Origin of the sequence: Paractinoplanes pyxinae (assembly GCF_026626335.1) — a bacterium.
Lineage (GTDB): Bacteria > Actinomycetota > Actinomycetes > Mycobacteriales > Micromonosporaceae > Actinoplanes > Actinoplanes pyxinae.
This window is the reverse complement of record NZ_JAPNTZ010000003.1, coordinates 453,407-510,853: the sequence shown is the minus strand read 5'-3', so window position 1 is coordinate 510,853 and position 57,447 is coordinate 453,407. Positions and strand designations below refer to the sequence as shown.

Annotated in this window: 47 protein-coding genes, 1 tRNA gene and 2 pseudogenes (2 of these 50 only partly in view); 18 read left to right on the top strand and 32 right to left on the bottom strand. The window is 72.1% G+C overall.

Features of this window, described 5'->3' with window-relative positions; all coding sequences use genetic code 11:
* Positions 1-1,893, bottom strand: the 5' portion of a protein-coding gene (locus OWR29_RS10310; RefSeq protein ID WP_267562613.1) for a putative bifunctional diguanylate cyclase/phosphodiesterase. The gene continues 423 nt to the left of window position 1, outside the view; only the first 1,893 of its 2,316 coding nucleotides appear in the window; it begins with the start codon at positions 1,891-1,893; the stop codon falls past the left edge of the window.
* A gap of 82 nt (positions 1,894-1,975) precedes the next feature.
* Here OWR29_RS10310 and OWR29_RS10305 point away from each other — a divergent pair, with 82 nt between their 5' ends.
* The gene (locus OWR29_RS10305; protein WP_267562385.1) at positions 1,976-2,344 is read left to right on the top strand and encodes an Hpt domain-containing protein; all 369 of its coding nucleotides are present in this window, start codon (positions 1,976-1,978) and stop codon (positions 2,342-2,344) included.
* Here the strand turns inward: OWR29_RS10305 and OWR29_RS10300 are convergent.
* The 4 genes from OWR29_RS10300 to OWR29_RS10285 form a co-directional block, all read right to left on the bottom strand.
* Positions 2,341-3,474 (bottom strand): response regulator, encoded by a 1,134-nt coding sequence (locus OWR29_RS10300; protein ID WP_267562382.1) that lies wholly within the window; start codon positions 3,472-3,474, stop codon positions 2,341-2,343. The genes OWR29_RS10305 and OWR29_RS10300 overlap by 4 nt on opposite strands.
* Before the next feature lie 71 nt (positions 3,475-3,545).
* On the bottom strand, positions 3,546-5,555 hold the full coding sequence (locus OWR29_RS10295) for a sensor histidine kinase (protein ID WP_267562381.1): 2,010 nt from the start codon (positions 5,553-5,555) through the stop codon (positions 3,546-3,548).
* A 112-nt stretch (positions 5,556-5,667) separates the two neighbouring features.
* The gene (locus tag OWR29_RS10290) at positions 5,668-6,090 is read right to left on the bottom strand and encodes a response regulator (RefSeq protein ID WP_267562380.1); all 423 of its coding nucleotides are present in this window, start codon (positions 6,088-6,090) and stop codon (positions 5,668-5,670) included.
* 70 nt (positions 6,091-6,160) lie between these two features.
* Positions 6,161-6,976 carry an SAM-dependent methyltransferase gene (locus OWR29_RS10285; RefSeq protein WP_267562379.1) on the bottom strand — a complete coding sequence of 272 codons (816 nt, stop codon included), beginning with the start codon at positions 6,974-6,976 and terminating at the stop codon, positions 6,161-6,163.
* Positions 6,977-7,036: 60 nt separating this feature from the next.
* Here OWR29_RS10285 and OWR29_RS10280 point away from each other — a divergent pair, with 60 nt between their 5' ends.
* Entirely contained in the window at positions 7,037-8,944 is a 1,908-nt protein-coding gene (locus OWR29_RS10280; RefSeq protein ID WP_267562377.1) for a PAS domain-containing hybrid sensor histidine kinase/response regulator, read from the top strand.
* 3 nt (positions 8,945-8,947) lie between these two features.
* Here the strand turns inward: OWR29_RS10280 and OWR29_RS10275 are convergent, their stop codons facing one another.
* Positions 8,948-10,144 carry a P-loop NTPase family protein gene (locus OWR29_RS10275; protein WP_267562375.1) on the bottom strand — a complete coding sequence of 399 codons (1,197 nt, stop codon included), beginning with the start codon at positions 10,142-10,144 and terminating at the stop codon, positions 8,948-8,950.
* Between the two features lie 93 nt (positions 10,145-10,237).
* Entirely contained in the window at positions 10,238-11,026 is a 789-nt protein-coding gene (locus OWR29_RS10270) for a hypothetical protein (protein ID WP_267562374.1), read from the bottom strand.
* Positions 11,027-11,192: 166 nt separating this feature from the next.
* Here OWR29_RS10270 and OWR29_RS10265 point away from each other — a divergent pair, with 166 nt between their 5' ends.
* Positions 11,193-12,689: a PP2C family protein-serine/threonine phosphatase gene (locus OWR29_RS10265; protein WP_267562373.1), complete on the top strand. Its 1,497-nt coding sequence runs from the start codon at positions 11,193-11,195 to the stop codon at positions 12,687-12,689.
* Here OWR29_RS10265 and OWR29_RS10260 read toward each other — a convergent pair.
* Together OWR29_RS10260 and OWR29_RS10255 are read right to left on the bottom strand one after the other, a co-directional pair.
* Positions 12,686-13,081: an ATP-binding protein gene (locus tag OWR29_RS10260; protein ID WP_267562372.1), complete on the bottom strand. Its 396-nt coding sequence runs from the start codon at positions 13,079-13,081 to the stop codon at positions 12,686-12,688. The two genes, OWR29_RS10265 and OWR29_RS10260, sit on opposite strands and share 4 nt — an antisense overlap.
* On the bottom strand, positions 13,078-13,410 hold the full coding sequence (locus tag OWR29_RS10255; protein ID WP_267562370.1) for an STAS domain-containing protein: 333 nt from the start codon (positions 13,408-13,410) through the stop codon (positions 13,078-13,080). Before OWR29_RS10255 ends, OWR29_RS10260 begins: the two co-directional genes overlap by 4 nt.
* Before the next feature lie 165 nt (positions 13,411-13,575).
* Here OWR29_RS10255 and OWR29_RS10250 point away from each other — a divergent pair, with 165 nt between their 5' ends.
* Positions 13,576-14,295 (top strand): laminin G domain-containing protein, encoded by a 720-nt coding sequence (locus OWR29_RS10250; protein ID WP_267562369.1) that lies wholly within the window; start codon positions 13,576-13,578, stop codon positions 14,293-14,295.
* A gap of 42 nt (positions 14,296-14,337) precedes the next feature.
* Complete coding sequence (locus OWR29_RS10245; protein ID WP_267562368.1) at positions 14,338-15,783, top strand: serine/threonine-protein kinase; 1,446 nt, start codon at positions 14,338-14,340, stop codon at positions 15,781-15,783.
* Positions 15,784-15,840: 57 nt separating this feature from the next.
* Here OWR29_RS10245 and OWR29_RS10240 read toward each other — a convergent pair whose 3' ends face one another.
* The 6 genes from OWR29_RS10240 to OWR29_RS10215 all read right to left on the bottom strand — a co-directional run bounded on the left by OWR29_RS10240 (position 15,841) and on the right by OWR29_RS10215 (position 20,997).
* Entirely contained in the window at positions 15,841-16,341 is a 501-nt protein-coding gene (locus OWR29_RS10240) for a hypothetical protein (protein ID WP_267562366.1), read from the bottom strand.
* Positions 16,338-17,348 carry a LacI family DNA-binding transcriptional regulator gene (locus tag OWR29_RS10235; protein WP_267562365.1) on the bottom strand — a complete coding sequence of 337 codons (1,011 nt, stop codon included), beginning with the start codon at positions 17,346-17,348 and terminating at the stop codon, positions 16,338-16,340. Before OWR29_RS10235 ends, OWR29_RS10240 begins: the two co-directional genes overlap by 4 nt.
* Positions 17,349-17,512: 164 nt before the next feature.
* A complete protein-coding gene (locus OWR29_RS10230; RefSeq protein WP_267562364.1) occupies positions 17,513-18,730 on the bottom strand; it encodes an MFS transporter in 1,218 nt (405 codons plus the stop codon).
* Positions 18,727-19,182 (bottom strand): MarR family winged helix-turn-helix transcriptional regulator, encoded by a 456-nt coding sequence (locus OWR29_RS10225; RefSeq protein WP_267562363.1) that lies wholly within the window; start codon positions 19,180-19,182, stop codon positions 18,727-18,729. Before OWR29_RS10225 ends, OWR29_RS10230 begins: the two co-directional genes overlap by 4 nt.
* Positions 19,183-19,201: 19 nt before the next feature.
* A complete protein-coding gene (locus tag OWR29_RS10220) occupies positions 19,202-20,425 on the bottom strand; it encodes a GAF domain-containing sensor histidine kinase (protein ID WP_267562362.1) in 1,224 nt (407 codons plus the stop codon).
* Positions 20,426-20,526: 101 nt separating this feature from the next.
* A complete protein-coding gene (locus tag OWR29_RS10215) occupies positions 20,527-20,997 on the bottom strand; it encodes an Lrp/AsnC family transcriptional regulator (RefSeq protein ID WP_251801754.1) in 471 nt (156 codons plus the stop codon).
* A gap of 121 nt (positions 20,998-21,118) precedes the next feature.
* Between OWR29_RS10215 and ald the strand changes: the two genes are divergently transcribed.
* Positions 21,119-22,234, top strand: coding sequence for an alanine dehydrogenase (gene ald, locus OWR29_RS10210; protein ID WP_267562360.1), 1,116 nt, complete (start codon positions 21,119-21,121; stop codon positions 22,232-22,234).
* 37 nt (positions 22,235-22,271) lie between these two features.
* Here ald and OWR29_RS10205 read toward each other — a convergent pair whose 3' ends face one another.
* Positions 22,272-23,321, bottom strand: a complete 1,050-nt coding sequence (locus OWR29_RS10205; protein ID WP_267562359.1) for an aldo/keto reductase — start codon at positions 23,319-23,321, stop codon at positions 22,272-22,274.
* A gap of 113 nt (positions 23,322-23,434) precedes the next feature.
* On the opposite strand from OWR29_RS10205, the gene OWR29_RS10200 reads away from it, so the two are divergent.
* The gene (locus OWR29_RS10200) at positions 23,435-25,504 is read left to right on the top strand and encodes a glycoside hydrolase family 15 protein (RefSeq protein ID WP_267562358.1); all 2,070 of its coding nucleotides are present in this window, start codon (positions 23,435-23,437) and stop codon (positions 25,502-25,504) included.
* A 50-nt stretch (positions 25,505-25,554) separates the two neighbouring features.
* Complete coding sequence (locus tag OWR29_RS10195; protein ID WP_267562357.1) at positions 25,555-26,553, top strand: alpha/beta fold hydrolase; 999 nt, start codon at positions 25,555-25,557, stop codon at positions 26,551-26,553.
* 69 nt (positions 26,554-26,622) lie between these two features.
* On the opposite strand, the gene OWR29_RS10190 is transcribed toward OWR29_RS10195, so the two are convergent.
* The 3 genes from OWR29_RS10190 to OWR29_RS10180 are packed head-to-tail and all read right to left on the bottom strand — an operon-like array spanning position 26,623 to position 28,975.
* Positions 26,623-27,165, bottom strand: a complete 543-nt coding sequence (locus OWR29_RS10190) for a hypothetical protein (RefSeq protein ID WP_267562356.1) — start codon at positions 27,163-27,165, stop codon at positions 26,623-26,625.
* A gap of 43 nt (positions 27,166-27,208) precedes the next feature.
* Positions 27,209-27,607: an SRPBCC family protein gene (locus OWR29_RS10185; RefSeq protein ID WP_267562353.1), complete on the bottom strand. Its 399-nt coding sequence runs from the start codon at positions 27,605-27,607 to the stop codon at positions 27,209-27,211.
* 24 nt (positions 27,608-27,631) lie between these two features.
* Positions 27,632-28,975 (bottom strand): ferredoxin reductase family protein, encoded by a 1,344-nt coding sequence (locus OWR29_RS10180; RefSeq protein ID WP_267562352.1) that lies wholly within the window; start codon positions 28,973-28,975, stop codon positions 27,632-27,634.
* A gap of 2,215 nt (positions 28,976-31,190) precedes the next feature.
* Between OWR29_RS10180 and OWR29_RS10175 the strand changes: the two genes are divergently transcribed.
* Complete coding sequence (locus tag OWR29_RS10175) at positions 31,191-32,267, top strand: D-alanyl-D-alanine carboxypeptidase family protein (protein ID WP_267562351.1); 1,077 nt, start codon at positions 31,191-31,193, stop codon at positions 32,265-32,267.
* Here OWR29_RS10175 and OWR29_RS10170 read toward each other — a convergent pair.
* The 6 genes from OWR29_RS10170 to OWR29_RS10145 all read right to left on the bottom strand — a co-directional run bounded on the left by OWR29_RS10170 (position 32,264) and on the right by OWR29_RS10145 (position 39,652).
* On the bottom strand, positions 32,264-32,725 hold the full coding sequence (locus tag OWR29_RS10170; RefSeq protein ID WP_267562349.1) for a hypothetical protein: 462 nt from the start codon (positions 32,723-32,725) through the stop codon (positions 32,264-32,266). The genes OWR29_RS10175 and OWR29_RS10170 overlap by 4 nt on opposite strands.
* Before the next feature lie 34 nt (positions 32,726-32,759).
* Positions 32,760-33,944, bottom strand: coding sequence for an MFS transporter (locus tag OWR29_RS10165; RefSeq protein ID WP_267562348.1), 1,185 nt, complete (start codon positions 33,942-33,944; stop codon positions 32,760-32,762).
* Positions 33,945-33,963: 19 nt separating this feature from the next.
* Entirely contained in the window at positions 33,964-34,614 is a 651-nt protein-coding gene (locus OWR29_RS10160) for a phosphoribosyltransferase (protein ID WP_267562347.1), read from the bottom strand.
* A 48-nt stretch (positions 34,615-34,662) separates the two neighbouring features.
* Positions 34,663-35,724: a class I SAM-dependent methyltransferase gene (locus OWR29_RS10155; protein ID WP_267562346.1), complete on the bottom strand. Its 1,062-nt coding sequence runs from the start codon at positions 35,722-35,724 to the stop codon at positions 34,663-34,665.
* The gene (locus OWR29_RS10150) at positions 35,702-38,434 is read right to left on the bottom strand and encodes an AfsR/SARP family transcriptional regulator (RefSeq protein WP_267562345.1); all 2,733 of its coding nucleotides are present in this window, start codon (positions 38,432-38,434) and stop codon (positions 35,702-35,704) included. The genes OWR29_RS10155 and OWR29_RS10150 overlap by 23 nt, the downstream gene beginning before the upstream one ends.
* A gap of 420 nt (positions 38,435-38,854) precedes the next feature.
* Entirely contained in the window at positions 38,855-39,652 is a 798-nt protein-coding gene (locus tag OWR29_RS10145; protein WP_267562344.1) for a hypothetical protein, read from the bottom strand.
* A gap of 147 nt (positions 39,653-39,799) precedes the next feature.
* Between OWR29_RS10145 and selA the strand changes: the two are divergent.
* A pseudogene (gene selA, locus OWR29_RS10140) lies at positions 39,800-41,077 on the top strand (L-seryl-tRNA(Sec) selenium transferase); the annotation flags it as partial.
* Positions 41,078-41,349: 272 nt separating this feature from the next.
* Positions 41,350-43,092: a selenocysteine-specific translation elongation factor gene (gene selB, locus OWR29_RS10135; protein ID WP_267562343.1), complete on the top strand. Its 1,743-nt coding sequence runs from the start codon at positions 41,350-41,352 to the stop codon at positions 43,090-43,092.
* A 14-nt stretch (positions 43,093-43,106) separates the two neighbouring features.
* On the opposite strand, the gene OWR29_RS10130 is transcribed toward selB, so the two are convergent.
* Both OWR29_RS10130 and OWR29_RS10125 read right to left on the bottom strand, forming a co-directional pair.
* Positions 43,107-43,316, bottom strand: coding sequence for a RidA family protein (locus OWR29_RS10130; protein ID WP_267562611.1), 210 nt, complete (start codon positions 43,314-43,316; stop codon positions 43,107-43,109).
* Entirely contained in the window at positions 43,317-43,574 is a 258-nt protein-coding gene (locus tag OWR29_RS10125; protein WP_267562342.1) for a hypothetical protein, read from the bottom strand.
* 20 nt (positions 43,575-43,594) lie between these two features.
* Between OWR29_RS10125 and OWR29_RS10120 the strand changes: the two genes are divergently transcribed.
* Positions 43,595-44,497, top strand: coding sequence for a LysR family transcriptional regulator (locus OWR29_RS10120; protein ID WP_267562341.1), 903 nt, complete (start codon positions 43,595-43,597; stop codon positions 44,495-44,497).
* Positions 44,498-44,505: 8 nt separating this feature from the next.
* Here the strand turns inward: OWR29_RS10120 and OWR29_RS10115 are convergent, their stop codons facing one another.
* Complete coding sequence (locus OWR29_RS10115; protein ID WP_267562339.1) at positions 44,506-45,360, bottom strand: hypothetical protein; 855 nt, start codon at positions 45,358-45,360, stop codon at positions 44,506-44,508.
* A gap of 119 nt (positions 45,361-45,479) precedes the next feature.
* A tRNA-Sec gene (locus OWR29_RS10110) sits at positions 45,480-45,575 on the bottom strand.
* 59 nt (positions 45,576-45,634) lie between these two features.
* On the opposite strand from OWR29_RS10110, the gene selD reads away from it, so the two are divergent.
* The gene (selD, locus tag OWR29_RS10105; protein WP_267562338.1) at positions 45,635-46,645 is read left to right on the top strand and encodes a selenide, water dikinase SelD; all 1,011 of its coding nucleotides are present in this window, start codon (positions 45,635-45,637) and stop codon (positions 46,643-46,645) included.
* Positions 46,646-46,678: 33 nt separating this feature from the next.
* Positions 46,679-47,149: a MerR family transcriptional regulator gene (locus OWR29_RS10100; protein WP_267562336.1), complete on the top strand. Its 471-nt coding sequence runs from the start codon at positions 46,679-46,681 to the stop codon at positions 47,147-47,149.
* Here OWR29_RS10100 and nrfD read toward each other — a convergent pair.
* From nrfD to fdh, 3 genes and pseudogenes are all read right to left on the bottom strand, one after another.
* A complete protein-coding gene (nrfD, locus tag OWR29_RS10095) occupies positions 47,127-48,077 on the bottom strand; it encodes an NrfD/PsrC family molybdoenzyme membrane anchor subunit (protein WP_267562334.1) in 951 nt (316 codons plus the stop codon). The genes OWR29_RS10100 and nrfD overlap by 23 nt on opposite strands.
* Positions 48,078-48,256: 179 nt before the next feature.
* A complete protein-coding gene (locus OWR29_RS10090) occupies positions 48,257-49,393 on the bottom strand; it encodes a 4Fe-4S dicluster domain-containing protein (RefSeq protein ID WP_438872565.1) in 1,137 nt (378 codons plus the stop codon).
* Positions 49,386-52,646 (bottom strand): annotated as a pseudogene (gene fdh, locus OWR29_RS10085) (formate dehydrogenase); the annotation flags it as partial. The pseudogene fdh and the gene OWR29_RS10090, both read right to left, overlap by 8 nt.
* 53 nt (positions 52,647-52,699) lie before the next feature.
* Here fdh and OWR29_RS10080 point away from each other — a divergent pair.
* The 4 genes from OWR29_RS10080 to OWR29_RS10065 form a co-directional block, all read left to right on the top strand.
* On the top strand, positions 52,700-52,939 hold the full coding sequence (locus tag OWR29_RS10080; protein ID WP_267562332.1) for a hypothetical protein: 240 nt from the start codon (positions 52,700-52,702) through the stop codon (positions 52,937-52,939).
* A gap of 48 nt (positions 52,940-52,987) precedes the next feature.
* Entirely contained in the window at positions 52,988-54,523 is a 1,536-nt protein-coding gene (locus OWR29_RS10075; protein WP_267562331.1) for an LPXTG cell wall anchor domain-containing protein, read from the top strand.
* 10 nt (positions 54,524-54,533) lie between these two features.
* Positions 54,534-56,084, top strand: a complete 1,551-nt coding sequence (locus OWR29_RS10070) for a hypothetical protein (RefSeq protein ID WP_267562330.1) — start codon at positions 54,534-54,536, stop codon at positions 56,082-56,084.
* Positions 56,085-56,249: 165 nt separating this feature from the next.
* Positions 56,250-57,447: the 5' portion of an LPXTG cell wall anchor domain-containing protein gene (locus OWR29_RS10065; RefSeq protein WP_267562329.1), read on the top strand. Its footprint extends 314 nt past the window's final position; only the first 1,198 of its 1,512 coding nucleotides appear in the window; it begins with the start codon at positions 56,250-56,252; the stop codon falls past the right edge of the window.

Here is a 57,447-nt window from a genome sequence, read left to right as displayed (position 1 = left end):
CAGCTCCAGCACCAGGCGGTCGGCGGGCAGGCCGGTCTCGGCCAGCGCCTCGCGCACGTCCTCGACGAAGTCCGGGTCGTGCAGCTGGCGCACCGACACGTTGGGCGCGACCTTCTGCAGCGCGTCCGGGCCGTACTCCTCGAGCCAGGCCGCGGCCTGCCGGCACGCCTCGCGCAGCACGAACCGGCCCAGCGGCACGATCAGCCCGGTGGCCTCGGCGGCCGGGATGAACTCGGCCGGCGCCAGCAGACCCCGGGTCGGGTGGTCCCAGCGCACCAGCGCCTCGACGCCGATCACCTGTCCCTCCCCGAGCGCGACGATCGGCTGGTAGTGCAGGCGGAACTCGCCCGCCTCGAGCGCCCGGCGCAGGTCGCCGCCGATGCGCGCGTGGGCCAGGACGGGCTCCTCCATGCCGTCGTGGAAGCGGACCCGGTTGCCCTTGCCGCGCTGCTTGGCCGCGTACATGGCCAGGTCGGCCTGCCGCAGCAGCTCGTCGAGCTCGATGCCCGGGGTGGCCGTGGCGATCCCGACGCTGGCGTGGGTGAGCAGGCGGTGGGCGCCGATCGGCTCGCACAGCGCGTCGAACAGCCGGTCGGCCACGGTCTCGCCGATGGGGTTGGGCCGGGTCAGCAGGATCGCGAACTCGTCGCCGCCGAGCCGGGCGGCCAGGCCGTGCGGCCCGGCCACCGTCCGCAGCGTCGCCGCCATGGCCACCAGCAGCTCGTCGCCGACGTCGTGGCCGAGCGAGTCGTTGACCGCCTTGAAGTCGTCCAGGTCGACCAGCAGCACGGTCGCCTCGCCGGCCGCGACGGCCTCGACGACCCGCTCGCGGAACAGGCTGCGGTTGGCCAGGCCGGTGAGACCGTCGTGGCTGCCGTCGTGCCGCAGCCGCTCCTCGGTGGCCCGCTTCTCGTCCATCAGGCGGCGGTTCTCGCGGGTCGCGGCCAGCTGGCGCACCGCGATCAGCGCGGTGAGCACGACGACGGCCAGCACGACCACCCGGTCCTGCCACGACAGGCCGCCGCGCAGCACGCCGAGCAGCGAGAAGTCGATGGCGAGCACGGACAGGTAGGGCAGCCAGGTGTTGAGGCCGCGAGACCGCGAGCCGGCGTTGCTCCACTGCTGATGCACGGCCCCCGCGACGAGCAGGAAGGCGGCCGGCATGACGACCGACTGGGCCAGCAGCGCGCCCTCGTCGCCGTAGAGCGACAGCACGGCGATGCCGCCGGAGGCCAGCGCGGCCGCGGCGATCAGGCGCAGGGCCCGCCGGTCGACCGGTCCGCCGGCGATGTACGACACCTTCACCACCGCGCCGAGGCCGATGAGCCCGGCCAGGCCGGTGAGCACGAGCGACTGGGTGGTCCAGCGGTCGGCCGCGGTGGCCATGGGGACCAGCCCGAAGATCCAGATCACGCTGCCGCCGCCGACGAAGGCGATCGCCCGGTCGACGAGCTGCTTGCGGCGGGCGTTGGCGCCGGAGACGCCCAGCGGCACCCGGACGACGGCCCACATCGAGAGCAGGAGCCCGATGCCGGCGGGCACGGCGGTGCCGTAGGACATGTACGGCAGGGCGGGCGCGGTGCGGAAGGCGTCGACCGCGAACCAGGCGTACCCGGCCGTGATCCCGGCGCTGCCGGCCAGCATGAACTGCCAGAACCGGCGCCCGGCGGGCTCGAGCCGGGTGCTCCGCAGCAGCGCGGTGATCGACCCGATGGCGGCCAGGCCGGCCAACGGGTTGAACAGGTAGGCCAGGGCGTCCGGCCCGGGGCGGGTCAGGAACCACAGCCCGCCCACCAGCGTGACCACGAAGGCAGCGAGGACGTACCGCAGGGGTGCGCGCTGGTCGATGGTCACCTCGACGGAATCGGCAGCGCCGAGCGGCATCGTAGACATCCGCACTGCGACCTCCTTCACGGCTTCGAGCTTCACGGGGAAACGGGCCCGGGGAAGGGCGGTGGGCAGCAGGATGGAGCGCATGGAGCGCAGCCGGGAGGACGAGGTCCGCGACCGTATGGCCGACATCGCCGGGCCCGACCCCGGCCCGGCCGAGCAGGCGCTGCTCGGCCGGCTGATCCGCTCGTACCTGGAGAAGACGCCGGCCGCCGTCGACCGGCTGGGCGAGTTGCTGCGCGGCGGCGACCCCGCCGCGCTGCGGGAACACGCGCACGCCATGAAGGGCTCGGCGTCCAACATCGGGGCCGCCACCCTGTCCGCCGTCCTGGCCGAGGTCGAGCAGGCCGCCCGCGAGGGCGTGGTGCTCGATCCCGACCTGACGCTTGGCCGGATCGCCTGCGAGCAGGCGCTGGTCTTCCCGATCCTCGAGAAGCTGGCCGCCGGCGGTTAGAAGCGGCGGGCGCCGGGCACGGCGAGCACCGGCTCGATGATCTCGATCATGCGGGCGAAGTTGGTCAGCCGGTCCAGCAGCAGCTCGGTGACGACCATGCCCCGGCCGATCAGCACCAGGCCGTTGGTGGCCACGATGTCCTCGGCGACCCGCATGCCGACCTCCAGGTCGACCACGCGCAGCCCGCGGACCTTCTCCTTGACCTGGACGCAGCCCTTGACCTTGCGCAGCGCGGCCAGCACGTGCAGGGCGCTGTGGTCGCGGCACTCGAGCACGGTGATCGCGCTCTCCACCTCGAGCCCACGGCTCTCCAGCGTCTCGAAGTCGATCGCCGTGCGGATGACGTCGACCGCGGCCTCGACCAGCGGGCTGGGATGCGGCGGCGGGTTGAGGCCCAGCCCGCGGACGATCTCGATGACGTCGGACAGGTTGGGGATGTTCTTGAGCAGCTGGACGGCGACGCCCGGCATCGCGTCGACCATGGCCTGCTCGTCGTCGGTGCAGGGCAGGCCCTTGTCGAGCTTGGCCAGCACGGTCGGCGGCAGGGTGACCGCGCCCAGCTGGGAGGCCATGGCGGCCACCTCGATCTCCCACAGGGCGTCGAGCTGCATGTCGTGGCAGAGCTCGGAGACCAGGGTGCGGATGCGGCCGGCCCGGGCGAAGGCGAGCGGGCTGGCCAGCTGCAGAACGCCGAACAGGGCCTGCAGGCTGGCCTTGAGTGTCTTGTCGAGCAGCTGACGGTCGGCCGTCGCGCGCCCGTTGAGCTCGACCGCCTCGTGCACGGTGCCGCGCAGCTCGTCGGTGCCGACCGGCTTGGCCAGGTAGCGGTAGACGCCGCCGTCGTTGATGGCCGCGATGGCCGAGCTCAGGTCGCTCTGCGCGGTGTGCAGCACGCGGGTGGTGTCCGGGTACTCGACCTGGATGCGGCGCAGCAGCTCGACGCCGTCCATCTCGGGCATGCGCAGGTCGCTGATCACGGCGGCCACCGGGCCGGACTCGGCCAGCAGGCGCAGCGCCTCGGCCCCGCTCCCGGCCACCAGCACCTTGTGGTCGCGGCGCAGCTGCAGCGAAAGCGTCTCGAGGATGGCGGTCTCGTCGTCCACGAGCAGCACGGTCGGCCGTTCGGTCATTTCTTTGTCCCCCGCGAAACCGTCAAAGTGTCGTCCCTGTGCAGCCCTGATCGGACGACCGGCGAGGACGGCTAAGCGTTTTCGGCCCCGGCAACGATCGGCAACCGGATGAGCACCGTTGTGCCATGTGGCGGGTGACCGCTGAGGCGGATGGTGCCCCCGTGCAGTCCGACGATCGTCCGGGCCAGGCTCAGGCCCAGCCCCTTGCCGGCGATGCCCTGGTGACGCACGTTGCTGGCGCGGTAGAAGCGGTCGAACACCCGGTCCCGTTCGTCGGCCGGGGTGCCGATGCCGTGGTCGGCCACGGTCAGTTCGGCGCAGCCGGCCCGTTCGACCAGCACGACCTCGGCGTCGCCGCCGCGCGGGCTGTACTTGATCGCGTTGGCCAGCAGGTCGTCGACGACCTGCCGCAGCCGCCGGGCGTCGCCCTCGAGCAGCAGCGGCTCGTCGCGCTGATGCACCAGGCGCACCCCGCCCGCGGCGGCGGCCGGGCGGGCGGCGGCCAGCGCGTCGGCCACGATCGCGGCCAGGTCGACGCGTTCCTTGTGCAGCGCCACGTGGCCGGAGTCGAGGCCGGCCAGGTCGAGCAGGGTGTCGACCACGGCCCGCAGGCTGGTGGCGTTGCGGTGCACCGCGTCGACCATGGCCCGGCTCTCCTCGTCGAGCGCGGAGCCGTCGTCGCCGAGCATCGACGCGCTGGCCACGATCGAGGTGAGCGGCGTGCGCATCTCGTGGCTGACCAGCGCGATGAAGTCGTCCTTGGCCCGGGAGAGCTGCCGGGCCAGCGCCTCGGCCCGGCGCAGGGCGACGTAGACCCCGATCCGGGCGGCCACGCCGTCGAGCAGCAGGGCCAGTAGGTCCTCGTGCGGCTCGGGCGCAGTGCCGTAGCAGGTGAGCACGCCGAGCACGGTGTCCGCGTCGCGCACCGGCACGGCCAGCACGGTCCGGATGCCCGCCCGCAGGCAGGCCGCGGCCCGCCGGCGTTCCAGCGGGCTGCGCAGGCTGGCCGAGTCGGCGATGTCGGGCACCCAGATCGGCCGGCCGCTCGCCCACACCCGGCCGGTGATGCCGGCGCCCTTGATCGGCGCGAAGTCGAGCACTTCCTCCAGGCCGCTGCCGGGCGCGCACCAGCGGCCGCCGAGGCCGGGCTCTCCCGTGTCCTCGTCGGCCAGCCACAGCTCGGCCGCGGGCCAGCCGAGGGTGCCGCCGAGCGCGGCCAGCACCCCGGGCGCGGCCTCGGTCGCGCAGTCGGCGGCCCGCAGCGCCTCCTCGACGGCGCGGTGGCACTCCCGGAACCGCTCGGCCCGGCGCAACGCGGTGACCTCGCGAGCCACCGCCACAGCGCCGAGGCGCTGCCCCTGATGGTCGAGGATGGGCTGGGCGGTGGCGGCGATGATCCGCTCGCGCCGGCCGGTCACCCGCACGATCAGGTCGGTGTCGACCCGCTCGCCGCGCGCGGCGCGCTGGATCGGCGACTCCCGCCACGGCACGGCCCGGCCGTCGGCGTCGAACAGGGCCCCGGTGGCCCGGGTCGGATAGAGCCGGGCCGCGGCGTCGGCGGGCAGCCCGATCAGCTCGCGCACCGAGTGGTTGACCACGGCCACGTCCCCGTCGGCGTCGCACGCGATGACGCCGACCGGCAGGTTGTCGACCAGCGCGGCCAGGAAGGAGTCGCTGCCGGCGGGCCGGGCCAGCGCGGTCAGCTCGGTCAGGATGCGGGCGTGCTCGCCGGTCCAGCGGCGGGCGACCGGGTCGAACACGGCGAGGGCGCCCACCGGCCGGCCGGCGTCGTCGCACACCGGCACGGCCAGGAAGGACGGGGACTGCTCGCGCTGGACGGCTCGACCGGCCGAGACGGTCCAGCGGGCGACGTCGGCGTCGGGCGGGCTGTCGCCGCCGGCCAGCAGCACACCCTCCCGGTCGACCAAGGTGAGCTGGGCCTCGGGCGTGGCCAGCAGACGGGCGGCCAGCCGGGCCAGCGCGGCCGGGGCGAGCGGCAGGGCCGGCAGCGTGTGTTTCGCCGTGCGGACCGCGCCGAGGCGGTCCGGATCGGCCAGGACGGCCTCGTCGACGACGACCATGGGTTGCCCGATCCCCCGCGCGGCACGCCCGCCACTGACCTCCCGCACACCGCGGGCTCGCGCTATTTATACCCTAGGCCCGCTTTCATATGCTTTATGACAACAATGTGATTCACGCCGATACCGGCCACATCGCCGGGCAACCCGAGTCGGCGCCGGAGTGCCCGTGCGCCCCGAGCTCGGTCAGCTCGTTGACGACCTCGCGCAGCCGGTCGTTCGGGCACGGCTTGAGCAGCACCACACAGACCCCGGCGGCGATCGGCGCGCTGTCGCCCGGGTGCAGGTGGCCGCTGAGCATGATGATCGGCGTGTCGCGCAGCTCGGCGTGGGCCCGGATGGCCTTGGTCAGCTCGAGCCCGTCCATCCGGGGCATGCCGAGGTCGGTCAGCACCACCTCGGGCCGGTGGGCCACGGCCAGCTCAAACGCTCGCTGGCCGTCGGGCGCGTGCAGCACCGTGTAACCGGACCGTTTGAGCAGCCGGCTCAGGATCAGGGCGATGTCTTCGTCGTCCTCGGCGATCAGTACTGAGGGCATCTTCGCTCCGCTGTTCGGGGCCACTTCATCAGGATGCGCCCGGCCCGGACCTCGATGTGGTGGTTTCACGTTATGGCTTGCCGGCCACCCCGACGAGGAAGGCGCTCTCCGCGGTGTTGCTCTCGCACCGGCGGCCGGGCATCGAGCACCACTGCCCGAACGACTGCACGCCCGGCTCCCGGATCTGCCAGTCGCCGAAGAGCGCGCTCGTCTCGCTCTCGTCCCGGGCGACCATGGGCGCGGTGGTGTTGTTGTAGATGCGCCGCACGTGCTCCACCTGCGGCGAGGAGGCCTTGCGGTTGGCGTGGGTCACCGCCAGCAGGCTGCCGGAGGGGACGGCCGCCCGGTAGGTCTCGAGGGCCGCCAGCAGCCGGGCAGTGTCGGGGATGAAGTGCGCGACCGAGATCAGCAACAGGCACACCGGACGATCGAGATCAATTATTGCCCGTACGGGCGAAGAGCCCAGCACCTCGCCGGCGTCCAGCAGATCGGCGTACAGGACGTCGGCCGCCGGATCGCCGTCGGTCTGCTTCCGCCCGTGCACGAAGGCGACCGGCTCGAGATCGACCCCCACCACCCGGCTCGCCGGGTTGATCCGGCGCGCCACGTCGTACGTGCTGCCCGCGGACGGGATGCCGCAGCCCAGATCCAGGAACTGGTCGATGCCGGCCTCGCCCGCCAGCCGCACCACCTCGCCCAGGAACTGACGGTTGAGCCGCAGGATGGCCGGCAGTTCGGGCATGGCGCCCCGGGCCGCGGCGGCCGCCTGCCGGTCGGCCGCGAAGTGGTGCTTCCCGCCCAGCAGGAAGTTGTAGATACGGGCCACGCTGGGCCGCTGCGGGTCCACCTCGGGCAGCACGGCCGCCTGCTCGCCGAGCACGTTCATGGCCCGAGCGTAGGCAAAGCACCCCGCCGGACCGGCCCGAATCGATAAGGTGGTCCGGTTATGGGCGAAACGTACGGATCGACCGGTGTCGAGGCGACAGCGCTCGTCGACGCCATGGTGCGCTCGGCGCACGACGCGATCTGGACGGTCGGCCCCGACTTCACCGTACGGTCGTGGAACCCGGCCGCCGAGAAGCTGCTCGGCTGGGCCCCGGGCGAGATCGTCGGACGCGCCTTCGACCTGCTCGTGCCGCCCGACCGCCGCAACGACCAGCGCGAGATGCTGACCCTGCTCGCGGCGGGGGCCCGGCTCGAACGCTTCCGCACCCAGCGCCGGCACCGCGACGGCCACTGGGTGCTGGTCACCCTCTCGATGTCGCCGCTGACCGACGGCGACCGGCCGCTCGGCTTCACCGTCATCGCCCGCGCCGTCGGCCACCGGGAACGCCTCGAGTCGAGCCTGCAGGCCCTGCTCGAGGCGGCGCCGGACGCCTTCGTCGGAGTCGGCGACGACGGCCGCGTAGTGCTGGCCAACGTGCAGGCCGAGCAGCTGTTCGGCGAGTCCCGCCACGGACTGCTCGGCCGCCCGATCGACGACCTGATCAGCCCGCCTTTGGGCGACGGGCACGACCCGGTGGCCGACGACACGATCGCCCGCCGGATGGACGGCAGCACCGTGCCGGTCGAGGTCTCGATGAGCCCGCTGCCGACCGAGGAGGGCCGGCTGCGCTGCGCGGTGATCCGGGACATCACCGAACGCGTCCGGGCCCAGGACCGCGTGCGCCAGCTGCAGGCCGAGGCCGAGCGGGCCCGGGTCGAGGCGCAGCTGCAGCGCACCCAGCGCCTGGAGGGCCTGGGCCAGCTGGCCGGCGGCGTGGCCCACGACTTCAACAACCTCATCGCGGTGATCGCCAACTACGCCACCTTCATCGCGGAGTCGGCCGCCGACGCCGGGCTGGACGAGATCGCGGGCGACGCGGCCCAGATCACCAAGGCCGCCCAGCGCGGCGCCGACCTCACCCACCAGCTGCTCGCCTTCGCCCGCCGCGAGGTGGTGCGTCCCCGGCCGCTCAACATCAACGACGTCATCACCGACATCGAGCAGATGCTGCGGCGCTCGATCGGCGAGCACATCGACCTCTCCGTCCGCCTGGCCGAGCCCCTGCCCTCGGTCACGGCCGACCCCGGCCAGCTCGACCAGGTGCTGGTCAATCTGGCCGTCAACGCCCGCGACGCGATGCCGCGGGGTGGCCAGCTGAGCATCGAGAGCCAGGTCGTCGACGTCGACGCCGACTACGCGGCCGGCCGCCCGCACCTGCGCACCGGCCGCTACGTGCGGCTGCGGGTCAGCGACACCGGCACCGGCATGCCGCCCGAGGTGATCGAGCGGGCGTTCGAGCCGTTCTACACGACCAAGCCGGCCGGGCAGGGCACCGGTCTGGGCCTGGCCACGGTGTACGGCATCGTCACCGCGGCCGGCGGCGACCTGCACATCTACTCCGAGCAGGGCATGGGCACCACGTTCACCATCCTGCTGCCGACCACCGACGCCGCGCCGGCCCGGATCGAGGACGAGGACGAGGCCCCGCCCCGCGACTCCCGCCGCGGCACGATCCTGGCCGTCGAGGACGAGCCGGCCCTGCGCGGCGTGCTGACCCGCATCCTGCGCGCGGCCGGCCACGAGGTGCTGGTGGCGGCGGACGGGCCGGCCGCCCTCGAGCTGGCCGCCGCGCACGAGGGCACGATCGACGTCCTGCTGACCGACGTCGTGATGCCGCACATGCTGGGCCGCGAGCTGGCCGAGCGGTTCGCCGAGCGGCACCCCGGCACCAAGGTGCTCTTCATGAGCGGGTACGCCCGGCCGGTGCTCGCCTCGCAAGGCACCCTGGCCCCCGGCGTCACCCTGGTCGAGAAGCCGTTCAGCAAGAACCAGCTGCTCACGGCCCTGCAGAAGGTGATGGAAGGCTAGGGCCTAGTTCAGCCGGCTCTCGGTCGCCGTGACGAAGTTGTCGAGCATGCGGGACAGCCCGTTGAGCGACTGCCCGGGCAGCACCTCGGCCGCCGCCCGGCGGAAGGCCTCGTCGCCCAGGGCGGCCCGCAACCGGCTCAGGTCGGCCAGCTCGAGCGGCCCCTCGGGCGTGCCCAGCGCGAGCTCGGTGGCCAGCGCCCGGCAGTGCAGCGCCACGGCCGCCGGCAGCCGCCCGGTCAGCGTGCACACCAGGCCCAGCCGGTGCAGGCCCGAGGCCATGCCGGCGTGGTTGCCGTGCTCGGCGTCGAAGGCCAGCGCCTGCCGCAGGTGATGCTCGACCGCGGCCGGGTCGTCCGCGCCGTCCAGCAGGCCCAGCCTGTCCCAGCCGGCGAGCCCGGCCCGCTCGCCCAGCCGCTGCTCGACCACGGGATCACGGACCTCAAGCAATTCCCGCACCAGCGCGTCGTCGACGATCGTGGTGACGGCCTCGGCCAGTGTGCGGGCGGCGGCAGCCTCTTCGGGATCGGAGTTCAGGCCGGCCGCCCACCGGGCCGGGTCGGCGATGCCGTTGGCGGCGAGGGTGTCCTCCAGCCGCTCGGCCAGCTCGGTGAAGGCGGCGCCCCGGCCGAGCAACGTGTCGAGGTCTTGCAGGGCGCCCGGGTTGCCGCCGCAGAACGCCCAGGCCCGCGTCTGCTCGTCGGCGTCGAGCGGGCCCAGCCCGGGCATCGGCTTCATCAGCAGCCGGGCGTCGGCCGCGGCCAGCGGGCCGAGGTGCAGCTCGGCCAGTCCGCGGTGGGCCTGGCCCGGCAGCGCGAACGGGTAGCGGCTGGTCACCAGCAGCCGCCGCGGTCCGGACTCGCGGATCCAGGCGGTGAGGAAGCCGGCCACGCCGGCGTCGACCGGCTCGGACCGGCCACCGGCGCCCGCCCGCGGCACGGTGGCGAAGTCGTCGACCACGAGGATGATCGGCTCGGTGACCGGACGGGGCTCACCCAGAGCGATAACGACGTCGGCCACGGTGGCCGACCCGGGCACCCGCACCACCCGCCCGCCCGGCCGCTCGCGCTCGAGCAGGGGCAACAGCTCGGCGATCAGGCGGCTCTTGCCGATGCCGGCCATGCCGTGCACGACGAGCCCGGGACGGCAGGCGTCGCCGAGCAGCCCGCGCAGCTCGGCGTGGCGTCCCACGAACTCGCCCATCGACGACTCCCGTCGGAGCGCGGCCCGGGCGAGCCGCGCATCACCGACGGTAAAACCCGGACGCCAGTCAGTCCATAACTGAAAGTGGCGGGTTCACTTCTTGTCGGCCCGCTCCTCCGGCTTGACCTCGTCCTCCTTGCTGTGGCGCTGCGTGGGAACGGCCTCGTCGGCCTCGCCCGCGCCGTGCCGCGGGGCGGTCGCCTCGGGGTCGACGTCGCCGACCACCTGGGGCTGGTCGACCCAGAGGGCGCGCAGCTGGCCCTGCATGAAGGTGGTCAGGCGCGAGCGGTACTCCCGGTCGAACTGCTCGAGCGCCTCGATCTGCTGCTGCAGCGCCTCCCGCTTGGCCCCCAGGCTGCCCACCACGTCGTCGTAGCGCTGCCGGGCCTGCAGGTTGAGGTGGTCGGCGTTGGTCTGGGCGTCCTCGCCGATCGACTCGGCCTGGGCCCGGGCGTCGCTGACGATCTTCTCGGCGTTGCGGCGCGCCTCCTCGGTGCGGGCGTGCGAGTCGCGGGCGATCTGCTCGGCGGCGGCGCGGGCGTCGGAAAGGATCTTCTCGGCCTCGCGGCGGACGTTGTGCCCGTGCACCTGAGCGTCGCGGGCGACCTGCTCGGCGGCGGCCAGGGCGTCCGTACGGATCTTGTCGGCCTGGTGGTGGGCCCGGGCGACGTGCTCCTCGGCCGTGCGCTGGGCCAGGGTCAGCACCTGCAGGGCCTGGTTGCCGGGCTGGGCGGGCGCCGCGCCGGCCGGGGCGGCGGCGGGCTGACCGGCCTGGGCCCCGGACGCCGGCGCCTGACCCGGCTGGGGGGCGACGAGGGCGTGCTCCGAGGTCTGGCTGTCCGGTGACGTCCCATTGAGCAGCACTTTGACACGATCCTTCATGCGGTTGTCGGACACTGGATAGACCTCCGTTGCTGCGAGCCCGGGTCTTACCCACTCGCACGGGGCTGGCGTGATCCGCGGGATGCTACCAAGCTGAGCAGGCGATAGGCGAGGGCCCGGCGGGCGGTATCGCGGCCTGACCGACCGGCCCCACTAGGCTGACCGCATGGCCGACGACGAGGTGGCCCACGTCGTACGCGAAATGCTGTCCGTCATCCCGGCGGGCTGCAGCTGGCTTCTGCCCGAGACCGGCCCGGACGGCGAAGTGAACGACTTCCGGGTGGCCGCGACCAGCGGCCGGGGCCACGACATCTACCGCCGGGGCACCAGCCGCATCGACCAGCTTCTCAGCCGGCTCTACCCGAGCATCGTCGGCGGCCCGCTCTGGCTGCTCTACCTGCGGGTCATGCGTACGGGTGAACCGGCCGAGCTCCGCGAGTTCCGGTACGAGGAGAAGAAGGCCGGCGTCGTCGCACATTCACTCTTCGACGTGACCGTCCATCGGGTGCTGGGCGGACTGATGGTGTGGTGGCAGCGCCTCGACGAGGATCGCCGGCGCCTGCAACGCACCGAGGAACTGGCCCGCCTCGGCTGGTCCGAGTACGACCTGATCACCGGCGACGTCGTCTGGTCGCCCGGCATGTACGAGATCTTCGGGCGCGACCGCGGGCTGGGCCCGATGAGCCGCGGCGAGCAGGCCGCCACCATGCTCGACGAGGACCGCCGGCTGGCCGAGACGGCCTGGCAGACCCTCGACAGCGGCGCCGCCTCGGACATCACCTCCCGCTTCCGGGTCGCCGGCCAGGTGAAGCACCTGCGCATCCTGTCCGACGTGGTGCGCGACGCCGACGGCGCTCCCCTGAAGATCAACGCAGTCGTGCAGGACGTGACCGCCCGCGAGGACTCCCGCACGGCCATCGACCGCCTGCGCGACCAGCTGCGCAGCCGCGAGATGACCGCGCTGGCCGAGCATCGCCTGGCCGCCCAGCTGCAACACCTGATCCAGCCGGTGCCGCGCGAGCCGCTGCCCCTGCCCGGCCTGCGGGTGCTGGTCAACTATCTGCCGGCCGAGAACAGGGTGCAGGTCGGCGGCGACTGGTACCACGCCGAGCGGCTGGCCGACGGCCGGGTGGTGCTGGCCGTGGGCGACGTGGCCGGGCACGGGCTGGGGGCGGCCAACGGGATGGCCCACCTGCGGTTCGCCCTCATCGCGTGGCTGTCGATCGGGCTGCACGACCCGGCCCAGCTGCTCACCCACCTCAACCGGCTGAGCGCGCAGCTGGGGCTGACCGGCACGGCCGTGCTCAGCCTCTACGACCCGCGGTCGCGCGAGCTGGCCTGGGCCCGGGCCGGGCATGCGCCGCCTCTGCTGGCCCGGGCCGGCCGGGCCGGGCCGCTGGATCGCCCGGCGGGCCGGCTGCTGGGCGCCGACGACCACTGCGTGTACGAGGTGTGCCGCCCCACCCTGACCCCGGGCGACCTGCTGCTGCTCTACACCGACGGGCTGGTCGAGCGCCGCCACGGCCCCGCGCTGCTGCCCGGGGTGCTCGACCTGCTGGCGGCCGCGTCGGCCGAGCCCACCCGCACGAGCGAGCTGGTGGCCGGCCTCAACCGCCCCAGCCCCGACGACGACACCTGCACCCTGCTGGTCGAGGTCCTTTAGTTCGGGGATTCCAGATCGAGGGCGAGGCGCACCCGGGTGCCCTCGTCGGCGGTGTCGACGCCCACCTCGTCGCAGACGCGCTCGACGATGGCCAGCCCGCGGCCGCGCAGCGCGTCCGCCGCCGGCATGGTGCGGCCCAGGGTGCGTACCGGCCCGCCGTCGATGACGTCGCAGATGATGCGCCCGCCCGACGCGTGAAGCCGGACCACACCGCCGCCCGCGGTGTGCTGCAGAGTGTTGGTGGCCAGCTCGCTCACGGCCAGGGTGAGCAGCTCGGCGCGCTGGTCGGGCAGGCCGAGCCGGGCGGCGTGGCCACGGACGAACTCGCGGACCTTGGCCAGGTCGCCCGGTTCGGCGTACGTGATTTCCGCGTACGAGGTGTCGCCGCTCATCCGCCCGCCGCTTTTTCGTCGCTGACCGTGCCGAGCAGCGTGCCGACGCCAGTGATGTCGAGAACGTCGGCCACCGAGCCGCTCGGGTTGACCAGCGCGACCCGGCCGCCCCGGGCCTGGGCCTCGAGGTGGGCCACGACGAGACCGTGCACGCCGCTGGAGTCGAGGAAGTCGAGCCGGCCGAGGTCGACGATGACCAGCGGCGCGGCGTTGACGGCCGACTCGAGCACGGAGTGGAGCTCGTCGCGGACCGCCAGATCGCATTCGCCGGTCAGGGTCACCCGCACATGGCCGGTGCCCTCCTGGGTTGTCGCCTCGAAGTTGGGCATTCCCTCCCCTTGCTTGCCGGGTCACATCATGTCACCCGCGCTGCTGGTTCCCAACGATGTCCGGCGGGCGGGCGAATCCCCCGGTGATCCCTTGTGCGCCGGAACAGGCGTCCGCCTAGGATCAAACCGTCAAATACGGCAATAAACGTTCAACGGGGATGAACCATGCAAATGTCGCGCTCGTGGATTGTCTCTGTCGTGGCGGCGGGCCTGCTCGCCACCTCGGGCGGCGCCGCCACCGCCTCGCCCGACTACGAGCTGGCCTACTGGAACATGAACGAGGGACCCGGCTCCAGCGTCATGCACGACGTCAGCGGGCACGGCTTCCACGGGCGGATCGGCCGCGAGGTGGCCACCGGCATCCAGTCGGACGGCCGGACGGCGTACGGCTTCGAACGCCTCGAACCCGACACCCCGCCGGCCCGGCCCGGCCACCTGGTGATCGTCCCCGACGACGAGCGGCTCAACCCGGGCAGCCGCGACTACTCCATCGAGATGCGGCTGCGCACCCGCGACCACTTCGGCAACATCGTGCAGAAGGGGCAGGCCACGGTCCGCGGCGGCAGCTTCAAGCTGCAGATCCCCAACGGGCGGGTGCAGTGCTGGTTCCGGGGCTCGCGCACCTCGCTGCTGGTGACGGCGCCGCGCCCGATCAACGACGGGCGCTGGCACACCGTACGGTGTCAACGAACCGGCGACGGCGTGAGCCTGGCCGTCGACGGCGACGTAGTGGCCCAGCGCGAGGGCTGGACCGGCCCGATCGCCAATTCGTGGCCCATCGCGATCGGCGGGAAGACGGACTGCGACCAGGTGGACGTGGGCTGTGACTACTTCGCCGGGGACATCGACTTCATCGCGATCGACGTGGAAGATCCCGGCTGGTAACAGGAGTTGACACCCGTCCCGATCCGGGCGAATGTTCCTCAGGTGAGCGACGAGTGGCCGATCGCGGGAAACCTGCTGGCGGCAAGATACCGGCTGGTCACGCTCCTCGAGACGGGTGGGATGGCCCAGATCTGGCGGGCCGACGACGAGCTGCTGGCCCGCCCGGTCGCCGTCAAACTGCCCAAGGGATCGCAGGTCGTCTGGCGCGAGGCGCGGATGGCGGCCAAGCTTCAGCACCCCAACATCGCGGCCGTCCACGACTACCGCGAGGCGGTGCGGGCCGACGGCACGGTGGCGCCGTTCGTGGTGATGGAGCTGCTGGCCGGCGAGAGCGTGGCGGCCCGGCTCGAGCGGGAGCCGATCGAGCTGCCCGAGGCGGCCCGCATCGGCGCCGCGGTGGCCGACGCGCTGGCCGCGGCCCACGCCAACGGGGTGGTGCACCGCGACATCAAGCCGGGCAACGTCATGCTCACCCCGACCGGCGTGAAGATCCTCGACTTCGGCATCAGCGCCACGGCCGGCGAGCCGGACGACGACGAGTCCGGGTCGACGTTCGGCACCCCGGCCTACGTGGCGCCGGAAAGGCTGGACGGCATGCCGGCCGAGCCCGCGACCGACGTGTACGGGCTCGGCGTGCTGCTGTTCGAGATGGTGACCGGCGACCCGCCCTACCCGGTGGACACGTGGGAAGAGCTGGCCGCGGCCCGGGCGACCGGCCCGAACGTGCTCCCGCCGGATCTGCCGGAGAGTTTCCGTACGCTGGTCGGCCGCTGCCTGGCCGAGGACCCGGCCGACCGCCCCGGCGCCGACGAGGTCCGCTTCGACCTGACCGCCCTGTGGCTCAAGCCCGAGCCCTCCGACGCGGCGCCCGTCCCCAGAAAGGACACTGCCGACGCGCCATCGGCCGTCGCGATCGCCGCCCCGGCCCGGTCGCGGCCCACCACGGCGGCGCCTCAGCAGCGCGCCTACGCCCCCGGCCGGGCCTCCGCGGCCACCGTCGCCCTCACCCCGCCGCCGGCGAGGCGCTGGGTGCTCGGTGTGGCGGTGGTGGTGCTGCTGGCCGCGGTCGGTGGCGCCGTCCTGGCCGTCAACTGGCCGCGGGCGAACAACGAGACCGCCGCCCCCGAACTGCCGCCGCCGGCGATCCTGACCGAGTCGGCCGCCCCCGCCACGACGCCGCCCAGCGCCCCGCCCACGACCACCAGCTACTCCCCCACTCCGAAGCCGTCGCCCACGCTGACCTTCGACGACGCGGTGAGCCGGTTCCGCAGCGCGGTCGAGAACGCCGACATCCGCTCCGACGTGGCTCTCGACCTGTTCAACCTGTTCGACCCGCTGGCCACCGGCGACGGGCGGAACGTGGCCGGCCAGGCCGGGGCCGTACGCCGGAAGATCAACGACCGGGTCCGCGAGGGCAGCCTCACCCCGGCCCAGGGCAGCCTGTTCCGCTCCCGCCTGGCCGACGTGACGCGTGCGGCCGGCACTTAGGACCAGTTCGGCCGAGCACGCGGGGGCTGCGGCTCTCCCGTGCCGGCCGCACAGGCCCTAAGCCGTGAGGCAGCGACCGTCCGGCAGCAGCCCGGCGTACCACTCGTGCCACCGTTCGGCCGGGGCCGGCGTCACGTCGCCGAACACGCACGCGTCGCCCACCCGCACGGCGTACAGCAGGGCCCCGGGCACGCTGGGGTCGCTGTCGCGCGCCAGCCGCACCACGGCATCGGGGTAGCCGCCGGTGGTCAGCGCCCGCCGCACCTCGGCCGCGTCCTGCTCGGTGGCCGACAACTCGCCCGCCCCGGCATCGTGCACCTTGAGATGCACGGCCACCGCGGCCTCGTCGAGCGCCTCGCTCTCACCGATGCGCGGCACATTCGTCCGCCGGTCGCTGTCCTTCAACTCGTACGCGCAGTGCCCGTCCTCGTCGTTGACCGGGTCGGAGCAGCCCATCGTGACCGCGTCGACCTCGACCATCGCCGGCTCGGACGGGCCGCACCCGGCCACCATGGTCAGCGCGGCCGCCGACAGCAGCCACCCCAGCCTGGGGCTCACGCGGAGCCGCGGATGACCAGGCGGGTCGGCAGCACGATCTCGGCGTCGCCCGACTCGCTGCCGTCGATCTTGGCCAGCAGCAGCCGGACCATCTCGCGGCCCATCTCCGCGATGGGCTGGTCGACGCTGGTCAGCGGCGGGTCGGTGTGCCGGGCGATGACCGAGTCGTCGAAGCCGATCACGGCCACGTCCTCGGGGGTGCGGCGGCCGTAGCGGCGCAGCACCTGCAGGGCGCCGGCGGCCATCATGTCGGACGCGGCGAACACGGCGTCCAGGTCGGGGTACTGCTCGAGCAGGCGGTGCATGGCAGCCGCCCCGCTTTCCTCGCTGAAGTCGCCGAACGCGACCGGGCCGTCGCCGACCACGTCGCGGTAGCCCTCGAGGCGGGCGATGCCGGCCGCCATGTCGAGCGGGCCGGTGATGGCGGCGATCCGGCGGCGGCCCTGCGACCACAGGTACGACACGGCCTCGCGGGCGCCGGCGCGGTTGTCGGCGTCGACGTAGGTGCCTCGCTCGGCGTACATGGGACGGCCGACGCGCACGGTAGCCACCCCGCGCTCCTCGAGGACGGCGGGCAGCGGGTCGTCGCCGTGCAGCGACAGCAGCAGCGCGCCGTCGACGTGCTGGCGGGTCAGGTAGCCCTCGAGCCGGCGGCGCTCCTCCGGGGCCTGCGCGATCATGAGGACCATCTGCAGGTTGCGGGCGACCAGCACGGTCGAGATCGACTGCACGATGCGCCCGAAGAACGGCTCGGCGAAGAACCGCTCGCCCGACTCGAAGATGACCAGGGCGATCGAGTCGGTGCGCTGGGTGACCAGCGTGCGGGCGGCGCGGTTGGGCACGTACCCGAGCTCTTGGATCGCGTCTTCCACGGCCTGCCGCGCGCGGGGGCTCACCTGTTGCGACCCGTTCACCACGCGGGACACGGTGCCCCGGCCGACGCCGGCGCGCACCGCGACCTCTTCCAGGGTCGGCCGGCCGCTCGCCCGGTTCCGCTCCGTCGTCATCGATGGCACCTCCCCGGCGCGCCGCTGGTCGCGCGCCCGATCAAGGCGCGATCGGTGGCCGCGCCCGACACAAGGTACCTGCCCAGCGCTTGCCGCAACATGATCGCTCCGGTCAATCCCGGGACGGAGTGTCGCCGAAGCTCGCAAAACGGGGCGTCCCGGCGCTACGGAGCGTGTCGGAAGCGCCGGAGCTGGGGTGCGGTGGCGGCGATCGCCGCGGTGGCGGCCACGGCGGTGAGCCCACCCAGAACCAGTGCGGCCCCGCCCGAGGTGGCCGCGGCGACCAGGCCCGCCCGCACGGTGCCAAGCTGGGGGCCGGCCGCGCCGGCGATGTGTTCCAGCGACGAGATGCGGCCGCGGTAGCCGGGCGGGGTCACCGTCTGGACGACCGTGCCGCGCGAGACGACCGCCCAGGTGTCGGCGGCGCCCGCGATCGCCAGGAGCAGCAGGAACAGCGCCAGGTTGCTGGTCAGGCCGGCCGCTCCGAGCGCGGCGCCCCACACCGCGCCGCAGATCAGCATGAGGCGGCCGGGGCGCGGCTCACGGGTGGCCGGGCCGGACAGCAGCATCGCCAGCACGCCGCCCACGGCCAGCGCCGTCGTGAACAGGCCCAGCACCTCGGGCCGGCCGCCGAACTTCTCCGCGTTCACGATCGGGAACAGCGCCACCGGCATGGCGAAGGAGGTGGCGGCCAGGTCGGCCAGCAGGGCCCCGCGCACGGCCGGGGTCCTTCCCGCGTACGCGAAACCGGCCCGCACCGACCGCCAGCCGGGAGCCCCCTCGGCCGCCGGCACCCCGGACGGCAGACCGGCCAGCCCGGCCAGCGCCGCCCCGAAGGTGATCGTGTCGAAGACCAGGCACCAGCCCACCCCGGCCACGGCGGTGAGCACGCCCGCCGCGGCCGGCCCGAGCAGCATCGCCACCTGGAACGAAAGGTGGTTGAGGGCGAGCCCGGCCGCGAGCCGGTCCCCGGTCAGAAGAGCCGGTACGAAAGTCTGCCGGGCCGGGCCGACCAGCCCGCCCAGCCCCGCCTGCAGCGCCACCAGCCCGAGCATCGCGGGCACGCCGCCGGCGTCGGTGAACGCCACGAAGGCCATCGCGGCCGAGATCACGATTTGGGCGACCGTGCAGCGCAGGGCCAGCCGCCGCCGGTCGACGTGGTCGGTGAAGGCGCTGCCGGCCAGGGCGACGACGATCAGCGGCAGACCGGTGGCCAGCCCGACCAGGCCCAGCGCGGCGCCGCTGCGGGTGCTGTCCCAGACGTAGAACATGACCGCGAACACGCCGAACTGACCGCCGAAGCCGGACGCCGTCGTCCCCAGCCACAGCCGCCGGAACGTCCGGTTCTCGCGCAACGGCCGCAGATCGGTCAGCACGTTCACGAGCGCAGCCGCTCCGCGAACGGCTTGGTGGCCAGAAGCTGCCGCAGGTCGGCCACCACCTGCGTCATCGAGTACGGCAGTTCCTCGTCGAGCCGCCGCACCGCCGCCTCGGTCGACCGCCACTCGGCGACCATGAACGGCATGAGCTCGCGCGAGCGGGCGGTGAGACCGATCGGGCGGGTCCGGCCGTCGGCGCCCGCCGTGCTCTCGACGAACCCGGCCCGGGCCATGGCGGCCGCGGTCTGGCTCATCGCCGAGTGCGACACCCCGCGCCGGTCGGCCAGCTCGCGGATCGTCATCGGCCCGAACCGGTGCAGGGCGATGAGCGGGCCCACGAAGCGGGTGCGCATGCCCTCGATGCCGGCCTTGGTGTAGAGGGCGGCGACGTCCCGGTCGAGCTCGGCCAGCAGCGCGTGCAGGTCGCTCCAGTGATTGCTGTCGAGCAGGTCCACCGGAGCAATGTAACAGCGCTTATATATTTCCTGCGAGCCGCGGCAGCGTCACGATGACCGCCGTCCCCCGCCCCGGTTCGCTCTCGATGCGCACCGAGCCGCCGTGGCCGTCGACGATCGCCTTGACGATGCTCAGCCCCAGGCCGGCCCCCTGCACCTCGGCCCGTTCGGCGTCGGCCGCGCGGCGGAACGGCGCCAGCACACGTTCCCGGTCGGCCGCGCTCATGCCGATGCCGGTGTCCCGCACGACCAGTTCGACGTGGTCGCCGCGGCCGGCCGCGCTGACCGTGATGCCGCCGCGCGGGGTGAACTTGACCGCGTTGAGGACCAGGCGCTCGATCACCTGGATCAGCCGGGCCTCGTCGGCCTCGACCGGAACCGGTTCGGGCGCGTCGGCCCGGATCTGCAGACCCCGGCCTTCGGCCAGGACCCCATTGCGTACGACCGCCGCGCGCGACAATTCGGCCAGGTCCAGCCCGCGCTTGGTCAGCCGCAGCTGGTCCTGCCCGGCCTGCGCGGCCAGCAGCATGTCCTCGACCAGGGCCATCAGCCGGTCGGAGTTGCGCCGGATGCGGGTCAGGAACTCGACCCCGGCGGCCGGCTCCACGTCGTCGTCGGCCAGCATCTCGAGGTAGCCGTTGATGGAGGTCAGCGGGGTCCGCAGCTCGTGCGTCACGCGCGAGAGGAACTCGTCCTTGACCTGGTCGGCCTCGCGCAGCCGCTCGTTGGCGGCGTCCAGCCCGCGGGCGTACTGGCGCAGCTCGAGCTGGGCCACCACGTGCCGGGCCAGCGTCTTCAGGCCCTGACTCTCGGCCGGGGTGAGCAGCCGGGGCTCGTGGTCGATGACGCACAGGCTGCCCAGCACTTCGCCGGTCGACGTGACCAGCGGGGCACCGGCGTAGAAGACGATGCCGGGCGCGCCGGTGACCAGCGGGTTGTCCTCGAACCGCGGGTCGAGGCGGGCGTCGGGCACCTGCATGACGTCGACCTCGTACATGGCGTGCGCGCAGAACGAGTCCTCGCGGGCCGTCTCGCAGAGGTCCAGCCCGACCCGCGCCTTGAACCACTGGCGGTCCGAATCGACCAGGCTGACCAGGGCGATCGGTGCGCGGCAGAGCTGCGCGGCGAGCACCGCGATGTCGTCGAAGTCGCTCTCCGGCGCCGTGTCCAGCACCCCGTAGCCGCGCAGCGTCGCGAGACGCTGCTGCTCGGCTGCGTCCGACTCGACCAGTACGACTGACATGTCCCGCCCCCTTCGTTGATGATTGGCCTTGATCCCGTCGGGGGTTAACGGTCGGCGACGGCCTCAGCGGCCTGAGCGGACCCGCGGGTGCAGGACAGTGCTCACGGGTTGCCTCTGCGGTGCTCGAAAATCAGATAAGTTTCCGTGCCGGCGATCAGGCGCGTCCCGCTCAGGCGTTCGGTGATCACCTCGCGCAGGTCCTCGACGTCCGCCGTGGCCACGTGCAGCAGGAAGTCATAAGAACCAGAAACGAAATACACGTCCCGTACGGCGGGGATGCCGGCCAGTGACTCGGCGAACTTGCCGATGGCGTCCCGCGACTCCGAGCGGATCCGCACCGCGATCATGGCCTGGATGGGACGGCCGATCCAGGCCGGGTCGACGTCGGCGTGGAAGCCCCGGATCGCGCCCAGCTCGCGCAGCCGCCGGATCCGGGTCAGGCAGGTCGAGGGCGCGATGCCGACCCGCTCGGCCAGCGCGTTGTTGGGCATGCGGCCGTCGACCTCGAGCAGGGCGAGCAGGTCGCGGTCGATGTGATCCAGACCTCGAAGATCCTTCGGTACGTCGGTCATTTGAGCCCCGCCTGTCGCAGCATCTTCACCTCATCGCGTACAGGCAGAATCTTATTCGCTCGTCTTGCGGGCAAACAGCACATCGTTTCACGCTGATGCCGACGCGACGAGAGGACCTGAGATGCACATCGGTGTGCCGGCTGAGATCAAGAACCACGAGTACCGGGTGGCCATCACCCCCGCGGGAGTCGCCGAATTCGTGCGCCGCGGCCACAACGTGCTCGTCGAGGCGGGCGCGGGCGCCGGCTCGGCCATCACCGACCAGGACTTCGTGGCGGCCGGGGCCGAGATCGCGCCCGACGCCGACACCGTGTGGCAGCGGGCCGACCTGCTGCTCAAGGTCAAGGAGCCGATCGCCGCCGAGTACCACCGCCTGCGGGCCGGGCAGGTGCTGTTCACCTACCTGCACCTGGCGGCCGACGCCGACGGCACCAAGGCGCTGCTGGCCAGCGGCACCACCGCCATCGCGTACGAGACGGTGCAGTTGACCGACGGCTCGCTGCCGCTGCTGGCCCCGATGAGCGAGGTCGCCGGCCGGCTCGCCCCCCAGGTCGGCGCGTACAGCCTGATGCGCAACTCGGGCGGCCGGGGCGTCCTGCCCGGCGGTGTTCCCGGGGTCAGCCCGGCCAAGGTGACGGTCATCGGCGGCGGCGTCTCCGGCGTCAACGCGGCGACGATCGCGCTGGGCCTGGGGGCCGACGTCACCGTGCTCGACCTGAACATCGCCCGGCTGCGGCAGATCGACGCCCAGTTCGGCGGCCGGGTCAAGACGCTGGTGTCCTCGGCGTACGCGCTCGAGCAGAGCTGCCTCGAGGCCGACATGGTGATCGGCGCGGTGCTCGTGCCGGGCGCGAAGGCCCCCAAGCTGGTCTCGAACGACCTGGTGAAGCGGATGAAGCCGGGCTCGGTGCTGGTCGACATCGCGATCGACCAGGGCGGCTGCTTCGAGGACTCGCGGCCGACCACCCACGAGAACCCGGTCTACAAGGTGCACGAGTCGGTGTTCTACTGCGTGGCCAACATGCCCGGCGCGGTGCCCAACACCTCGACCTACGCCCTGACCAACGCCACCCTGCCGTACGCGTTGAAGCTGGCCGACCTGGGCTGGAAGGCCGCGTTGAACGCCGACCCGGCGCTGGCGCTCGGCCTCAGCGTCCACGACGGCACCCTGACGAACGCCGAGGTCGGCGCCGCGCTGGGCCTCCCGTCCGTCGAGATCGGTTCGGTTCTGAATTGAGAACAAGGGGGCGGGGCATCCCGCCCCCTTGTTCTGCCTACAGGTAGTTGGAGATGTGCGACAGGTCGGCCGCGCTCAGGCGGTCGGTGCTGGTGTTGCGCTGGTGCCAGTACGGGTAGCGCAGGTTGTCGCCGCTGGCGTCGTCGAGCGCCTTGATCTCGTCGGGGGTCAGCTCGAGCTCGGCCGCGGCCAGGTTGTCGCGCAGCTGCTCGGTGGTGCGGGCGCCGACGATCAGCGAGGTCACGCCCGGCTTCTGGGCGATGTAGGCCAGCGACACCTGGGCCGCCGACACGTTGTGCGACTCGCCGATCTTCACCGCGACCTCGATCGAGTCGTACAGCTTGTCCTCGTCGTAGATCGGCGGCTCGCTCCACTCGGACAGGTGCCGGCTGCCCTCGGGCGCCGTCACGCCGCGCCGGTACTTGCCGGAGACCAGACCACCGGCCAGCGGGCTCCAGATGAGCAGGCCCACGCCCTGGTCGAGCGCGGCCGGCACGATCTCGGCCTCGATGTCGCGGTTGGCCAGCGAGTAGAACACCTGGGTGCTGGCGAACCTCTCGATCTGCCGGGCGTCGGAGATGCCGAGCGCCTTGACCATGTGCCAGGCCGAGTAGTTGGAGCACCCGATGTAGCGGACCTTGCCGCTGCGCACCAGGTCGTCCAGCGCGGTCAGGGTCTCTTCGAGCGGGGTCTGGCCGTCCCACTCGTGCACCTGGTAGAGGTCGATGTAGTCGGTGCCGAGCCGCCGCAGGCTGGCCTCGGCCCCGCGGATGATGTGGTGCCGCGAGAGCCCGGCGTCGTTCGGCCCCTCGCCCATCGGCATCCGCACCTTGGTCGCGATCAGCACGTCGTCGCGGCTGTCGCCGAGGGCCTCGCCGAGGATCTCCTCACTGAGCCCGTCCGAGTAGACGTCGGCCGTGTCGATGAGGTTGACGCCGGCGTCCCGCGCGATCGCGATCTGCTCCCGCGCCCCCGCCACGTCGATCTTGCCGACCGGGGACGCCCAGCCGGTGCCGCCGAAGCCCATCGTGCCCAGGGTGAACGTCGAGACCCGCAGACCCGTACGGCCTAGCTGCCGGTACTGCATCCTGATTCCCTCTTCCTTGCCATAGGTAGCGCTCCGCCCAGCCTTACCCTCCTCAGGCCCGGTGTCCACCGGAACGGGTGCGATCAAGAACGCATCGGAGTAGACCCAGTGACATGACCCCATTGATGCCGGTCGTGCTGGTCGCCACTCTCGGACTCGCTGCCCCTGCTGCTTCCACCGCTCCGGGGACGCCGGGCGTTGATCAGCAGTATCTGCCGGCGTCGAAGGCGGGGCTGATCACGTCGCGGACCACCGAGAGCAAGGTGTGGGCGACCGTGCAGCGGCAGGGTGGGCTGGGCGAGATCTTCTACCCGACGATCGGTGGGCCCAGTGCGCGGGCGCTCACGTTCGTGGTGACCGGGCGGGACGGGATTGAGGCGTCCCAGGTGCGTACGCAGCAAGTCGGGCCGCTGCGGTTCCGGCAGACCTTCGACGGAGGGCGGTGGAGGCTGACGGCCGACTACACCACCGACCCGGGCCGATCGTCGGTGCTGGTGGATCTGAAGTTCTCGGGCGGCCGTTCGTACGGGCTGTACGCGGTCTACGACCCGGCGTTGGGGAACTCGCGGGGCGGCGACTCGGGGCGGACCGTCGGAAAGGCGCTGGTCGCCACGGACGGCGGGGTGTCGAGCGCGCTGGCCGGGGACTTCGCGGGCACGTCGAGCGGGTTCGCCGGGGTCAGCGACGGGCACACCGACCTGCGCGACGGGCGGATGGACTGGCACTATCCATCGGCGGGGGCCGGAAGTCTGGTGCAGACCGCGCAGCTGCGGGGCAGGCATTCGGTGCTGGCACTTTCGTTCGGCGGGACCCCCACCGAAGCGCTGGCCGGCGCCCGTAAGTCGCTGCACTCCGGCTTCGAGCGGGTCGCGCGCGATTACGCGTACGGATGGAAGCGTTATCTGGCCGGGCTGAGTGACCCGCCGCGGGTGCTGCACAGCGCGGCCCAGCAGCAGCTCTACCGCACCTCGGCGCTGGTGCTGGCGGCGGCCGAGGACAAGACCCACCCCGGCGCGTACGTGGCCGCGCCGGCCTCGCCGTGGGCGTTCGGCACCGATGACCCGTCCGGCCCGTACCACCTGGTGTGGTCGCGCGACCTGTACCAGATAGCGACCGGCCTGATCGCGGCCGGCGACCGGGCCGGGGCGCGGCGGGCGCTCGACTTCCTGTTCGGCGTGCAGCAGAAGCCGGACGGCTCGTTCCCGCAGAACTCGCAGCTCGACGGGACGCCGGTGTGGGGCGGCCTGCAGCTCGACGAGGTGGCGCTGCCGATCGTGCTGGCCTACCAGCTCGGCGCACCCCACTGGTCCGGGGTCAAGAAGGCGGCCGACTTCCTGGTGTCGTATCCGCAGGCGCCGTTCACGCCGCAGGAGCGCTGGGAGAACCAGTCCGGCTACTCCCCCAACACCATCGCCACCGCGATCGCCGGGCTCGTGTGCGCGGCGTCGATCGCCACCGCCCAGGGCGACAAGGCGTCGGCGGCCCGCTACCTGGCGACGGCCGATTCGTGGCGGGCCAACGTCAAGAAGTGGACGGTAACGACGAACGGCCCGTACTCGTCGAAGCCGTACTTCCTGCGGTTGACCAAGGACGGCAAGCCGGACGTCGGTACCAAGTACAACATCGGCGACAGCGGCCCGGTCGGCGTCGACCAGCGCCGAGTGGTCGACCCGGGCTTCCTCGACCTGGTACGGCTGGGCATCCTCAAGCCGTCCGACGCGGACGTCGTGAACTCGTTGCCGGTGGTGGACAAGCAGCTCGGCGTGGCCACCCCGCGCGGCTTCTTCTGGCACCGGGCCAGCTTCGACGGCTTCGGCGAGCAACTGGACGGCAGCCAGTGGGAGTACAACGAGCCCGACGGATCCCTGGTCAGCCGGGGCCGCGCCTGGCCCCTGCTGACCGGCGAACGCGGCGAGTACGAACTGGCCGCCGGCAACCGCCGCACCGCCTTCGAGCGCCTGGCCACGATGACCCGAGCCACCGGCCCGGGCGGCATGCTGCCCGAACAGGTCTGGGACCGGACGTCCCCCGCCGGCCGGCCTGGCTTCGCTCCCGGCACGCCGACGTTCTCGGCCACGCCGCTCACCTGGGCCCACGCCCAGTACTTGAGGCTGGCTCGCAACCTGCAAGAGAACCGCATAACCGAACAGCCGGCCGCCGTGGCCGACCGCTACCTCCACTGACCCGCGTATTGAGGAGGCGGTAGGGCGGCCCTGAGCGCTACCGTGCCCGGGTGTTTGTGACGTCGGAGGATGGCACGCGGCTGGCCGTGAACCGGACGGGCGAGGGGCCGCCCGTGGTGCTGATACACGGTTCGGCGGGCGGGCTGGACTCGTTCGACCCGATCCTGCCGCTGCTGCGCGACCGTTTCGAGCTGTTGACGTACGCCCGCCGCGGCTACGCCCCCAGCGACGGCTGCACACGGGCCAAGACGTTCGCCGACGACGTGGCCGACCTCCGAGCCGTGGTCGCCGCGGCCGGCGGCGCGGCGCACGTGGTGGGCACGTCCTACGGCGCCACGGTTGCGCTGCATGCCGCTCTCGCGCTGGCCGGCCAACCACCAGCCGCAACGGAAGAAGGCACCGCTACGTCCGCCTCCGGCAGCGGACGAACCGTCAGCCGGCCTCCCGCCGCTGGCAAGATCGACAGCGGGATGACCGTCAGCGGCGGCACAAGCAGCGCGGCCGCTAGCCGTGGCGGAGCCAACAGCGCGGTCGCCGCTAGCAGCGCAACTGGCGGCGACGGAGGCGTCGGCGGCGGGAAGGTTGCCGGGGGCGTGGTGATCCGGTCGTTGGTGGTGTTCGAGCCGCCGATTTTCTCGGCCGGGGCGGGGCTGGCGGATGCGCTGGGACGCTATCGCGGGCTGCTTGAGGCCGGGGACCTGCTCGGCGCGGCCCGGTTGCTGGCGGCGGAAGTGGCCCGGGTACCCGCCGCAATTCTTCCCGCCATTGCCGCCCCGCCGGAGTCGGAGGCCGTCGGCTGTCTGCACGACCTCGAAGCCATGACGGCCGACACCACGGACGTCGAGCGTTGGTCGGCCATCACTGTCCCCACCTTGTTACTGCAGGGCAGCGACACGTGGCCCCCGATGCCGGACACGATGGAGGCGCTGGCCGCCGCGCTGCCTTCAGCCGCCCGCACCGTCCTGCCCGGCCAGTCCCATTTCGCGAGCCACACCGCCCCCGGCCTCTTCGCCGGCGCCCTGACCGATTTCCTGCGCAAGCAGGCATAGGAAAGCAGAGCACCGGGCGGACCCGCGTCTCAGGCCGGCCACTGCGGCCGGGCACTGCGGTGGTCGGGCTCAGCACCTGCGCCCGACGCTTACCTCGGCCTTCTGTTCCCGGCCGTTCGAGCGCACAGTCAGCGCTACGCACGTCGGCTCAGTGACCGTGTAGCCGCCGGCGAAGGCCAACCAGCCGTTGGGGTTCGGGCAGGCTGGTACGCGGATCGTGGTGCCCTCCGGGCCGGGGCTGCCCCAGCCGATGGTCACGCCGGGGGTGGTCACGGTCAGCTCGACCGCCCTCCCGGCCCGGACGAGCAGGCCGGTCTTGGCGAACAGGCGACCGGGCTCGCCCGAGTCGTTCGCCTGCAGCACTCCGGTGGGCAGGGCCACCGCGTCCAGCACCAGGCGGTAGCCGGAGTCCGGCGGGCGGCCGCCGATGTCGTGGGCGCAATCCACAACATCCGAGCCGGCGCTGCTGGGCGTAGCCGGCGACGCGGGCGCGGCACTGCCCGGCGCGGTTGGTGACGCGGCGGGGGCGGCGGTAGGGGGCGTGGGTGGCTCGGCTGAGCAGGCGGCCAGCAAAGGCACCAGCAGTGCGGCGCGCCAGCGTTTGTGGGTCACGCCCGAAAGACACCGGCGCGGGGTGCGAGGTTCCGCGGGTGGCTCACTTCTCGAGGATCTGCTTGAGGCGGGCCAAGTCGTCGGTCACTCGGGCGACGTCGCCGGTGAAGTCGGCGTCGGGGGTGCCGGGCGGGCGGCGTACGGAAAAGACGATCTCGCAGCCGTCGCCGTAGGGGACGACGCGCAGCGGGTTGAGGAACTGCTGGCCGGACTCGAGCGTGACCACGTGGTCGAGCACGCCGAAGCCGTTGCGCGGGGCGAACTCGACGCGGACGCGGCCCAGGGCCTCCGACTGCACGTACCAGTCGCCGTCCTGCCGCTCCACGGACTCGCCGAGGCCGGGCGCCCAGGCCATCAGGTTTTCCGGCTTCGAGACGTACGCGTAGACGTCGTTGGCGGAGCGGTCGATGCGCTCCGCGACGTGTGCCGTATCGGTCGTCATGCCCTGATCATCCGCTTCCGGTTCTCAGCCGGCCAGCCGGAACACCTCGGCGTGGCGCTGCCGGGCGGGCACCCGCAGCTCGCGCAGGCTGCGCAGCACGGCGTCGGTCATGGCGGCCGGGCCACAGACGTACACGTCACGCTCGGTGATGTCGGGAACCAGCGCCTGCAGATGGCCGGGGCTGAACGGCTGGTTGCCCTCGGCGGTGCGGCCGGTCAGCAGCTGCAGCCGGGCACCCCGCAGGTGAGCCAGATTGCGCAGCTCACCGAGCAGAACCGCGTCGGCCGATGTGCGTACGCGGTAAAGGACCACGATGTCGCCGTCGAGCGTTTCGTCCTCGAGCAGGGCACGAATCGGGGTCACGCCGATGCCGCCGGCGATCAACAGGGTGTCACTGCGGGTGCGTCCGGTCGCGGTGAAGGCGCCGTACGGGCCCTCGGCGAACACCCGCGTGCCGACCGGCAAGTCGCGGAGCCCCGCGCTGGTCGTCCCGATGCCCTTGGCGGTCAGGCGCAGCGAGTGACCGTCCGGCGCGGCCGACAGCGACCACGGATTCACCTGCCACCAGGGGTTGTGCCCCGGGAAGCGCCACAGGAAGAACTGCCCGGCACGAGCGTGCAGCTTGTGGAGTTCACGACCGGTCACATGCACCGAGACCACGTCGGGTGACTCGGCGATCACGGCCGCTACGCGCAGTCGGTGCCGGGCGTTACGGATCAACGGCAGGATCAGCCGCCCGGTCAGCAGCGCCCCGATCGCGAAGGCCCACAACCCCCACCAGTACGCCTGGGTGAAGTTGTTGGTCTTGAAGGCGCTCCCCTCGTACACCTGATGGACCACGCCGAGCACGACAACGACATAAACCAGCAGGTGAATGGCGTGCCAGACCTCGTACGGCAGCCGTCTGCGCGCGACCCGCACCGAGGTCACGGCGATGACGCCGACCAGCCCGGCCGCGATCATGCCGAGCAGGACGGGCATCTGCCGTGCCAGGGTCGGGATCTCGCTGAGAATCGGGATCCGGCCGGGCTGCGAGTAGCCGAGCAGCACAAATGTCGGATGCAACACGACGAGCCAGAAGATGGTGAACCCGGTCCAGCGGTGCCAGCCGGCCAGCTTGTCGAACCCGAGACGCCGGTCGAGGAACGGAAGCCGGCTGATCAGCAGCAGTTGCAAGGCCAGCGCGAACCCGAGGTGCAGGCCCAGGACGCGCCCGATCGTGGTCAGCGTGTTGTGGGCCGGGGTGTTCGGGCGGGCCAGCATGAGCTCGACGATCAGCAGGTTGAGCAGCAGAAAGGCCCAGAGCAGCAGGTACGCCGTCCGGGCCTGACCGGTGCGCCGCAGCTGCGGCCGGGCCAAGGTGCTCATCCGTACCTCCCGGGAGTGGGCCTAGTCTCCGGCCGCCCACAGCGGCGAAGCAATCACCCACACGACACCAACTCAGCGACGGTTCAGGGCTGCGGAGGAGATCAGCTCAAGCCACGCAAATCGACGGGAGTGGCGGGCGACAGCGATACTTGCCCCGGCGCCCGGGCAGACGGGCGGAGAGGGGCAAGTAGTGACGCAGCCGGCCAAGCCGACGGACGAAACCCAGCCGATCCCGAAAGCGGATGACCCCACCGAGGCCATCCCCACACCGGACGCGGCCGTTTCGTCATCCGCCGACCCCGAGAAACCGGCCCCCGCTTCCCCACCCCGCGACACACCCACAGCCGCAGGCCGGCCCGCAACCGCGGAGTCGCCAGCGACGACCGTCCGCGACCCGAAGCCGGCCTCCGACGCAGAGAAGGCCGACAACCGCTCCGGTCAGCAACCGCAAGCAGCTGTTGCTCCGCCAGAGACCGCCGACGGCCGCACCGCAGCCCGCCCATCCGAAATCGACGACCAGCGCACAGCCACCACCGGGCCAACGTCCACCGCCCGGCCAGCAGTCGGCGCCGGGCCAGCAGACGCCGCCGGACCACCACCCGCCGCTCAGCCAACAGCCGGCGCCCGGCCAACGTCCGCCGCTCAGCCAGCAGCCGCCGGAACATCAGCCGCCGCCGGACCAACAGCCGCCGCCCGGCCATCAGACGGCGGCGGGCCAACGTTCGCCGCCGGGACGTCAGCCGCCGCCGGACCAACAGCCGCCGCCCGGCCATCAGACGGCGGCGGGCCAACGTTCGCCGCCGGGACGTCAGCCGCCGCCCGGCCGGCCGTCGCCCGGCCGACAGTCGTCACCCCGCCCACTAAGGGAGGGGGAGGTGGTGGCCAATTTTACGCCGATCAAGAAGCTTCAAAGGCTTTGTCCACAAGTGACGCCGGCCGCTCAGCGAGTTATCCACAGACGCCGGGCGATCCGGCCGATCGAGACCCTGATCTGACGGCGACGCTCGGGGTGGTTTCGTCCGCGAGCCGGTCCCAGGCGGCCGAGCCGGATCTTGATCGGACTACTGCTCTGCCCGCAGTTTCGGCGGCGGCGGATTCGGATCGCGCAGCCTCCCGCGAGGCGGCGGAAGCGGGCGCTGAAGAGCCGACGAGCCGCCTGAGTCCCGTCGAAGCGCCGGATCGTTCGAAGACCCGCGGCACAACGGACCCCTCCGGCAGCGCGACTCCTACCGGCCCGACGGGCGTCGACCGGCCGACGGATCTCGCGAGCGCGTCGAGGCCGACAGACCTCGCGAGCGCGTCGAGGCCGGCAGACCTCGCGGGCGCGTCGAGGCCGACAGACCTCGCGAGCTCCGAACCACCGACGGTCGCCCACCGCCCGGTTCAAGACGCGGACGCCACCACAGTCATGCCGCGGACGCAGGATCCGTCCCGCGAAGAGCCACGTCCCCCTAGCTCCGTGCCGATGCCGGCCCCGCCACGCGATCAGCCGCGGAACCCGGGCCGCACCGCGATGATCTCGCCGGGTGTTTCGAACCGGCCGGCCAGCCCGCCGGCGCCGGCGAAGGACCGGCCGGCCAATCCGTCGGCACCAGAGATGGACCGGTCGGCCAATCCGTCGGCACCGGCGACGGATCGGCCAGCCAATCCGTCGGCACCGGAAACGGGCCGACCGGCCGGCTCCCTCGCTTTCCCGGCCACGCGCCCTGAACCGAAGGCTGTTCCGATCCCGGCGCCGAGGCCCGCCCCCGCCTCGGAGCAGCGCCCCGGCAAGGTGTACGGCGGTTCACCTCAGCCCGGAACCAGCGGCCCACAATCCGGAGGCCCCACTGAGTACGGCCGCCCAGCCACCACCCCCACAGAACCCAGCCGCCCCACCGAATACGGCCGCCCAGCCACCACCCCCACAGAACCCGGCCGCCCCACCGAATACGGCCGCCCAGCCACCACCCCCACAGAACCCGGCCGCCCCACCGAATACGGCCGCCGAGCCACTACCCCAGTGGACTCCGGCCGCCCCACCGAATACGGGCGGCCTCCACAGCAGGCTGCTGCCGCGCCGGCCCAATACGGCCGCGCCCCGAAAAGTCGCAAGCGCCTCATCGCCGTACTCGCAAGCCTGTTCCTTCTTCTGGCTCTCCTGGGAGCCGGCGCCACCATTCAGCTCACCCGATCGCTGCCTGAGGCGACTCTTGCCACCAACGTGGCCGCCACCATGAAGATCCCCGGGGCGGCGGTCAAGCTGCCCTGGCCCGACCAGGGTTCGGCCGAGCTCATGATCGAGGGCCTGGGCCGGCTCGGCGGCTCCGGCAGCAGCGCCGCGGCTCCCATCGGCAGCGTCGCCAAGGTCATGACCGCGTACGTCATTCTGCGTGACCATCCCCTCAGCGGCGACGAGGAGGGGCCAACCCTCACCGTGACCGCCGCCGACGTGGCCGACTATCAGGCCCGCATCGCCAGCAACCAGTCGCTCGTACCGGTGCAGGTCGGTGAGAAGCTCACCGAGCGCGACGCCATCGAGGCCCTGATGCTCCCCTCGGCCAACAACATCGCCCACCAGCTGGCTATCTGGGACGCCGGCTCGGAGAGCGCCTTCGTCGACAAGATGAACGCCGCCGCCGACGAGCTGGGCATGGCCGCCACCCGCTACACCGATCCCAGCGGCTATCTGCCGACCACCGTCAGCACCGCCCCCGACCAGGTCAAGCTGGCTCGGGCGGCGCTCAAGTCGGAGGTCTTCGCCGAGATCGTCGCGTTGCCCAGCGCCACCATCCCGGTCGCCGGGAAGATCCGGAACTACAACGACCTGCTGGGTGTGCAGGGTGTCTTCGGCATCAAGACCGGGTCGACCGACGAGGCCGGCGGCTGTCTGCTGTTCGCCGCGCGTCTGACTGTCGGCGGCCGCAAGCTCACCATCGTCGGGGCGGTCTTCAATCAGCCGGGGCTGAACACGCCCGAGCAGCTGGCCAACGTCAACCGCGAAATCAAGACCTTGCTTCGCGCCGTACGCCAGTCGGTCAAGCAGTACACCCTGCTCCCGGCCGAGCCGGTGGGCGAGATCCGTACGGCGTGGGGTGACACCACCCAGGTGCGACCGGCCGCCCCGCTCAAGGTGGTCGGCTGGCCCGGCCTGAGCGTTCCGGTGAAGGTCACCACCTCGGCTCCGGGCGCCACCGTGACCGCGGGTCAGCCGGTCGGCGTGGTGCAGGCGTCCGGCGTACGAGTGAACCTGCAGGCCGACGCCGCGACCTCCGACCCGTCCGTGTGGTGGCGCCTGACCCGTACGAGCTAGCGGTAGAGCGACCGCAGCACGGCGTCGGCCACCACGCCGTAGACCAGGTGGGGCAGGGCGTCGGCCAGCCAGTCGGAGGCGGACCACGTACGCGGGTCGCTGACGCCCAGCGAAGCCATCGACAGGTTGGTCGACGCCATGGCGGTGGCCCCGATCAGCGCGGCGCCGACGGGAGCCGGCGGCCGCACCCCGGCCCGGCGTAGCAGCCCGAACGTGACCCCGATGCCGACGCCGGTGACGATGCCGCTCAGGCTGGCCAGGCCGGCCACCCGGTGCTCGCGCGTCTCGCCCTCGCCGGGCACCGTGACCGGCAGGTGCTCCTCGATGGCCTCGACGGTCTGCTCCGGCGTCGTGCTGCTCGCGCGGCCGCGGACGGCCATGTCGAGGTACGTGACGGCGTTGAGGGCCGCGGTGCCGGCCGCACCCGCGGCCGCCCCGGCCAGGATTCCCGTTCGCATGATTCAGCCGTGCCCACCCCGGCCGCCGCGAAACCTAGTGCCGGTTGACCAGCACCCGGCCCAGGACCACGGTCACCACGCCGGCCAGCACGACGCTCAGCAGGCCGACCCGCAGGCTGGACTGGTCGGCGACGAGCCCCACCAGCGGCGGCGACAGCAGGAAGCCGCCGCGCAGCAGCCAGCTCACGATCGTCAGGCCCGTGCCCGGCGCGAGCCCGGGCAGCTCGTCGGCAGTGTGCATGGCCGCCGGCACCAGCGTCGCCACCCCCAGGCCGGCCAGCGCGAACCCCGCCAGAGCCGAGGGCACCGACGGAAAAGCCAGGGCGGCCCCCATGCCGAGCGCCGCGAGCGCACCGCCCGCGCGAACGACCGTACGCTGTCCGAACCGGTCCACGACCCGGTCGCCGGTCAGCCGCCCGACGGTCATCGCCACCTGCATGGCCACCACGGCCAGGCCGGCGGTGGCGGCCCCGGCGTTCAGGTCTTCGCTGAGGAACAACGCGCCCCACGAGGCCCCCGCGTCCTCGACCAGGGCGCCGGCCGCGGCCAGCACACCGAGCGCGGCCAGCATCTTGATCACCGCGCCGGAGAACCGGGGCCGCGGCGAATCATCAAGAACGTCAGGCCGCTCAGCATCCTCGGCGCCGGGCAGCAGGAAGCGATAGGCGACCAACGCGATCGCGCTGAACAGCACCGCCGAGATGGTCAGATGCACCCCGAGCGGAAGCGACAACCCGGCCGCCGCCGACCCCATCAGCCCGCCGAGCACCGCCCCGATGCTCCACACGCCGTGCAGCGAGTTCAGGATCGACCGCCCGTACAGCCGCTGCACTCGCAGCCCGTGGGCGTTCTGCGCGACGTCGATGATCGAGTCGAGCGCCCCGATGACGAACATGACCGCCGCGAACACCGTCCAGTGCGGCGCGATAGGCAGCAGCAGCGTGGCCAGCGTCAGCAGGACGATGCCGAACGAGGCCGTGCGCGCCGAGCCGAGCCGCCGGATCACCGCGCCCGCGAGCAGGCCGGCCAGCAGCGCGCCGACCGGCATGGCGGCGATCGCCGTGCCCAGGATCGCGTTGGACACGCCCAGGTCGGCCTTGATCTGCGGATAGCGCGGCACGACGTTGAAGAACACGGCGCCGTTGGTCAGGAACAGCGCCGCGACGGCCACGCGGGCGTTGCGAGCCTGCCGCGTGGGAGCGGCCGACAGAGTCGACATGCGGACGAGCGTACACACGTTATGTACGGTCGTACACAGCCCCCGCCATGAGCTGCGCTACATCGGCGTCGGTGAGCTGCTCGAAGTTCTCGTACCACTGCCCGACCGCCCGGAAATCGACCGGCTCGCTCAGGCAGATCACCGTATCCGCCCCCACCGACGCTTTTGCCTGCGCCGCACACACCGGCGTCGCCAGGACCAGCCGCGCCGGATGCCGCCCCCGCAGCCACTGCACCGCGGCCCGAGCCGTCACCCCGGTCGCCAGCCCGTCGTCGACAACCACGACTTCCCGGCCGGTCGGGTCCGGCGGCGGCTGATCGCCGCGATATTCCCGTACGCGTCGAGCGAGCTCCTGCCTTTCGCGGACGACCGCTTCCTCGAGATCCGCCGGTTCCAACCCCAGGTGAGCCAGGCTCTGCCCGTCGAAAACCGGTGGCCCGTCCTCGGCTATCGCACCGATGCCGTACTCGCTGTGCCCCGGCGCCCCGATCTTGCGCGCGATGACGATGTCGAGCTCGGCCCCGATCCGGGCCGCCACCCGCACGGCGACCGGAACACCGCCTCGCGGCAGCCCCAGCACCAGCGGCGCCGGCCCCGGATGCTTCGGCACCTGGGCCGCCACCGCCTCGGCCAGCTGACGTCCGGCATCGTCCCGATCGGCGAACTTCATGCACAGGGCGTACCCCGTGGGGCACGCCCTATACGTCCGACTTGGCAGTTATCGCCGGGCCGCGAAGACCAGGTTGAAGCCGGTGTCGGCAGCCACGACCGGGTCGGTGAAGCCCGCCTGGGCCAGCAGCGCCAGACGTTTGGCCGGCCCGCCCTGCGTCCCCAGCCCGTACGCCCCCGGCTGCGACAGCGACCCCGGGGTGCACAGCGCGGTCGACGCGTTGTAGTTGGCCCGGACGAGCGGGTTTCCGATCACGGTCGTGAAGTCGTCAGCCGACCACGGCTCGACCGCCACCAGAACGCCGCCGTCGGCCAGTGACTCGTACGCCGCCCGAAGCGCTGCTTGCGGGTCGCCCAGGTCGTGCAGCGAGTCGAAGTAGACGACCACGTCGAACTCCCCGCCGAGCGACCCCGAGTCGCCGGTCCGGAACGACACGTTGGCCGGGCTGCCCGCCTCGACCGCGTTGGCCCGGGCGGCCGCGATCGACGGCGCGTGGTTGTCGAAGCCGGTCACGGTGGACGCCGGCCAGGTCTGCCCCACGAGCAGCGTGGCCACGCCGTGCCCGCACCCGACGTCGGCCACCCGGGCCCCGGCGGAAAGCTTCTCGACCAGTCCGGGCACCGCCGGGAACCAGGCCTGGGCGAGGTGGTTGACGTACGCCGTACGGAAGAACCGCTCGATGCCGTGGTGCAGGCAGCCCGGCATCTCGCCGTAGGCCAGCCCGCCGTCGCCGCGGAACGCCTCCTCCAGCTTGTCCAGCGTCAGGTAGTAGCCGGCGATGATGTCGGCGCCCCCGATCACGTACGCCGGGGAATCGACCACCGACAACGCGAGCGCGTGTTCCGTGGGCAGCTCGAAGGTCTCGCCGTCGCTGGTCAGGTGCCCGCTGACGGTCTGGGCGGTCAGCCATTCGGTGACCAGGCGGGGGTTGAGCCCGGTGGTGGCGGCGAGCTTGGCCGCCGTGGTCGGGCCGGCGCCGGTGAGCGCGCGGTAGAGCCCGAGCCGGTCGCCGAGCACGGTCAGCGCGGTCGTGCCGGCCCCGGCGAAGTCGTTGAGCAGCTGCCCGGCGAACGCCTCGACGCGGGCCTCATCGATCTGTGTGTGAGTCATGCTCCGGACGATGCGCCGCGCCGCTTGCCGCCGGCTTGCTCGCGCCTTGCCGCTCCAGCCGGGCGAGCGCGTATTCCACGATGTCCTCCGGCCTCTCCGCGGGCACTCCCGTCCGCAGCGAGGCCAGGCGCTCGACGTCCGGACCCATGACCACCGGCGCGTACGGGTCGTCGTCGGCCGCCGCCACCAGCACCGCCGCCGCTTCTCGGTCGCCCCGATCGGCCAGCAACTCAGCGGTCAGCCGCAGCGTCGTCCACAGCTGGGCGGTCATCCCCGCTGCCCGCACCAGCACGATCGTCCGCCGGCAGGCCTCGGCCGCCTCGTCGTGCCGGCCCAGCCGGATGAGCACGGCCGCCCGGGCCACCCGCGCGATGTTGGCCGTGTACTCCAGCCCGGCCCGCGCGGTCCGCCGCAGCGACTCGTCGTAGCAGCTCAACGCCGCCTCCGGGTCGGCGCCGGCCAGCAGTTCGCCCCGGGTGAACGGCACGAACCCGTCGAGCCGGTCGGCGTTCAGTTCCTTCCCGTACGCGTCGAGCCGGCGCAAACCGGCAGCCGCGTCCCCGCCGTAGGCGTCCATGAGCGCCGCGCAGCACAGCCCGGTGGACCGGGTCCACGCTGGCGCTTCCCGGTTCTCGCGCAGCCGTTGCGCGTCGGCCCGCACGAGGTCGGCCCGGCCCACGAACATCGAGTTCGAGATGCGCAGCAGCAGCGCCGCCCCGGTCAGCGGGTGCCCCTCCGGCAACCGGTCGATCGCGGCCGTGAGCAGCCGGTTCGCTTCGCCGAGGCGGCCGTCGAGCCATTCGCCGGTGCCCGCGGCCAGTGCACACAGCGCGTCGGTCTCGGTCTCCACGCGTACGGGCGTGAAGCGCAGCAGTTGAGCCGTGAGCCCGGGATCGGGCGCGTCCGAGCCGGCGACGGCCGTCCACGCGGCCAGCCGGGCTCCCTCGTCCCGGCCCTCCAGCCAGGTCAGGGCCTCTTGCAAGTTGCCACGTTCACGCCGCAGGGCCGGGGTGGTGTCCGGGTTGCGGACGCGCTGGCGGCGCAGCAGATCGGTGATGAAGTCGAGCATCCAGCGGGCGTGCGCGTCCCGATCGGCCCGCCCGTGGGTCAGCGCCACGTGCCGGACGGTCTCGAGCAGGCGGTAGCGAGGCGGATCCCGGTCGACGTCACAGATGACCAGTGACGCGTCGACCAGCTCGGCCAGCACCCGGGCGTCCGCCGACAGGTAGGCCAGGATGCTGAGGTCGAAGCCGCCCCGGCACACGGCCAGGCTGTCGAGCAGCCGCTGCGCCTCCTCGTCGAGCAGCCGGTACGACCACTCGACGGTCGCGCTCACCGCGGTTCCGCGATCCCCGCCCCGGATCGGGTCGAGCACCTGCAACCCCGCACCGAGCCGGTCCCGCAGATGGGCCAGCCCGAACACCGCCTCGCGCCGGGCGGCCAGCTCGACCGCGAGCGGCAGCCCGTCGACCAGCCCGCACACCTCGGCCGCGAGCGCCCGGCTGCGGGCATCGTGCGGGAACTCGGCCCGCAGCAGGGAGGCCCGGTCGCAGAACAGCGCCACCTGGTCCTCCGGCGGCAGCGGCCCGAGGCGCAGCACCCGCTCCCCCGGCACGCCCAGCGGCTGCCGCGAGGTGGCCAGAATCCGTACGCGGGGACAGCGCACCAGGATCTCTCCGACCAGGTCCCGGACGGCGTCGAGCAGGTGTTCGCAGTTGTCCAGCACCAGCAGCGCCGGGCCCGAGCCGAGCCGGTCCGCAACGGCCGCCACCCCGCCGCGCGGCGCCGCCCGCAGCCCGAGCGCCCCGGCCACCGTGGCCGCCACGTCGCCCGGCGCCGAGCGCTCGGCCAGCTCGACCACCAGTTCGTCGCCGCTCAGCGCCTCGGTCATCAGCCGCGTCTTGCCCACCCCACCCGGCCCGGTCAGCGTGGTCATCCGCCCGCCGGCGAGCGCGCTCCGCAGGGCGGCCAGCTCGTCGACACGCCCGAAGAACCGGTCGGCCCGCCTCCGCGGCGTCCCCGGCCGCAGCAGGGGATCCTCGGCCAGGATGCGGCGCTGCAGCTCGTCCAGCGCCGGCGACGGGTCCACACCGTGGCCGTCGACAACCCTTTCCCGGTACGCGCGACCCGCACCGAGGGCGTCGGCCGTCCGCCCGGTGTGGTGCAGGGCGCGCATGTGCAGCAGGCAGGCCCGCTCCCGCATGGGCTCCGCGGTGGCGTGCGCCTCGATGTCCGGCAACGCCCTGGCCGCCTCCCCCGCCGCGAGCCGCTGGTCGAACCACTCCTCCCGCAGGTGCCGCCGCCACTCCGCGAGCCGGGCCACCTCGGGCGCGAAGGCCAGCCGATCGGCCACGTCGGCCAGCGCCTCGCCCCGCCACAGCTCGAGTGCCTGAGCCGGCTGTCCCGCCGCAACCAGACGTTCGGCCCGGCCGATGTCAGTGCCCTCATCCGACAGCCGGTAGCCACCCGGCTCGCGACGGATCGCGATGTGCCGCCGCAGCTTCGACACATAGCTGTGCAGATTGCCTACCGCGTTGCCAGGCGGGTCCTCACCCCACAACGCCTCGATCAGCTCACCAACCGGAACGACGCGCCCACCGGCCAGGGCAAGCCGTGCCAGCACAACCCGCTCCGGCGCCCCGGACAGCGCAACCGCCCGCCCGTCGACCCGCAACTCGACCGGCCCCAGCAGCCCCACCTCGACCCGCACGCCCCATTCTCAGCACCGCGCGCCACGCGAAGCCAGCCCTTATCCGCCCGCCGAACACCGCCGCGCGCGCATCCGCCCGGCTAACCTCGCCGCGCCTAACCGGCCGCCCATCCAACACCGCCGCGGCCATCCGGTCGTCCGCTGAACACCGCCGAGCGCGCATCGCCGCCTGACCCGCCGCGCCTATCCGCCGCCCGCCTGACGCCGCGGCGGCTTCCCGCCGCCCGTCGACGCCGCCGTGCCCGCGGAACACCGCTGCGCCCATCCGGCCGCCTCACCCAACACCGCCGCGCCCGCCGACGACACCGCGCCCACCCAGAACCGCCGCTCGCGCCGACGCCACCGCGCTCATCCGGCCGTCCGCCGAATATCGCCGCGCCCCATCCGGCCGCCCGCTGAACACCGCCGCGCGCGTGCGCGTCAAACGCCGTACAGATAGAAGCCGTAGACCGCCAGGGCCAGAATGGCCACCGCGGTGAGGGCGGCGACGGCGGTGACGACGGGCCGGCGGCGGCTGACGACGGCCATGTCGGTGCTGGGCTCCTCGGGCACCTCTCGCAGCATGCGGACCAGCTTCTCCGCCGTGCGAACCCGGCGGCGGGAGTTCATCCAGTAGCCCCGCGACGTGTACTCCATGATCGGCGAGTCGACGCGGATGTCGACGTAGTCCCGGTTGCGCAGCCGCAGCCGGATCTCGAGTTCGCTGTGCTCGAAAGTGCCGATCAGGTGCCGCGGTACGGTCGTGCGCCACAGGGCCGTGTCGATGCGCAGGTGCTGGGGCGTGACCACGTACCCGGCGACCGGCCCGACCAGCACCCCGAACCAGACGAGGGCGAGCCCGCACGCCACGAAGAAGTACTCCAGCCCGTACGCGTCCTCCGCCGCACCTCCCGCGAGCACGACCAGAACGCCCAGCGCCACCGTCACCCACGGCACCCCACTGCTGCGCCGCACCGACCGCCGCCGCGCCGTCGCGTGATGCGCCACGGTGCCGGGCTGGGCGAGCGGCATGGCGCCGTACCGAAGCTCCAGAACCGACCCGATCCGCCCGCTGACCGCGACGAAGACGATCACCCCGCCGAACACGCCGACCGGCGCCGCCCACGACACCAGCACCGCCGCCGCGATCAGCAGCGCGCCCACCGCCCCCACGATCAGCGCGAGCGGCCGGCTCCACAGCAGCGACTCGTTGTCGTGAAAGTCGATCTCCAGACCCATGCACCCTCCGCCCGCCATCCCACTCCATGATCGAAGTGACGCGCAACGCCCGCCCGGTCGGCGGAATCGGCCCGACCGGCGGGTAGCTTTCGACAGGTGTCGAATGGCGTTGCCGGGGCATCCCGGCGGCGTCGGAGGGAGACGGCGATGGATGCACGGCGGCGGGTCCCGCGTACGGACGTCGTCCTGGCCGACGCACGGCTGTCCGCCGCCCTGGCTGCCGAGGGCCGCACGGCTGTGAAGTCCGCCGTCGTGGCCACCCTTCAACGCGTACGCGAAGGAAGCCTCGAGCCGGAAGCGGTGATCGACGCCGTCCTGGCCGCCCTGCCCGGCGGTCTGCGCCCGGTGCTCAACGCCACCGGCGTGGTTCTGCACACCAATCTGGGCCGGGCCGCGCTCGCGCCCGCCGCCCGCGACGCGGTGGCTGCCGCCGCCGGCCACACCGACGTCGAGCTCGACCTGGCCACCGGCCGCCGGGCCAAGCGGGGTCGCACCGCCCTGGCCGCCCTGCACCGGGCCGTCCCCGCCGCCGGCGACGTGCACGTGGTCAACAACGGCGCCGCCGCCCTCGTACTGGCCGCGACCGCCCTGGCCGCTGCCGGCCGCGAGATCGTCGTGAGCCGCGGCGAGATGGTGGAGATCGGCGACGGCTTCCGCCTGCCCGACCTGCTCGAGTCGACCGGCGCCCGCCTGCGCGAGGTCGGCACGACGAACCGGACGTCGCCGGCCGACTATGCCCAGGCTCTGAGCGAGAAGACCGGCTTCATCCTCAAGGTCCACCCCTCGAACTTCGTCGTACGCGGCTTCACCAGCTCGGTGTCGATCCGCGAGCTCGCGGCCCTGCCGGTCCCGGTCGTGGCCGACATCGGCTCCGGCCTGCTGGCCCCCGACCCGCTGCTCCCCGACGAGCCCGACGCCGCCACCACCCTGACCGAGGGCGCCGCTTTGGTCATCGCCAGCGGCGACAAGCTGCTCGGCGGCCCCCAGGCCGGCTTGCTGCTCGGCACCGCCCCGCTGATCGAGCGCCTGCGCCGCCACCCCCTGGCCCGGGCTCTGCGCGTCGACAAGCTCACGCTGGCCGCCCTCCAGGCCACCCTGACCGGCCCGGTCACCCCCACCTGGGAGGCCTTGCGGCTCTCGTCCGACGCCCTGCTCGCCCGCACCCAGCACGCCCAGTCCCTGCTGGCCAAGGCCGGCATCGAGGCCGAGGTCGTGCCTTCGGAGGCGGTAGTCGGCGGCGGCGGCGCGCCGGAACTCACCCTCCCGTCGTGGTCTTTGGCGTTGCCGCCCGCCTACGCGTTCCCGTTGCGGGCCGCCTCCACCCCGGTGGTGGGCCGCGTCGAACGGGACCGCCTGCTCCTCGACCTGCGCTGCGTCCCGCCGTCAGCCGACCACACGCTCATCGACATGGTCATCGCCGTCGCCGCAGCGGACCCCGATCCAGCGACGTCGGCGTCCGCGGGCCCTGCCACATCGGCTTCCCCGGAACCGGGGCCTGCCACGCCGGCCCCCGCAGGCCCAATCCCTGCCGCATCGGCTTCCCCGGAACCGCGGCCTGCCACGCCGGCCCCCACAGGCCCGATCCCTGCCATGCCGGCCCCGGCCGGCCCGATCCCTGCCACATCGGCTTCCCCGGGACCGGGGCCTGCCACGACGGCCGCCGCGGCACCGGCCCGGCCGGGCGGGGACGGCTGACCATGCACGTGCTGGCCACCGCCGGCCACGTCGACCACGGCAAGTCGACGCTGGTGCGGGCCCTCACCGGCATGGAACCCGACCGCTGGGCCGAGGAACGCCGCCGCGGCATGACGATCGACCTCGGCTTCGCCTGGACCGAGCTGCCCTCGGGCGAGACGGTGGCCTTCGTCGACGTCCCCGGCCACGAGCGCTTCGTCCCCAACATGCTGGCCGGCATCGGCCCCGTCCCCGCTGCCCTGCTGGTGGTGGCGGCCGACGAGGGCTGGAAACCCCAGTCGGCTGAGCACCTGGCCGCGCTGGCCGCTTTGGACGTACGCCATGGTCTGCTCGTAGTCACTCGGAGCGACCTGGCCGATCCCGCCCCCGCCACCGAGCAGGCCCGAGCCGAGATAGCCAACACGCCGCTCGGCCACGTTCCAGCCGTGGCCGTGAGCGGCCTGACCGGCGCCGGCCTCGACGACCTGCGCGCCGCCATCGACACGCTGATCGCTGACTTGCCGGCGCCCTCGACCGACGAACCCGTGCGCCTGTGGATCGACCGCGCGTTCACCGTGAAGGGCGCGGGCACGGTGGTCACCGGAACACTGGGCGCGGGCACGCTACGCGTGGGCGACGAGCTGGCGCTGGGCAATTCGACCGTACGGGTGCGCAATTTGCAGTCGTTGGGCGCGAGCCACGATTCGGTGGCCGCCGTCGCTCGCGTGGCGGTCAACCTGCGCGGCACCCCCCGAACAGACGTGAGCCGCGGCGACGCCCTGCTCACTCCAGGCCGCTTTCGCCATACAGACCTGATTGACGTACGGATCCACGGCGACCCGGCGGACAGTCTGCCCGCCACGATGACCCTGCATGCCGGCTCAGCCGCGGTCCCGGTCCGCGTACGCCCCCTGGGTGACGACACCGCCCGCCTGCGCCTTTCCCGCCCGCTCCCCTTGCGGATCGGCGACCGCGCCCTGCTGCGCAACCCCGGCCTCCACCACGTGGCCGGCGGCGTGACGGTCCTGGACGTCCAGCCTCCCGGCCTGCAACGCCGAGGCGCCGCCGCCACCCGAGCCACCGAACTGACCAAGCTGGACGGCCACCCTGACCTACCCGGCGAGCTGGCCCGCCGCCACCTCATCCGAGCCGCGGCCCTGGCCGAGATGGGCGTCCCCCTGACCCCCTCCGACACCCCCGTGGCGACGGATTGGTACGCCGACCCTTCCTACTGGGCTTCCTTGCTGGAGCGCCTGCCCATCGAGGTGGCCGCCTACCTGGCGGAGCACCCGCTCGAACCCGGCATGCCCCTGGAAGCGCTGCGCCACCGCCTGTCCCTACCCGACCGCGCCTTGGTCACCGCCCTGATCCGCCCACCTTTGACCACCCGCGACGGCCGAGTGACCACCGCCGCTTCCGGCCCACCCGCCGAGCTAGTGGCCGCCGTGACCCAGGCCTTCAACGGATTGACGCCTTTCACCGCCCCCGAAGCCAACGCCCTGACCGCCCTGGGCCTGGGCCCCCGTCAACTGGCCGCCGCCGCCCGCACCGGCCTGGTCATCCAGCTAGCTCCCCAGGTGATCCTCGCCCCCACCGCAGTCGAAGAGGCCGCCCAGGCCCTGGCCCGCATCCCGCAGCCCTTCACCCTGAGCGAGGCCCGCCAGGCGCTCAACACCACCCGCCGGGTAGCAGTCCCCCTCCTGGAACTCCTGGACAGCCGCGGCCTGACCCACCGCCTCCCCGACGACCGTCGCCGCCTGAGTTGACCTTCCGCTGCTGATCAGCCGACGACCGCGGTCACCTCGACCTCGAGCACAGCCCCCGGCAGGAACAGCCGGCTCACCTCGACGGTCGTGCTGGCCGGCGGATTCTGGCCCGGCGCCGGGAAAAGGCGGCGCCGCACCGCGCCGTAGGCGGCCAGGTCGCCGAGGTCCGTCATGAACGTCCGGATGAACGACACATCGGCCAGGCTCGCGCCGTGCGCCCGCAGCTACCCGTCCACGATCTCGAAGATCCGTTCCGCCTGAGCCCCCGCGTCCCCTGGTGCCACCACCGCACCTTCGTCGTCCACCGCGACCTGCCCCGCCAGCTGCAACAACGCGCCGCCGCCAGGCAGGTCCACCCGAGCCACGTGCGCGAACCGATCCCCGAACGGCGCCGCCACGGATTCGGGATTGTCCAACGTCATCCTCACCATGCCGAAGACGCTAGGCACCCGCTTGCCATGCCACCAGCGAATGTCACGCATACCTGCCATGCTCACGAGTCATGGATACGGTCCTGCTGGAGGTCTTCCGTACCGTCGCCCGCCTGGGTTCCCTGACCGCAGCCGCGCAACGCCTGCAGTTCACGCAGTCCGCGGTCTCCCGTCAGATCGCCACCCTCGAGGCAGACCTAGGCACCCAGCTCTTCGACCGTCTCCCCAGAGGAGTAGCCCTCACCGAAGAGGGCCGAGCCCTTCTCCCCCACGCGGAAGCCATCCTTGACCGCGTCACCACGGCCCGCCGAGCCGTGGACGACCTGCGCACGCTTTCAACCGGCCGCCTGCGAGTAGGCGCCTTTCCCACCGCGGTGGCCGCCCTGGTCCCCCGGGCTCTGGCCACGTTCCGCCAGACCTACACAGAGATCACCGTGAGCCTGATCGAGGGCCTGACCCCAACCCTGCTGACCCACCTGACCACCGGCGAGGCTGACATAGCCGTGGTGAGCGAGTCCCCCGCCGGCCCGATCGACGAGACCCGCTTCACTCTCCACCACATCCTCGACGAACGCCTGCTGGTAGCCGTCCCCCGAACCCACCCGTTGGCCCGCCGCCGAACAGTCCGCCTGCAAGAACTGGAAGCAGATTCGTTCATAGCCGGCTCAGCCAACGCCGAAGAAACCCTGCTGCGAGCCAGCCTCCCAGCCGGCTTCACCCCGCGAATCGACATAGTGGCCGCCGACTGGACAGCCAAGCTGGGCTGCGTAGCCGCCGGCCTGGGCGTGGCCCTCATCCCAGCCCTAGCCATGCGCACCAAGCCGGCCGACGTAGCCCTACTACGCCTCCACCGAGACGACGAACCCACCCGCCGAATTCAGGCCGCCACCCTCGCCGGCCGCACCCCTTCGGCGGCAGTGGGGCGTTTTCTGCCGCTGCTTCAAGCCGCTGTAGATGCTCGCTGGACGCGATGACAACGCAACTACTTGGGCCACGTCAAGCCGACATCTTCCGCGTAGTTCGCGAGTTCATCGCTGTAGTCCTTCAATGCCTCACTTCGAATACCCGTCGCTGCCAGCTGATGCATCCGGACAGCTTTCAGGTTGTTGCGGAGGCAGTCTCTCTCGGACGGCGACCCGGGACCAACGGGCGATCCGTCTTCGGCATAGACGGCGCCGGTCTGTCCGCCGATGCCGAGCATGCTTACCTTTCCCACCTCGAGCTTGGCGCCATTGTCGTGCCGGAGAGTCAACGTGAACGAGTAAAGCCATGGCATGGACATCTCAGGGATGGTTTCCGGACCGACGGTGAGAGTGAACCTCTCATGCTTGCCCGGTGCCACGACGAAACGCATCTCGCGTTCCACCACGAAGGGCGTTCTGAGGCTTTCGTAACCGAAGGGATCACCCCAGGGAGCGGGCACCTTGACGTCGTAGTTCGCGGCTATCTGCACCTCTCCGCCGACCTCCCTGCAGCGGGCCAGCCGGGTAGCCACGGAGAACTCGAGATCGGCGCGAGATATCAGAGCTTCACCGGATCCAGAATTCACCACAGTTATGTCGACGCGGTCGCCCGGCACTCCGTCAGGATTGGGGGCGATAACTCGACCGTCCTGGTCGAGGTCCTGAGCGTCGATGTTCTGAACTGCCGCAGCCGACACGGCCGCCACCCTCAACGCAGGCTTCTTGTTATTGTTGCTGTACGTCTGCCACAAGCCGAGTGCGGCCAAGACGAGAGTGCCTATCCCTAAACCGAGCGTGAGCTTGTCGGCCCGATTCCACGGCTTTCCGGTTTCTCCCAACGTCCGCAAAACCGGCAAGCGACGCACTGCAGCCACGCCGGCCTCCGTAGTAGATACCCATTTGCATCCACTGTGCCCGCAAGGGACGGGCCACGGAGTTGATGGTCGTTGATCCGACCGCGGCGTTGGTGCTGCGCTGCACGGCCTGTGCTGGTTGGCGGAGGCGGACGGGAATCGAACCCGCCTGGCCCGGATGCCGGGCCACACCGGTTTTGAAGACCGGGAGGGGCACCAGCCACCTGAACGCCTCCGTAGGGAACTCTAGTCTCCTGGAGGGGCGGTTCGATCGGCGGCGTGCCAGAGTGGGGCTGTGACTGCTGTTGATGCGCCTCGTCTGACCCAGTACGCCCACGGTGGGGGTTGCGCCTGCAAGATTCCGCCCGGCGAGTTGGAAGCTGTGGTGGCCGGGCTGGTCGGCACGGGTACGCCCAAGGGGCCCGGTGAGCTGCTCGTCGGGCTGGATGACGGGGATGACGCGGCCGTCGTGAGTTTGGCCAACGGCACCGCCGTGGTGGCTACGGCCGACTTTTTCACGCCTGTCGTCGATGACGCGTACGACTGGGGGCGCATCGCGGCGGCTAACGCGCTTTCCGATGTGTACGCCATGGGTGGGACGCCGGTCGTGGCGGTGAACCTGCTGGCCTGGCCCCGGGACCTGCTTCCGATGGAGCTGGCGGCCGAGGTGCTGGCCGGTGGGCTGGCCATCGCGCGGGACGCCGGCTGTCACCTGGCCGGTGGGCACAGTGTGGACGACCCGGAACCCAAGTACGGCATGGCGGTCACCGGCATCGCCGACCCGGACAGGCTGATGCGTAACGACGCCGGGGCCGCGGGCGTGCCGTTGACGCTGACCAAGCCGCTCGGTGTCGGCGTGCTCAACAGCCGGCACAAGGCCACCGGCGAGGTCTTCCAGAACGCCATCGACGCCATGACCACGCTCAACCTGGCCGCCTCGGTCGAGGCGCTGAAGGTCGGCGCGGTCTGCGCCACCGATGTGACCGGCTTCGGGCTGCTCGGGCACCTGCACAAGCTGGCCCGGGCCAGCGGGGTCACCGCCCGCGTCGAGGCGTCAGCCGTGCCGTACCTGGAAGGGGCCCGCGAAGCTCTGCGGGACGGGTACGTCAGCGGGGGCACCCGCCGCAACCTGGACTGGGTGCGGCCGCACCTCGACAGCGCCGTCGGCGAGGACGAGTTGCTGCTGCTGGCCGACGCGCAGACGTCCGGCGGGCTGCTGGTGGCCGGCGAGATTCCCGGCTTCCCCGTCATCGGCGAGTTGATTCCCTCCACCGGTGAGGGCCGCACTCTCGAAGTACGCGCTTGACTTCGAGTGCACTCGAACTGCGAGGCTGACGGCATGGCGAACGGACTCACCGTCGGCGAGGCGGCGGAAACGGTCGGGCTCACCGTGCACACGCTGCGCTGGTACGAGCAGGAAGGCCTGGTCGAGCCGGTCGAGCGGGACACGGCCGGCCGGCGCCGCTACTGCGACCGCGACCTCGACTGGCTGCGCCTGCTGATCCGCCTGCGCGGCACCGGCATGCCCGTGCGCGACATGCGCCGCTACGCCGAGATGGTCCGGGCCGGCGACCACACCGTCGGCGACCGCCTGCGCCTGTTCGTCGAGCATCGCGAGCGTGTGCTGGCCCGCATCGAGGAACTGCGGCAGGACGTGGCCATGCTTGACATCAAAATTGCCCTGTACGGCGAAATGGACCGAGCCCAGCAGGAGCAGCACGAGCAGCAGGCCGCCGACTTCCAGCGGGCGCGCCACGAACTGGGCCTCGACCGCCTGGACAACGAAGTCACGACGGCGACGGGCCGCTGACCTTCCGGCCGCCCGCTTTGTTGAGCCCTTCGCGCTGCGGGATCACGGTGTAGCGCGGATCCTTGGCCGATTCCACGCCGCCCTCGAACACCCCGAACCGGGTCAGCACCGAGCCGGCCAGCAGCGACACCCCGGCCAGGGCCGACACGACCCGGCTGCGCCGCCCGACCACCGCCCCGACCGCGCCCACCGCCGTCAGCACCCGCGCCGCCTTCAACAGCTTGCCCGGCCGCCCGTTGCGGTAGGGCTCGCTCAGCAGCCCGTGCCCGTGCTCCACCCGATGCCCGGCCGCGAGTTCGATCGCCGCCCCCGCCACCGCCATGCGCCGCATCGGCCGGCCCGGCGCCGCGATCAGCCCGACTCCCGCCCCACTGGCCAGGGCGCTCCCGGCGAACATGAAGGGCAGGTCCGGGTACGCCGCATTCCAGCTCGGCACGGCGGTGTCGGCGAAAAGCACCGCGGTGTACGTGGCCAGCCCTGGAGCCAGCGCGGCGGCGCCGTACCCAGCGGCTGCTCCGACCGGCGGCAGCACCTTCCGCGCCACTCCGAGCAGCCCGCGCTCGGGCAGGAACGGCGCCACCTCGGCCGCCGCCGCCACTCCGGCGGCCCCGCCGAAGAAGCTCAGCAGCCAGGTGCCCATCGACATCGGCGACGTCGGCTTGGCCACCCGCAGCATGTGGTGGAAGCGGTCCGGCCGGCCCAGGTCCTTGATCAGGAAGAACGCGCTGGCCCCGAGGGCGGCCAGGGCCGTGCCCCGTCCCGCCACGCGCAGAACCGGGTCTTTGCTGGCCTGCCCGCCGGCCGCGATCAGCGCCGACCCCGCCGCCAGCCCACCGGTGAACAGATAGATCGCGATGTCGTGCGTCCATACCGGCGGCCGCACGATGGGCCGCCCGTAGTAGGACTGGAAATCCGCCTTGGGCACCATCGACCGGTCCCCGCCGCGCTTGCCGCCGCCCCGCCGCGAACCGCCACGCCCCTCGCCCTCAGAAGCACGAGAACCGTCACGAGACGAAGGGAGGCCGCCGCCCCGGCGCGGCCCGCCGTAACCCTCGTCCCGGGAGAGCCCACTCCCCTGGTTCCCGGCCGGCGGCGGAGAAACCGAGCTCACTTGCGCCTCCCGGCGAACGCGACAACCGCCGTGGCCGCCATGGTCAACGCGGCCAGCCCCGCCTTCTTCCACATCGACACGACATCGCGCGTCGGCACGTGCGGGTCCGGCGGCAGCCCGTACACCTCGGGCTCGTCGAGCAGCAGGAAGAACGCGCCGTCGCCGCCCACCCCGTCGGAGGGGTCGTTCCCGTACAGCCGGGCCTCGGCCACGCCCTGCGCCTGCAACGTCTCAACGCGCCGCGCCGCCCGCTCCCGCAGCTCGTCCAGCTCACCGAACTGGATCGACTCGGTCGGGCAGGCCGTGGCGCAGGCCGGCATCAGCCCGTCCCCGATCCGGTCGTAGCAGAGCGTGCACTTCCAGGCCCGCCCGTCGTCGTCCCGCCGGTCGATCACGCCGTAGGGGCAGCCCGAAATGCAATAACCGCACCCGTTGCAGATGTCGTCCTGCACCACGACCGTGCCGAACTCGGTGCGGAACAGCGCTCCCGTCGGGCACACGTCGAGGCACCCGGCATGAGTGCAGTGCTTGCACACGTTCGACATCATCAGCCAGCGGAAGTCCGACCGCGGCGCCTCGTTGACCCGCCCCGGCAGATCAGTCATCGGCATGCCCAGCATCTGAGCGCCGCCGCCAGAGGAGGAGCCACCGGAAGACGAGCCGCAGCCCCCGGAACCGCAGCCACCCGAAGGCGCAGCGCCAAGAAACTCACTGCCCGCCGTGGCCGCCGCCGACAACGCGTCGACCGCGGGCAGGATGCCCGGCGACGTCCCCGTGTCGGCCGAGGTCTGCGCGGCGATCACATTGGTCGCCGGCACGGAGGACGGCCCGACCGGCAGCCCGGCGAACGCCCCTGGCGTATCGGTGGAAGCACCCGAGGACGACCGCGGCTGCTCGATGAACGCCACGTGCCGCCACGAGTTGGCCGTCAGCCCGCCCGTGTTGTCGTACGAGTGCCCGAGCAGGTCGAACCCGTCGTCCGGCACCGCGTTCCACGTCTTGCAGGCCACCTCGCACGCCTTGCACCCGATGCACACCGACGTGTCGGTGAAGAACCCCATCCGCGGCGGCGCGTCGGTGTATCCGGCCTCCGGCGCCGGGTCGAGCGGCCCGTACAGGCTATTGCTCTCCATCAGCGCCCCTCGGGGTCTCGATCGGGGTGTGGTGCCCTGGTGTGAGCCCTGCCCGATCACGGTAGCTCTGCACGTACGCCAATAGTTCAGGGCCCGACGGCCGGCGCCCCGGCTGAATGTCGCAGGTGCCGACCTTGCTCTCCTGGATGAGCACGTTCGGGTCGAGCGTGATCCCGATCAGGTCGTTGGCCGAGTCGCCCGTGACCAGGCCCTCGCTGCCCCAGTGGTAGGGCATCCAGAGCTGGTGGACGATCCGCCCGTCGATGCGCAGCGGGGCCAGCCGGTCGGTGACCATCACCCTGGCCTCGATCGCCGCGCGCGCCGTGACAATGTGCGCCCACCCCATGTGCTCGAGCTCCCGTTCGGCCGCGAGTTCGGGCGACACCTCGACGAACATCTCGGGCTGCAGCTCGGACAGGTAGGCCAGCTGCCGGCTCATGCCGCCGGCCGTGTGGTGCTCGGTGAGCCGGCTCGTGCTGAAGACGAACGGGTAGACCTCGGAGTGCTGCTCGGGCGGGCTCGGGTTGGTCAGGTTGTCCGACCGCTGGTACACCTTGCGGGTCGGGTTGGCCTGCTGGGCGTAGAGCGGGTTGCGCACATTCGACTCGGCCGGCTCGTAGTGCGTGGGCATCGGCCCGTCGATGAGCCCGCTGGGCGCGTACAGCCAGCCCTTGCCGTCGCCCTGCATGATGAACGCGTCGTCGCCCGAGATGGCCTCGACCCCGCTCGCGCCCTCGGGCGGCCGGTACGACGGTGGCTTCGTCTTCTCGAAGTCGGGCACGTCGTCGCCGACCCACTCGCCCTTCTCCTCGTCCCACCACACGTACTTCTTGCGTTCCGACCACGGCTTGCCGTCGGGGTCGGCCGAGGCGCGGTTGTAGAGCGTGCGGCGGTCGGACGGCCAGGCCCAGCCCCACTCGCGGGCCACGTAGTTCTGCTCCCTGCCGGGCTTGCGCCGGGCGGCCTGGTTGACACCGTCCTTGTAGACGCCGGTGTAGATCCAGCAGCCGCCCGAGGTGGAACCGTCCGGCTTCATCTCGGTGAAGTTGCTGAGCAGCTTGCCGGTCGTCAGGTCGTACCCGTTGATCTCTTTGAGAACGTCCTCGCCCCGGGGTTCCTGCAGCTCACCGTGCAGCTCGTAGTCCCACGCCAGACGACGGATGCCCTCGTCGCGCGGCAGAGTCGAGTCGGCCAGGCGCTCCCGGATGATCCGGCCCAGGTGGTAGAAGAACCACAGTTCGCTGCGGGCGTCGCCCGGCGGCTCGACGGCCTGCTCGCGCCACTGCAGCATGCGCTGGGTCTGGGTGAAGGTGCCCGACTTCTCGGCGTGCGAGGCGGCCGGCATGAAGAAGACCTCGGTCTTGCACTCCTCGGGCACGATCTCGCCCGTGCCGATCTCGGGGCCGTTCTTCCAGAAGGTGGCGCTCTCGATCATGAAGAGGTCACGCACCACGAGCCAGTCGAGGTTGGCCATGCCCAGCCGCTGCGCCTTGCCGTGGGCCGAGCCGACGGCGGGGTTCTGCCCGAGCAGGAAGTACCCCTTGATCTTGCCGTCGATCATGTCGAGGACCTGCTGATACGTGCCGTGATCACCGGTCAGGCGGGGCATCCAGCCGTACCCGAAATCGTTCTGCTCGGTCGCCGCGTCGCCCCAGTAGCTCTTGAGCAGGCTCACCGCGTACGACTTGGCGTTGGCCCAGAAGCCGGACTGCTCGGGATGCCGGATCGCGTCGATCCACTGGTCGAAGCTTTCGTGCTGCTTGAAGTGGGGCATCGGCAGGTAGCCGGGCAGCAGGTTGAACAGCGTCGGGATGTCGGTCGAGCCCTGGATGCTGGCGTGCCCGCGCAGCGCCATCACGCCGCCGCCGGGCCGGCCCATGTTGCCCAGCAGCAGCTGGATGATCGCGCCGGCGCGGATGTACTGCACGCCCACGCTGTGCTGCGTCCAGCCCACGGAGTAGACCAGAGCGGTCGTCTTCTCACGGCCCGAGTTCGCCGTCCAGGCCTCACAGACCTCGAGGAACTTCTCTTGCGGCACGCCGCAGAGGCGCTCGACGACCTCGGGGGTGTAGCGGGCGTAGTGCCGCTTGAGCACCTGGTACACGCAGCGCGGATCCTGCAGCGTGGGGTCGCGGGGGACGTCGGCCGGGATGGGCGGGCCGTGCGACTCCTGCTCGAGGCCCGAGGCGGTCTCGCGGTCGGCGTGCGACTCCTCCTCTTCCTGCCCCTCGTCCTGCTGACCGGCGTACTGCCAGGAGCTCTGGTCGTACGTGTTGGTCTCGGGGTCGTAGCCGGAGAACAGCCCGCTGAGGTCCTCGGTGTCCTCGAACTCCTCGCTGACGAGCATTGACGCATTGGTGTACGCGACCACGTACTCCCGGAAGTCCTTCTCGTTGCTCAGGATGTAGTTGATCACGCCACCGAGGAACGCGATGTCGGCCCCGGCCCGCACCGGCAGGTAGGTGTGCGCCAGCGCGCTGGTCCGGGTGAAGCGCGGGTCGACGTGGATGACCTTGGCCCCGCGGTTCTTGGCCTCGACCACCCACTGGAAGCCCACCGGGTGCGCCTCGGCCATGTTCGAGCCCTGGATGACGATGCAGTCGGCGTTAGCCAAATCCTGGAGGAAGTTGGTGGCCCCGCCCCGGCCGAAGGAGGTTCCCAGACCGGGAACCGTGGCGGAGTGTCAAATACGCGCCTGGTTCTCGATCTGGATGGCGCCGATGGCGGTGAAGAGCTTCTTGATCAGATAGTTCTCTTCGTTGTCGAGCGTCGCCCCGCCGAGGCTGGAAATTCCCAGCGTACGGTTGAGGGGCCGCCCTTCCTCGTCGGCGTCCTGCCAGGTCGCGTCGCGCGCGGCGAGCACCCGGTCGGCGATCATGTTCATCGCCGTGTCGAGGTCGAGTTCTTCCCAGTCTTTCCCGTACGGACGCCGGTAGAGCACCTTCTGCTGCCGGCGATCACTGGTGACCAGGCTCAGGCTGGCCGACCCCTTGGGACACAGCCGCCCGCGCGAGACGGGGCTGTCGGGGTCGCCCTCGATCTGGACGATCTTCTCGTCCTTGACGAAGATCTGCTGCCCGCAGCCGACCGCGCAGTACGGGCAGACCGACTTGGCCACCCGGTCGGCTGTCTCGGTGCGGGAGGTCAGCGACTTGGACTTGGGAGACTGCGCGGCGGCGCCGCGGCCCAGCGGATCGGTGCCGGTGAGCTGCCGGTAGACCGGCCACCCCTCGATCCACGTCTTGACTCCCACGCTGACGACCCTAACCCAGGCGCGGGCGGGCCGCACGGCGACATACTTCGAGGATGGCTGTTCCCGATCGTCCCGTCGCGATGCGGCGCTGCCCCCGGTGCGGGCACCAGACCCGCGCCGACCGCATGGTGAAGGGTTTCGGCCGCGACTGCGCCGCCCAGCTGGGGTTGATCGGGCGCTCGGTCGACACCGGCCACGACGGTCCTGACCTGCTCGACGTCCTGCGCTCCCTCGACGAGGAGGACTCGTGCGACGGCTGGGATCGCCCGGCTGACCGTCCGTACGAATGGTGAACGCCGACAAGCAGAATGCATTCTGTTTCGACGGTATTCTCCTGCGCCATGCGCAGGCTCGCGAGCACCGCCCTGATCGTCCTCCTGGCTGTGCTCGGCGCGCCGTCGGCGTCTCAGGCTGCCGCCCCGTGGACCATGACGGCGGGCAAGATCAGCGTCGTGCCCGGCGGCGGCGAACGCGGCATGCCGTTCGGCCTGCGCGCGCCCGGCGGCGGCTCGACCCGCTACGACCTCGACCTGGTCTTCGACATCACGGCCGCCCGTGACCTCCTCACGTTCAAGCTCACCTTCTACACCTGCACGGCCACGGCCACCACGCTGACGTGCCCGGTGAACACGGGCGGCATGTCGAGCTACCTCATGGCGACAGCCAAGCCCGAGGCTCCGGCCGGCCTGACGGTGCCCGTGCCGGTCCGCGCCGTGCTCGACGGCAAGACGGTCGCGAGTGCGACCGGCACCGTCACCGTGGCCGAAGAGGTCTCGCTGGCCGCGGTCGAGGCGCAGGACGACATGGCGATCGCGAGCGGCCGCACCTACGGGCTGGCGGCCGGGGTCCGCAACACCGGCAGCCGCCCCGTCACCGGCGTGGTTCTGCAGCTCAAGACGGTCGCCGGCATCCGGACGAATGACTACGCCAACTGCACGAACGTGGTGACCGACCCGAACATCCCGCCCGACTCCGGCGCCATCTGCCTGTTCGACGCCGAGCTGGCCCCCGGCCAGGAATACCGCCTGGCCACACCGTGGCGGGTGACCGCGACCGAGCTGGTGTGGGCGCCCAGCCAGTGGCTGGCCTCGTTCGAGTGGTCGACCGCGCAGGACTTCACCGACCGGGGCGGCAAGCTGCCGTCCGGCGGCAGCGGGCCCGAGCTGGAACTCGCCGCCGTGGCCACCGCCCGGGCCGTTCCGCAGACCGAGCCCGAACTGATCTACAACAACGTCGACGAGTGGCAGCTGAGCGTCACCGGCCGCAACACCTCGACCCTCACCGTGCGGGGTGACACGGCGAGCGGCCAGGTCGGGAAGAACGTCACCGTCGGCGTCAGCGTCCGCAACAACGGTCCGGCCCGGCTCGAGGGCTACAACCAGCTCGAGGGGTCGTATTCGCTCACCACAGTGACCCTTCCCCCGGGCACCAAGGTGGTGCGGGCCGACCCCGACTGCCACCTCTTCAGCATCGACTTCCCCACCCCCGGCGGCCCCTACCCGGTCGACGCCGAGCTGGGTGACGGCAAGTACTACTGCTGGAAGGGCTCCTGGCTGACGCCGTGGAACCTGCCCGGCGAGACCTACACCTACAAGTTCACGCTGCGCATCACCAAGCCCGGCACGCTGCGCGGCGGAATCCGGACCACGCTGCACGACGCCGGGCGCGGCAACAGCGGGCTCGGCCCGATCCCCTACCGCGCCCCCATCGTCATCACCGCAACCGGCGTTCCCGTCACCGGCGGGGACGGTGGTGGTGAGGGCGGCGGCGGTGGCGGCCTGCCGATCACCGGCAGCAACACCACAGCGGTGGCCCTGATCGGCCTCGCGCTTCTCATCGCCGGCGCCGCGGCGCGCCTGGCCACCCGCCGACGATAGAGGTCACCTCATGCGCAGACTCGCCAGTGCCGCCCTGATCGTCCTGCTGGCCGCGTTGATCGCCCCGGCGCCGGCCCAGGCCGCGGCCACACCGTGGAAGCTGTCCCTCGGCCGGGGCAGCGTCGTGCCCGGCGCCACGGGCGTCCTGCGGCTGAGCGTCGACACCGCCAACGCGGCCCGGGTCAAGTACGACCTGGTCTTCGACATCACGGCCGCTCAGGGCCGGATCACCCTGAAGCCCGGCTTCCCGGTCCCGTGCACCACGACGGCCACCACGGTCACCTGCGCGCAGGACGACCGCGGCTTCTCGGGTGGGATGGAGGTGACGGCCGAGCCCGACGCCCCGGTCGGCACGGTCATCACCCTGCCGGCCCGGATCGTCGCGGGCGGCCGGACGGTGGCCAGTGCGACCGGCACCGTGACCATCGCCGAGGCCGTGTCCCTGACGAACGTACAGGCGCAAGACGATGTTTCGATCGCCACCGGAGCCACCGGCCAGCTGGCGGCCGGCCTGCGCAACACCGGCGACACGCCGATCACGGGGGTCGTGCTCCAGCTGCAGACCGCCGTCGGCATGCGCACACCCGACTTCGCCAACTGCAGCCCGATCGAGGGCCGCGGCGCCGTCATGCCGACCGCCGGCGCCGCCTGCCTGTTCGAGGGCGCGCTGACCCCCGGCCAGGAATACCGGCTGGCGACGCCGTGGCCGCTCACCGCCACCGACGCCGTGTGGGCGCCGACCCAGTGGCTGTCGTCGTTCAGCTGGTTCACCGCGCAGGACTGGATCGACCAGGGCCGCCCCCTCCCCGGCGGCGACGGCGACACCGAGCTGGGGCTGACCCCCGCGCCCGCCCCCGTGACCGAAACGGTGCCGCAGACCGACGTCGACACCGAGGGCAACCCCACCAACGCCGACGAGTGGAACCTGCTCGTCACCGGCCGCAACAACTCGACCTTCACCGTTCGCGGCGACGAGGCCACCGGCAAGGTCGGCCAGACCGTCACCGTACGCACCAGCGTGCGCAACAACGGCCCGGCCCGCATGGAAAGCTGGGGCAACGCCTTCGCCCCGTACCTGACGGTCACCGTCACCCCGCCCGCCGGCACCAAGGTCGTCGGCCACTCGCCGCTGTGCCAGCCGTTCAATGTGGACTACCCCACCCCCGGCGTGCCGTGGCCCGACGGAGCCGACTTCAACGACGGCAAATACTACTGCTGGACGGGCATGTTCGAAGGTCTCCCCTACTTCCCCGGCGAGACAGTCAATTTCGACTTCAAGCTCCGCATCGACAAGCCCGGCACGCTGCGCGGACAGATCCGCACCGTGCTCACTCCCGTTGACGCCCCGAGGATCACCCAGGAGGAGCCCATCGTCGTGACCGCAACGGGAGCCCCGGCCACCGGCGGCGGCAACGATGGCGGCGACGACGGCGGAGGCGGCGGGGAGGGCGGAGGCGGCGGCCTGCCGATCACCGGCAGTGACACCACAACCGTGGCGCTGATCGGCTTGGCCCTCTTGCTCGTCGGCACGTGCGCTCGCCTGGCCACCCACCGCCGGTAAGACCGGACGCCATCCTTGTGGCGTCAGGGTTTCGCGCGGCCGGCCAGTGCGGCGGTGACGCCGTCGTTCAACGGGCGGCCGACGCTCGAAAAGTCTGACCACCATACGGCCCGTTCAGGCAGTACGCTGCGGCCACCACAGTGGACGTACGGAAGAAGCCAGCCGATGCGCAGGTTCGCCAGCGTCGCCCTGATCGCCGTGTTCGCCGCCCTCATGCCCGCGGCGGCCGCTCAGGCTGCCCCCGGATGGACCCTGACGCTGAGCAACGTCAGCGTCCAGCCCGGCGGAGCGGCCCGGGGGATGCACGTGCAGTACCGGTTCCCGGATCAAACGCCCCCCGGCGAGCTGGTGTTCGACCTGACCGCGCTGAACGCGATCGCCACGGTCACGCCGCCGTCGGGCATCACCCGGTGCACGGCCGCCGCCACCACGCTCACCTGCGACGGCACGAGCGACGCGTTCGACCTTTCGGTTGCGGCCAACCCCGGCACCCCGCTCGGCGCGAGTGCGCTGGTGACCGTACGGGCCGTGGTTGAGGGCACGACCCGGGCCACCGCCACGGGTCGCGTCACGATCGCCGAGCAGGTCGCCCTCACCGCCGTCGACACGCAGGGCGACGTCTCGCTGCCCACCGGCACGAGCACGGACGTGACCGCCGCCGTCCGCAACACCGGCGACTCCCCGGTTCGCGGGGTGGTCCTCGAATGGAGAGCGGTCCGCGGCATCACCAGCACGCCGCACCGCAACTGCGCCCCCACCGAACGCGGCGCCGCCTGCTTGTTCGAGACCGAACTGGCCCCCGGCGCCACCTACCGCCTGGCCACGCCGTGGCGGATCACCGCCTCTCGGGCGGTGTGGGCGCCGAGCCAGTGGTCCAGCTCGTTCATCTGGCACACCGCGCAGGACTGGATCGACCCGGGCCGCGCGCTGCCGTCCGGCTCCGGCCCCGAACTCGAGCTGACCCCCGCGACGTCCACCTTGGCCGACCCCCAGACCGAGATCGACGTGCGCGACAACGCCGACGGCTGGGACCTGGCGGTGACCGGCGTCAACCAGTCCAACTTCACCGCGATCGGCGACACCGCAAGGGCGAAAGTCGGAAAGACCGTCCCCGTACGCCTGGGCATGCGCAACAACGGTCCGGCCGGCATTGAAGGCTGGGACCGGGCGCAGGGCTCATACTTGGTCATCACCTTCACCCCGCCTTCCGGCACCACGGTGGTCGGCCGCTCGCCCCTGTGCCGGTCGTTCCCCACGCTTCCGTTCCCCGGTCCCTACCCGCCCGACGGCCACCCCGACGACGGCAAGCTCTACTGCTTCACCTCGGAGCTGGACGGCGTCCCGTACCTCCCCTACCGAACGG

Excerpts from the sequence above, each read along its gene's own strand:
- OWR29_RS10305 (WP_267562385.1), top strand. The coding sequence starts at position 1,976 with ATGGAGCGCAGCCGGGAGGACGAGGTCCGCGACCGTATGGCCGACATC.
- OWR29_RS10300 (WP_267562382.1), bottom strand. The coding sequence starts at position 3,474 with ATGACCGAACGGCCGACCGTGCTGCTCGTGGACGACGAGACCGCCATC.
- OWR29_RS10295 (WP_267562381.1), bottom strand. The coding sequence starts at position 5,555 with ATGGTCGTCGTCGACGAGGCCGTCCTGGCCGATCCGGACCGCCTCGGC.
- OWR29_RS10290 (WP_267562380.1), bottom strand. The coding sequence starts at position 6,090 with ATGCCCTCAGTACTGATCGCCGAGGACGACGAAGACATCGCCCTGATC.
- OWR29_RS10285 (WP_267562379.1), bottom strand. The coding sequence starts at position 6,976 with ATGAACGTGCTCGGCGAGCAGGCGGCCGTGCTGCCCGAGGTGGACCCG.
- OWR29_RS10280 (WP_267562377.1), top strand. The coding sequence starts at position 7,037 with ATGGGCGAAACGTACGGATCGACCGGTGTCGAGGCGACAGCGCTCGTC.
- OWR29_RS10275 (WP_267562375.1), bottom strand. The coding sequence starts at position 10,144 with ATGGGCGAGTTCGTGGGACGCCACGCCGAGCTGCGCGGGCTGCTCGGC.
- OWR29_RS10270 (WP_267562374.1), bottom strand. The coding sequence starts at position 11,026 with ATGAAGGATCGTGTCAAAGTGCTGCTCAATGGGACGTCACCGGACAGC.
- OWR29_RS10265 (WP_267562373.1), top strand. The coding sequence starts at position 11,193 with ATGGCCGACGACGAGGTGGCCCACGTCGTACGCGAAATGCTGTCCGTC.
- OWR29_RS10260 (WP_267562372.1), bottom strand. The coding sequence starts at position 13,081 with ATGAGCGGCGACACCTCGTACGCGGAAATCACGTACGCCGAACCGGGC.
- OWR29_RS10255 (WP_267562370.1), bottom strand. The coding sequence starts at position 13,410 with ATGCCCAACTTCGAGGCGACAACCCAGGAGGGCACCGGCCATGTGCGG.
- OWR29_RS10250 (WP_267562369.1), top strand. The coding sequence starts at position 13,576 with ATGCAAATGTCGCGCTCGTGGATTGTCTCTGTCGTGGCGGCGGGCCTG.
- OWR29_RS10235 (WP_267562365.1), bottom strand. The coding sequence starts at position 17,348 with ATGACGACGGAGCGGAACCGGGCGAGCGGCCGGCCGACCCTGGAAGAG.
- OWR29_RS10220 (WP_267562362.1), bottom strand. The coding sequence starts at position 20,425 with ATGTCAGTCGTACTGGTCGAGTCGGACGCAGCCGAGCAGCAGCGTCTC.
- OWR29_RS10215 (WP_251801754.1), bottom strand. The coding sequence starts at position 20,997 with ATGACCGACGTACCGAAGGATCTTCGAGGTCTGGATCACATCGACCGC.
- ald (WP_267562360.1), top strand. The coding sequence starts at position 21,119 with ATGCACATCGGTGTGCCGGCTGAGATCAAGAACCACGAGTACCGGGTG.
- OWR29_RS10205 (WP_267562359.1), bottom strand. The coding sequence starts at position 23,321 with ATGCAGTACCGGCAGCTAGGCCGTACGGGTCTGCGGGTCTCGACGTTC.
- OWR29_RS10200 (WP_267562358.1), top strand. The coding sequence starts at position 23,435 with ATGACCCCATTGATGCCGGTCGTGCTGGTCGCCACTCTCGGACTCGCT.
- OWR29_RS10185 (WP_267562353.1), bottom strand. The coding sequence starts at position 27,607 with ATGACGACCGATACGGCACACGTCGCGGAGCGCATCGACCGCTCCGCC.
- OWR29_RS10180 (WP_267562352.1), bottom strand. The coding sequence starts at position 28,975 with ATGAGCACCTTGGCCCGGCCGCAGCTGCGGCGCACCGGTCAGGCCCGG.
- OWR29_RS10175 (WP_267562351.1), top strand. The coding sequence starts at position 31,191 with ATGAAGATCCCCGGGGCGGCGGTCAAGCTGCCCTGGCCCGACCAGGGT.
- OWR29_RS10170 (WP_267562349.1), bottom strand. The coding sequence starts at position 32,725 with ATGCGAACGGGAATCCTGGCCGGGGCGGCCGCGGGTGCGGCCGGCACC.
- OWR29_RS10165 (WP_267562348.1), bottom strand. The coding sequence starts at position 33,944 with ATGTCGACTCTGTCGGCCGCTCCCACGCGGCAGGCTCGCAACGCCCGC.
- OWR29_RS10160 (WP_267562347.1), bottom strand. The coding sequence starts at position 34,614 with ATGAAGTTCGCCGATCGGGACGATGCCGGACGTCAGCTGGCCGAGGCG.
- OWR29_RS10155 (WP_267562346.1), bottom strand. The coding sequence starts at position 35,724 with ATGACTCACACACAGATCGATGAGGCCCGCGTCGAGGCGTTCGCCGGG.
- OWR29_RS10145 (WP_267562344.1), bottom strand. The coding sequence starts at position 39,652 with ATGGGTCTGGAGATCGACTTTCACGACAACGAGTCGCTGCTGTGGAGC.
- selB (WP_267562343.1), top strand. The coding sequence starts at position 41,350 with ATGCACGTGCTGGCCACCGCCGGCCACGTCGACCACGGCAAGTCGACG.
- OWR29_RS10125 (WP_267562342.1), bottom strand. The coding sequence starts at position 43,574 with ATGCGTGACATTCGCTGGTGGCATGGCAAGCGGGTGCCTAGCGTCTTC.
- OWR29_RS10120 (WP_267562341.1), top strand. The coding sequence starts at position 43,595 with ATGGATACGGTCCTGCTGGAGGTCTTCCGTACCGTCGCCCGCCTGGGT.
- OWR29_RS10100 (WP_267562336.1), top strand. The coding sequence starts at position 46,679 with ATGGCGAACGGACTCACCGTCGGCGAGGCGGCGGAAACGGTCGGGCTC.
- nrfD (WP_267562334.1), bottom strand. The coding sequence starts at position 48,077 with ATGGTGCCCAAGGCGGATTTCCAGTCCTACTACGGGCGGCCCATCGTG.
- OWR29_RS10090 (WP_438872565.1), bottom strand. The coding sequence starts at position 49,393 with ATGGAGAGCAATAGCCTGTACGGGCCGCTCGACCCGGCGCCGGAGGCC.
- OWR29_RS10080 (WP_267562332.1), top strand. The coding sequence starts at position 52,700 with ATGGCTGTTCCCGATCGTCCCGTCGCGATGCGGCGCTGCCCCCGGTGC.
- OWR29_RS10075 (WP_267562331.1), top strand. The coding sequence starts at position 52,988 with ATGCGCAGGCTCGCGAGCACCGCCCTGATCGTCCTCCTGGCTGTGCTC.
- OWR29_RS10070 (WP_267562330.1), top strand. The coding sequence starts at position 54,534 with ATGCGCAGACTCGCCAGTGCCGCCCTGATCGTCCTGCTGGCCGCGTTG.